Here is a 57671-nt window from a genome sequence, read left to right as displayed (position 1 = left end):
GGGTCGTTCGGGCTGGTGGGTATCGCGCCGCCGCCGTTCAGGCCGAGCGCCGCGGTCGGCAATTCGTCGACGGCGCCGGGGAACGCCCTTTCGACACGCGAGGGCCAGACCTGTCCCAGGGCGTCGGCCAGCCTGAGCGATGTGCCGCGCAGCCGCTTGTGCACCAGGTCGATGTCGTCCTGGTCCACGATGGCCCGCACCAGCAGTTCGTCGTTGCGCAGCACGTAGCCGACCAGTTCGCCTTTCTTGTAGTAGCGGCCCGGCATGTCCTGCGGCATGGCCGCCATCAGCCGGCCGCCGGCCTGCGCGAAGCCGGTCAGCCGCGCGGCGCGCGCCTCGGCCTGGCGCAGGACGTCGCGGGCTTCGTCGAGCTGGCGGGCCGAGATCGCCGCCTTGGCCGGGTCGGTGAACCGGTCGGCGTCGTAACGCGCCTGCGCCTGCGCCAGCTTTGCCTGGTCCACCTCGACCTCGGCGTGGAGCTGCGGGTCGTCCAGCACGTAGAGCGGCTGTCCCGCCTCGACCTGCGTCCCCGGCTGCACCAGCCAGCGCGCGAAAAAGCCGTTCTCGCCGGCATGCAGCATGGCGTGGTCGGGCAGCCAGACCACGCCTTCCGCGCGGGTCCGCAGCGGCAGCGGCAGCCAGGCCGCGAGCAGGGCCGCGCAGGCCAGCGCGGCGAGGGTGCGGCGCATGGCCGGCGCGCGGCGGCGATGCAGCGCCGGCGCCGAGCGCAGATGCTTCCAGCCGCGGTAGAGCGGCACGCCGAGCAGGCTGACCGCGCTCCATGCGGCCATCGCTACGCCGACGATGAAGTACTTGCCGGCCACCAGGAAGATCACCGAGAGGGTGACGAAGGTGCGGTAGCACCACGCCAGCGGGGTGTAGAAGAACAGCCAGCGGCGTTCGCCGGCCGTCTCGTCGGGCTTCGTCGCCTCGGTGGCGCCGAAAACGTAGCGGTCCAGCAGCCAGGCCCACCAGGCCTGGCCGCGCTGGGCCAGGTTCGGCATCTCGATGAGGTCGGCCAGGATGTAGTAGCCGTCGTAGCGCAGCAGCGGATTGCCGTTGACCAGCAGCGTGGACACGCCGCCGATCACCATCACGTTGAAGGCGACCGCGCGCACGACGCCGGGCTCGGCCAGCAGCCAGACGTACAGGGCCAGCGCCGCCAGCAGCAGTTCCACCATCATCCCGGCGGCGGCGACCAGGGCGCGCCGGTACTTGGAAGGGAAGGCGGCCGACGAGGAAGCCTCCACGTAGGGAACCGGCGCGAAGATCAGGAACATCAGGCCGAGCTCGCGCACGGCGCCGCCCCAGCGCTTGGCGGCGAAGCCGTGGCCGAGCTCGTGCAGCAGCTTGACCACCGGGTACACCGCCAGCATGACCAGGAGGTTGCTCGAGGAAAGCACCCGGTCGGACAGGTTGCGGGTCAGTTCCTGCCAGTGCTGCGCGGCGAGCACGACGGCAGGCAGCATCGCGGCCAGCCAGAGCGCGGCGCCGAGCGGCCCGAAACACCAGCGCACGTACGGCAGCAGCCGCCCTAGCAGACGGTCGGGATTGAACAGCGGCAGGCGCAGGCTCATCGGGTTGAGCAGCCATTGGCGCAGCAGTTCCGAGCGCTTCTTCCGGTGGCGGTCCAGCGCGGTGGCCGAATCGGGCAGCGCATCGGTCTGCAGCAGGTCGGCGGCGTGCAGTTGCACCAGCAGGTCGACCACTTCCGGCTGGGTGCAGGCGTCGCGCACTTCCGAGGCGTTGGCGCGCTCCCACAGCGCCTGCACGGTGTGGCGGCCGTCCATGCCGGCGATCAGCGCATAGGCCGCGGCCGAGAACCGGTAGACGCGGCCGCCGGTCTGGTCCTGCACCACGTACCAGGGCCGGCCGCGGAACACCACCCGCTGCACCACCGCGTACGGCATCAGCCGCGGCCGCAGGTTCGCGACGCTGTGCCAGGAAGGGCTGAACGGGTTGCGCGCCATCGGCGGGTATTCCTACGGGCTCCAGCGCCACAGGCTGATGCGCAGCCAGTCGAGCAGGCCGTGCAGCAGCACCCAGCCGAGCCTGCGCCGCCCGACCTCGACCTTGCCGACGCCTTCCATGCCCGGCAGCAGCAGCGGCGAATCGTGCTCGAGCCGCGCCTCGACGCGGTAGAAGTTCTTGCCGTCCTGCACGGTCGCCACCGGCATGATCCGGGCCACCGCGAACGGCATCGGCCGGCCGGCCAGCCCGCTCATCACCAGGTCGCCCGGCTGGCCGACCTGGATCTGCCCGATGTCGCGCTCGTCCACCTCCAGGACGATGCGGTAGCTGCGCAACGGGGCGATCTCGAACAGTTTCTTGCCCGCTTCCACCGGCGTGCCGATCTGCTGGCTGAGGTCGCCGCTGACGACCACGCCGTCGTACGGCGCCAGCACGCTGGCATGGGCCAGCTTGTCCTCGGCCAGGTCGAGCTGCGCCTGCGCCTCGTCCAGCTGGGCGGTGACCACGCGGACCGCGGTGAGGTCGTGCTCGGCCATCGCCTCGCGCAGCTTGTTGCGGTACTGGTCGCGCTCGCTGGACCACTTGGCGCGCTCTACCAGCAGGTCGTGGTCGTCGAGCCGGGCCAGCGGCTGGCCCTTGCGCACCACGTCGCCGGCGCGCACCAGGCTGGCCGCCAGGTAGCCCTCGAACGGGGCGGCCGCCACGCGCTGGATTTCACCCTCGGTCACCGTCTTCGCCGCGACGCGATAGGGCACCGGCAGCCAGACCAGCAGGGCCAGCACGATCGCCGCCAATGCGGCGCCGGCCTTCCACAGCAGGTGGCGTGGCCCGACGAGGCCCGCCCAGAAGCCGCGCGCCTCGTCGCCCAGCCGCCGCAGCGAGCTGCGCTCGGCGTCGGTCCGCTGCACGACGACGGGAGAGAACAGGCTGGCGAACGTCTCCAGCCAGCGCCGTTCGTCGGCGTCGAACGGCGCGGCGTTCTCGCGTTCGAGCACCACCACCGCGACGGTCCGCGCCCGGTGGGTGACCGGCACGCTGATCAGCGCACCGGCGCCGACGCGCTGCATGAGCGCGCGATGCGCGCGGTAGTCGTCCGCATCCGGCGCCGACGAAGCGTGCACGACCTGGCCCAGGTCGCAGGCCTCGTCCATGGCGTCCACGTAGGCATGCACCATCGGCGAGGACTTCTCGAACGTGGCGGCCTCCGACAAGGCGGCCAGGCGGGCATGCGCTTCGCGGACGAGGCCGATCGCGACCCGGGAGCAGGCAAAGCGCTGGCGCAGCGCGTTGCTCAATTCGAACAGCGCCTGCTGGAAGTGCGCATGGCGCAACGCGACGGCAATGGTTTCCAGCACGCCGAGGGAGCGCTCGCTGGCCTTGCGCGCCTCGGCAAGCTCGCGCCGGCCGAACATGTTGACCAGCCAGGCGCTGCCCCAGTGCAGCTCCCGCAGCAGGTCCTGGATCGCCGACTCCTCCAGCGCGGCCTCCACCACCACCGCTCCGGCGACGCGCTCGCCTTCGCCCAGCGGCACGGCGACGTGCAGCAGGCCGGGCAGGTCCGGCACCCGCTGCACGGCGATGCGCCGCCCGCCGAGCGCCTGTTGCGCGGCCTCGCCCATCCGCCCCATGTCGGTGCTCGCCGCCGGCCAGACCGCCAGGGGAACGTAGTTCTGGCCGTCGGCGGATTCGGCCAGCACGGCGGCCTGGCGCACCGCCGGATGCCTTTCGCAGACCAGCGCCAGCCACGCCGCGCCGAAGGCGTCCGACGTGCGGGCGGACACGAAGCGTTCCCACGCCGTGGCCGGTCCGCCTTCCTGCGCCGGAAGCGTGGGAGCCGCACGGTTCATGGCGTCCCTCCGCGCGCATCGGCGAGGGGCGGGGCGTCCTGGTCGGTGGCGCTGAACAGGCGGTCGAGCTCGTCGACGTCTTCGGCGCCCAACTGGCCGAGGGTGGCGCGCAGTTTCACGTAGGCGGTGATCTGCTGGTAGCGCCCCTTGTGCAGGTCGCGGCGCAATCCCTCCCATTGCTGGATGGCCGACAGCACGTCGGCATGGGTCTTCAGGCCCTTGGCCTCGCCCCGGACGGCGGCTTGCCACGACGTGCGGGCCGAGGCGATGCCGACGCGCGATGCCTTCGCCTTGGCCAGGCCGGAGCGCCATTGCAGGAAGGCCGTCCTGATGTCGAGGATGGCCTGGCGCCGCGCCGCGTCGCGGTCCGCCAGCGCCTTTTCCCGCGCGGCGAGCGCTTCGGCCACCTTGGCCGACTGGGTGCCGCCGGTATACAGCGGCACGTTGAGCTGCAACCCCACGGTCAGCGTGCGGATGCCGTAGCCGTTCTGCCCGGGAAAGTTGCCCACCGCCTGGTCGTTGTTGCCGTAGTTGGCCACCAGGTCGAGGGTCGGCCGGCCGCCGGCGCGCTGCTTGCGCACCTCGTCGTCGGCGGCCGCGACGGCCCGGGCCGCGGCGTGCAGGCTGGGGCACTCGCTGTCGACCAGGTCGAGCCAGGCGTCCGGATCGCCGCCGACCAGGTCGGGAAGGTCGGCGTCATCGCGCAGGTACGGTTGCAGCAGGCCGTCGGCGGGCCCGGCCAGTTGTTCGAGGGCGGCGAGCTTGGCCTCGCGGTCGAGCGCGGCGGATGCCGCGTCCGCATCGGCTTCGCGGTACTTGGCCTCCGCCTCGTCCGCCTCCGGAACGCCGCGCGCGCCCAGCTCGGCGCCGCGCCGGGCGATGGCCCATTGCGCCTGCAGGGCATCGCGCTGCGCGGCGGTGAATTCGATCTCGTCGCGCGCCTCCATCAGGTCGAACCAGGCATCGGCCAGCTTCGCGTAGAGCTTCTGCTCGGCATCGGCCAGCTGGTAGTGGGCCTGGGCCTCGCTGTCCTTCGCCTCGTCCCACGTGGCGACGTTGGCCGGGCGCCAGATCGGCTGGGTGAGGCTCAACTGGTCGCTGTGGCTGTGGTAGCGGTCGTACATGGTGACCGTCGTGGCGTCGTGGGTGTTGTAGCTGCGGCGGTTGCCGTTCGCGCTCGCCGTCAGGGAGAGCTGGGGGAGCATCGCGCCAAGGGCCTGCCGCGTGCGCGCCTGCGATACGGCGACGTTGGCCTTGGCCGCGTGGTAGCCGGGCTCGCTTTCCACGGATGCGTCGAACAGTTCGCCGAGCGTGGTGGTCCTGGCGGCCGCGGGTAGCGCGTGCGTGCACGATGGCGCCAGCAGGAGGCAAAGCGCGACGACCAGCGCCGGCGAAGCATTCACGGGCTGGGGCCGAGGGCGGCTGGACGGCTTGCAGGGCACGCGGACGTTCCCGTCGTCGGGCGCTGCATGGAAAGACATGGCATGTTGCGGCAAACCTCGATTCCCTTGTCGGCGGCCAGGGGAACCGCAGGCTTCCGGATCGGCACGGCATCGCCGGCCGCCACCTGCGTGGCGCCAGGACGCTAGGACTCCGGCCAGTTCCCCCTCGGGCGGATTTTCGCACCCGGCGGTTCGCCGTGCCAAGTGCGCGCGCCGGCCCTGTCCACGGACGGAACAGGCTATATGATGCGCGTCCAGGGAATCCGGTCTATGGACAGGGGAGGGGGAATGAAACCTATCGTGATGGCTGCCCTTGCGGCGGTCGCGCTTGCCGCGTGCAGCACCACCGGCGAAAAGATCACCCGGTTGCAGCCGGGCAGCGGCAGCGCCGACGTGTTCGCCCAACTGGGGCGCCCGGACGCCATGCGGATCGTCGACGACTACCAGGTCTACACCTACCTGGGCCGGCACTGGCGGCGGCGTTCGCTGTCCCGCACCGACTACACGGTGGTCCTCAAGGACGGCAAGGTGGTGGAATTCGGCCCCGGGCATGCGCAACGCGAAGGGCTGCACGGCATGACGATCGTTCCGCCGGCTTCCTGAGGCCGGCCGGATGCGCCGCCGGCGCACGCCGCCGCTCCAGTCCCGTCGCCTGCCGGTGCGCCGACCGGTGCCGCCGCCGCGCCCGGGGACACTGCACGTCACGCGCCGCCTGGGCGACAGCATCCACGCCTATGCGGTCACGGTCGCCCTGGCGGCGGAAGGCAAGGCAGACGGCTTCGTCGCCTATCGCCCCTACGCGACGCTGTTCGCCGGCGGCCCGCTGCCCGTTTCGGCCAGCGACCGCGGCACGCAATGGCAGTCGCTGCCTTTCGCGTTCCACGGCCCCCGGCACGGGGAGCACGTGCGCGACACCATGGCCAGGGCAGCAGGCGTGGCCGAAGGACGCGATCTGGTACTGCGACTCGATGCCTCGCCGCCGGAAGGGCAGCGTCCCTACGTCGTCCTCTGCCCGCATGCCGGGGCCGGCTACAAGGAGTGGCCGGCAGTACGGTGGGGCGCCGTCGCGGAATATCTCCTCGGATGCCGGCAGGGCGTCTTCATCTGCGGCATGCCGGGCAGGCCGCGCGTTCCGGCACCCGCCGGCGTCATCCACCGGGATATCGATGCGGCAGCCCTTGGCGACCTGATCGCCGGCGCCCGGGCGCTGGTCGGCCCGGACAGCGGCCATGTCCATCTGGCCGACGCCTTGGGCATACCCGTCGTTGGCCTGTACGGCGCCACCAGCGCCCTGACTTACGGCCCGTATCGCGACGGCTCGCTGTGCATCGACGTCCATGGCGAAATCCCGTGGCCCCCCGGCAAATACGACAGCGCGCGGCATGCGCCGGGCGACGCCATGAAGGGGATTTCGGTCGAGCGCGTTATCGAAGGACTGTCGCGGTGCATTGCGCAGCCGGAACCATGACGGCTGTCCCGTAGCCTGGATGATTGCCGTTGCAGTCCCATTTGGGATCCGTGCGCTGGAGGAAGAAACATGACGATGACCGTTCGCTGGCTGGCATCCATGGGGCTCGCGGCCGCGTTCGCCCTTGCTTGGATGACACCGTCCTGGGCCGGCGTTCCCATGGGCGAGTCCTCGATGGAGGCCGTACCACTGCTGCGGAAGGCCCTCGATCGCGCGCCGCCGAAAGACGCCCTCGAATACATCGTGCTGCAAACCCAGTTCGATCTATTGGGCTTCAAGGCCGCGGCGGGCAAGCTCGATACGTATGAGCAGTGGCGCCTGCTGTCGACGGCCATGCCGCCGCCGGCCAGGGAGGCAGCCACGCTGCGCGAGGTGATCGCCGGGCCGGATGCTGCGGGAGCGCTGCGCGCCACGGCCGCGCGCATCGCAAAGGACGGTGTCGCGGTGGCGTTCCCTTCCGGCGTCGAAGCGGAGAACGCCCCTGCGCCCGAACTGCAGATGAGTGCGCAGGGGCTTGCGCACTTCGAACGCCTGGCGCCGGGGCTGTGGGGCCTGTTCAAGGGCACGGATGCGAACCAGGCATCGACCTTGGAGCAAGCGGAAGCACTCTACATTGCCGTGGATATCCGCAACCGCATGGCTACAAAGGCCGACATCCGGCTGCAGTACGACTTGGCGCCGGGGATGGTCCTGACCTGCGAAGCCAACGATGTCGTCGCTGCGGACCATCGCTATGGCGTATGCAAAGTCCCGCTCCGCGGCAGGACGGCCCGCAAGGACGGCAGTGGCTGGGTGCTGTTGACGCCCGAGGAAAAGGCGTCTGCACGCGAGAACCTGCTCGCGCTGCGGCCGATCGGTCCGCCCGCGCCGAAAGCGCTGCAAATCCGGTTCGACGCGCTGCATCTCGCGGTCGATACCGAGGCTGGCACCAGCAACGTGACGCTGGACAACGCTTGGCGCGCCGCGGCCGAGACGGAAGCCCGCATGAAGCTGCAGTCGGCTTCATGCGCAGCGCTGGGGACATGCGCGAGCGGCCTGGCGCAGAAAACGACGAGCCCGATGGGTATCCTTGCGGGGCTGACGCTGCTGGGCATGATTTGCCTGGTAGCCTACCGGGTCCGCCGCGGTGGCGGTGCAGGGATCTGGCCCACCCTCGCCAAGCTGTATGCAATGCTGCTCGTGCTGGCGGTTGCCATCAACGTCGTGGATCGCCCTGCCGGCGCCACTCGTGGAGCACCGCTCAGCGGCACGTTCGGCTTCATGGCCAAAGTGGCAGTGTCGATGCCGTGGAGCTACTACTTCGTCGCCGGCGTACCCGACACCGGTCCGCGCCAGGGCTTGGCCGCCAAACCCATGGCCGACGACTCGCCGTGGTTCTGGGGTTTTGCTGGCATCAATCTGGCATTCCTCGTGCTGATGGCTGCCAGTAGCGATGGCCGTACACGAAATACCGGTTCCATCCTTTGACTGGTGTGTGGCTCCGCCTGGCCGGCGGTCTCCACGCAATCCATGCCGATCGGGCGGCACTGCTGCGCCAAGGAACTGGGCGTGCCGCCCCTCATCGGCGGACATCCGACCCTGACGCGCAGCCAGATCAGGTGCAACGAGTCAGTCCACGCATCGTCCTGAAGATCGATAGCGGCCTTCGGAACATTTTTGCGGAGGGAGCGCCAACCCCGCACCAGTGGCGCAAAGCAAACGGCACGAGGCCATGAGGACCGAACCTGCGTCTGGCTCCGCACAGACATTTGCCGCTTTCGTAGGGCCCAGACCTGGCCGTCGCCGTCGAGCGCGAGCGAGTGGCGCTTGCCGGAGGCGATGGCGCGGATCAGCAGCAGGCTTTCGAATCGCAGCGGTTGCTCCAGGTAGTATTCGATCCGCTCCGGTCCATGGCCGGGATCCACGCCGAGTTGGCCGCAGCTATTGAAGTCCCAGCCCCAGCCATGGTCTGTCGTGTCCAGCGCCAGATCGCCAGCATAGTAGCTGGCGATCCGCTCGATACGGATTGCCGGCTACGGGTAGGCTGGTGGGGAAACCAAACAAGGGATTGGACAGATTGCCCCAGGTAAGCACCGTGCCTTTGCGCATGCCTGCGGCCACGACGACGATGTTGCTCATGCCCGGCACTCGCCGGAAGTCGACGAGTGAGCCAGATGTGCCGGCACGCATAGGGTCAGGTGCTGTTTCGCCACCATGGCGGCGTCGAGCGCCTTGATCGGCGCGGGGGCGTCGCAATCGGATTCGCCGCGGTAGTACGACCACACCTGGTCCTGGCGGTCGACCGCCACCAGGCGGCTGTCTTCGAAGCTGATCGACACTGCATTGCGCAGGATCGGCAGCCGCTGCGGCGGATTGAGCCCGAAGCGCGGACGGAAAGCCGTGGAGGTCAGGCGGGTGCCCAGCATCGCGGCCGGTCCGCGCCCGACACCTGTTGCAGGCCCCAGGCGCCCAGCAGGACCAGAAGGATCAGCACGACAAGGGATCGGCGGCCCATGAGCATCCCGCGTAATGGGACCGAAGCGTGCGCGTACGCTAGACCATCCGACGTCGCAACGGATGGTCACGATGATTCCCGCCGCCACCGCGTAACGGCGTGCACGGCCGTCACGCGGTGGAGTTCACTCGCCTCAGTTCAGCAGCCGCACCGTCAGGCCGGTACGCGCCGCCAGGTCGTCGTCGCTGCCGATCGGCGGTGCCACCAGCGTGTTCCACCAAACGCCTCCGGTGTCCTCCGCCGAGCCGATGGCGGTGGCACCGCCGCCCTGCCAGTCGATGGACTGCGTGCTGTCATCCGATGTGCCGGCGCGACGAACGATGATGTAGCTACCGCTGCCTGTCGACCAGCCGTACACCGCCGCATCGGCCGCCACCATCACGCTCTGACCGTTCCAGCAGCCGCCGTTGGCGACCACGTTGAGGCTGATCGTCGCGGTGGTGCTCAGCCTGCCGTCGCTGACCATGTAGGCGAACCCATCGGTGCCGGTGTAGCCACGGGCCGGGCGATAGGTGTAGCTGCCATCCCAGTTGCGCGTCAGGCTGCCGTGTGCGGCCTTGCCCAGGGTGAGCGTGAGGCAGTCGCCGTCGGCGTCGTCGACCAGGCAGTCGAAGTCGATCCGCACGCTGCCGTCCTTCTGCACCTGGAAGCTGGCATTGCGTGCGGTCGGCGCGTGGTTCACCGGCACGACCGTGATGCAGACCATCGCCGTGTTCGAGTCGGCCGTGCCGTCGCTGTCGCGGTAGCTGAAGCTGTCGGTGCCGTACCAGCCCTGGTTCGGCGTGTAGGTATAGCTGCCGTCCGCATTCAGGCCGAGCTTGCCGTGGCAGGGGCCGCAGACGATCCGCGCAGCAAGCTCGTCGCCATCCGCATCGGTGTCGTTGGCCAGCAGGTCGATCCGCACCGGCGTACCGGCGTGGGTCGCGGCCTGGTCGTCCCTGGCGACGGGCGCGCGGTTCGGCGCCAGCACCGTGATGGTCACGATGGCCGGAGCGGAATTTTTCCTGCCGTCGTCGGCGACGTACGCGAAGCTGTCCGTGCCCACGAAGCCCGCCTGCGCGGTGTAGCTGAAGCTGCCGTCCCAGTTGCGCGTCAGCGTGCCGTGCTTCGGCGAGCTGGCGACCGTGGCGCGCAGGCCGTCGCCGTCGGCGTCGGTGTCGTTGGCCAGCACGTCGATGCGCGTGGCCCGGCCGGCGCGGGCGGTGACCGCGTCGTCGTTGGCCACGGGCGCCTGGTTCACGTGGGCCACGCGGATCCACACCATTGCCGGATTGGAATCGAACTGGCCGTCGTTGGCGACGTAGACGAAGCCGTCCAGGCCATACCAGTCCGCGTCCGGCGTATAGGTGTAGGTGCCGTCGGCGTTGAGCGCGAGGCTGCCGTGGCACGGGCCGCACAGGATGCGCGCGGTGAGCGGATCGCCGTTGATGTCCCAGTCGTTGGCGACCGGGTCGATCCTCACCGGGGCGTTCTCGTCGACGCAGGCCGCATCGTCGAAGGCGAGCGGCGGCAGGTTCGGGCCGAGCACGGTGACGGTCACGGTGGCGAGGTTCGAATCCGCCTTGCCGTCGTTGGCGACGTAGGTGAACGTGTCGGTGCCCGTATAGCCGCAGTCGGCGGTGTAGCTGAAGCTGCCGTCGGCGTTGTGCACCACCGTGCCGTGCCTCGGCCCGTTCACCATGCGCGAGGTCAGCGCGTCGCCGTCGGCGTCCGTGTCGTTGGCCAGCACGCGGATCGTCGCGGACTGGTTGTTGTGGATCCGGGCACTGTCGTTCGCCGCCACCGGCGCCTGGTTGGCCGAGGCGACCACCAGCCGCACCGTCGCCACGTTGGACAGCGACTTGCCGTCGCTGGCCTGGTAGGTCAGCGCGTCGGTGCCGTACCAGTCGCCGTTCGACACGTAGCTCAGGCTGCCGTCGGCATTGCGGGTGAGGGTGCCGTGCGCCGGGCCGGATACGATCACCAGCGACAGCGGATCGCCGTCGGCGTCGGTGTCGTTGGCCAGCGGATTGAACGCCAGCGGCTGGCCCTGCCTGCCGTCGAACGCGTCGTCGTTGGCGACCGGCGCATGGTTGGTGGCACGCACGGTGATGGTCACCGAGGCCACCGCCGAATCCACCATCCCGTCGTTGGCGACGTAGCTGAAGCCGTCGATGCCGCTGAAGGCCGCATCCGGCACGTAGGTGAGGGTGCCGTCCGCGTTCACCGTGAGCGTGCCGTTGGCCGGCTGGCTGACGATGCGTGCCGTGAGGCCGGCATTGCCGGCCCGGCCGGAGCCCGCGTTGGCGCCCGTGCTGTTGTCGATGTCGCTGTCGTTGGCCAGCACATCGATGGTCACCGGCACGCCCTGGTCGGTGGCGGCGGTATCGTTCAACGCCACCGGCGCGTGGTTCACCGGGGTCACCGTCAGCACGATGGTGGCGACGTTCGAGTCCGCCGCTCCGTCGTTCACCTTGTAGGTGAAGCTGTCGCCACCGGCGTAGTACGTGGTCGGCGTGTAGGTGAAGCTGCCGTCGGCATTGCGCACCAGCGAGCCGTGCGCGGGGCCGCTGACGATCACCGCCGACAGCGGGTCGCCGTCCACGTCGTTCGCGTTGCGGAGCGGATCGACGACGACGGAACCGTCCTCGGCCACCGTGGCGCTGCCGTCGCCGGCCGTCGGCGCATGGTTCACCGGCGTGACGGTCAGGGTGATAGTGGCGACGTTGGAGTCGACCGTGCCGTCGTTGACCTTGTAGCTGAAGCTGTCGCTGCCGCGGTAGAGCGCATCCGGCACGTAGGTGAAGCTGCCGTCGGCGTTCCGGGTGAGGCTGCCGTGGCTCGGCCCGTCGACGATCACCACCGACAAGGGATCGCCGTCCACGTCGACCGCGTTGCGGAGCGGATCGACGACGACGGAACCGTCCTCGGCCACCGTGGCGTCGGTATCGGCGACAGTGGGCGCATGGTTGACGGGTGTCACGGTGATCCTCACCGTGGCGACGTTCGAATCCGCCGTGCCGTCATTCACCTTGTAGGTGAAGCTGTCGTCGCCGCGATACAGCGCATCCGGCACGTACTGGTAGCTGCCGTCGGCCAGGCGGGTGAGCACGCCGTGCTGCGGGCCGCTCACGATCACCACGGCGAGCGCATCGCCATCGACGTCGGTGGCGCCGCTGCGCGGATCGATCGCCAGCACGCCATCCTCGGCCACGGTGGCATCCAGGTCGGCGGCAGTCGGCACGTGGTTCACCGGGTCCATGGTGATGGTGACCGTCGCCACGCCCGAGGCGAGCTGGCCGTCGCTCAACCGGTAGCTGAAGCTGTCGGTGCCGCGGTAGAGCGCGTCCGGCACGTAGGTGAAGCTGCCGTCGGCGTTGAAGGTGAGCGAACCGTGCTGCGGGCCGTCGACCAGCATGGCGGTCAGCGGATCGCCGTCCACGTCGGTGCCGTAGCTCGTCACCTGGCCGCTCAACGGCTGCTCCTCCAGCGTATGCACCTGGGCGTCGACCACGACCGGCGCGTGGTTGACGTGGGTCACCGCAAGGCTGACGGTAGCCGGCGCCGAATCGGCGGCGCCGTCGTTTGCCACGTAGGTGAAGCTGTCGTCGCCGTAGAACAGCGCATCCGGCACGTAGGTGTAGGTGCCGTCCGCGTTCTGCGTCAGCGAGCCGTGCTGCGGCTGGCCGACGATGCGGCAGGTGAGGGCGTCGCCATCCACGTCGGAGGCGAGCTGGCCCAGGTCGACGATCGCGCTGCCGTCCTCCTGCAGCGTCACCGCCAGGCCGCTCGCGCCCGGTGCATGGTTCACGTGCGCGATGGCGAGGCTGACCTTGGCGACGTTGGACTGCGCCTTGCCGTTGTCGAGCAGGTAGCTGAAGCTGTCGCTGCCGTAGAACAGCGCATCCGGCACGTAGGTGAAGCTGCCGTCGGCGTTGAGCGTAAGCGTGCCATGCGCGGGGCCGGCGACGATGGTCGGCGTGGCGCCGATGGCGTTGACGTCGTTGCCCAGCACGTCGACATCGACCGCGCCGTCCTCCAGGCCCTGCGCCTGGTCGTCGTTGGCCTGCGGCAGGCCCATCAGGGCCACGTCGCTGACGGTGACGTGGCTGCCGGCAGGGCCGAAGCCGATCAGGTCGAACGACAGGTTCACCGCCGTGCCGGCGGCGATGCCGCGCAGGTCGACCAGGTAGGTGCGGCTGCCGTCGGCATTCGTGACGCAACTGATGCCTTGCGCGAGGAAGGCCGTGCCGTCGCCCTGCAGATTGAGCAAGTCTTGCGTACCGCCCAGGGCGATGGTGTTGCCCATGGCCTTGCCGGTGGAGGCGTCGACCAGCGCCACCTCGAAGGCATCCTCCGGCATGTCGCCGGGGTTCTGCAGGTAGATGTTGGAGACGGTGAAGCTGAGGAAGCTGTCGTTCGCACCGACCACGAAAGACTGGCCGACACGGCTTTGCGCGAACGCCGTCTCACCCAGCGTGGCCGAGCCGTTGCCCAGAGTCGCCTGGCCAGTGGTCGTCCAGCCGGATCCGTCGATGAAGCCGCCGTTGGACAACGTCGGGTTGACCGCGGCCTGCGGCAAGGACTCGCCGGCCTGGGGCAGGACCATGGTGTAGTGGCCGCTCGTATCCGAGCCGGTCGCCGTTGCCTCCGCGGTGGTGCCCGCCGGCACGGCGCTGGCCAGCGATATGGCGTGTGCCACCGGTGCCTGCGCCTTGAGGAAACGCAGGTTGTCCAGACGCACCAGGTCGCCGGCAATGCCTGCCGGCTCGCCGGCGTTGACTACCACGAAGCGCAGCCGTCCCTGCATCTGGTCGATGCCCAGCTTGCCCTGCAGGCCGCTGATCACCTGGGTGCGGAAGCCCCCGTCGGCATAGCTCGGATCGTTCAGCGCGATGGTGCCGAGCGTGATCGCAGAGGTGCCGTCCTTGCCATCGACCTGCGGAATCCATTGCACCTGCAACGTGGTGCCCGGCTGCGTGGCGGTGGTCGAAATCTGCAGCGACAGGCTGTCGGCCGTCGGCGGGATCGCCATGCGGTCGTGGGTGAGCGTGTAGTTGTCGTTGGCGCCCAGCACATAGCTGAGGTCGTAGTCGCCGTCTGAGTTGGCCTCGAAGATCGAGTAGATGAAGTTGTAACTGCGGCTCTGATCGAGGGCGTTCGGATTGTCAGCATCCTTGGCGGCCAGGCCGTTGCCCGAGCTGAGGTCGATGCCCAACAGCGACTTGAGCGTCCCCGCCATGAGATCGCCGCCGAGTTGGGAGGCGATACCACCGAGGGTCTGCTCCAGGCCCGAGCTGTAAAGTTGCCTGGCCACGCTGTCGATCACGCCGAGGATGGTGTTGTAGATCGGCGTGCCCTTGACCACGAAGCCCAGCGTCGCCCCCAGCGAACGGTCCATCGCCGAGCTCTTGATCTCCTGAGCGATCGCCGAGTAGTTGGCACTGATCGCCTGGTCCAGCAGCGGTTGTACCTGGGTCACGATCACGTCGTAGAGCTGCTGGATTGCCGCCTTCGAGGTCGGGTTGTCGAAGCTCGGGAAGGCGTGCACGAACTTGTATTCGAAATCCGAGTAGTTCCAGTTGTTGCGCAGATCGAGGAATTGGGCACGGCTGTCGCGCGTGTCGTGGCTGTTCGGATAGTTGCCGCTCAGCGCTTCGCCGTTGTCGATGCTCCAGCCGGGCACGTCGTACGAGGTCATGTAGCGGCCTTCGAAGCCGTTGCGGCTCTGCTCGAAGGTGCCGTTGAAGACCTGCAAGCCGTCGTCGTAAACCTGGTCGCCGTTCTCGAACGCCTGCAGGTTGGTCTCACCCGGCGCTCCATGGTCGACGGTGACGATCGGGCGCTCGGAGTTGTTGTAGCCGTTGCTCGGCTGGTTGCTGGCCGGGGCGAGCAGGGGCGGCCGGCGGCTCGAGCCGCCGCCGAGGATGGAATAGAACCAGCCTTCGCCTACGCCCTCGAACGAACTGTCGGCGAAATCCGCCCGCCAGTTGGTGAGCAGGCCGTCCGCCGCCGAATAGATCGTGCTGCCATCCGACTTGCGCAGGTTCTGCCGTTCATTGATGTACCAAGGCGTGTAGTTTGGATAGTTGTTGATCAGCGGAACGGAATACGCCGACGAATCAGAGAAATGCCGCCAGATAGGCTTGCCGTCTTCGATCCCGGTGGGCGAGCCCTTCGGCGGCGCGACCAGGTTCAGCGCCGCCGTGCCCAGGTACCAGTTCTGGGTCATGGAGTGTGGCCCTGCCTGCAGGGCGGAGCCGAACGCGCCGATACCGTCCGACAGACCGGTGAAGCCCGGCAACTGGCTCAGGTCGAAGTCGATATTGGCATCGCTCAGCAAGCGCTTGTAGCCGCCGGCAAGCATCAGCCAGTAAGCCGAGGAGACCTGGTCGTTGCGGTAGAACGGCTCCTTGTTGGTATCCACCAGCGAGCGGCCGTTCGGGTTGAAGGTCAGCGCGATGCGCAGCTCCAGCGCTTCCTGTTCGTAGTAGTTGTCCTCGAAGTTGACGTTGCGCCAGTCGATGACGTTGGCGTCGTTGAAGTCGTCGTTGATCAGGTTGCCGAGGTCGAGCGACGGCTGGTCGTAGTCATGCACGTCGAAATCGGTCATCTGCAGGTCCTTGGGATGGACACCCCACTGACCCAGGCGCTGCGCGATCTCTGAATTGACCACCGTGCCGCGGCTATGCGCAATCAGCTGCAACGGCGCATTGTTGAGCGCGTCGGTTCCCAACTGCATCAGGCTGGCGAAGATCGCGTCGGCGGCTGCCTCGGTGAAGCCGGTGGTGCTCATGCCCGACTGCGAGTACCAGTCCGAGATCAGGAAGATCGGCTTGCCGGCCGCGCGGTAGGCCGCCAGTGCCGCCTGCGAGTCGGTGCCCTTTGGGCGCGCGAAGTACGGATTCTCCTGCGAGGCGTCGTACTCCACCCACTCGCCGGTGACGGGCGAATAGACGAACAAGCCGCCGCCGGTGCGCAGGGCCAGTTCGCGGCCCAACTCATAGGCCGAGGTGGTCTCCACGAAACCCTGTTCGAGCGAAGGCTGGTAGCCGTGCGTGATCAGCGTGATGCCCGCGTACTGCCCGCCCGGCGCGCGGTAGGACGGCGTAGTAAAGGCGTAGGACTCTCGGATCACCGTGCTGCCGTCGCTGAGCGAATCGTAGGTGACGCCCCAGTAGTACTGCTGCGAGGCGGTCAGCGCAAAGTTCGGCGCGTCCTTGGTGGCGTACTCGAACACCAGCTTGCCATTCTCGTAGTGGCCATGCACTTTGACCGTCAGGATGCGGCCCGCATGCGAATCCACCGTGGTCGAGCCGTCGATCGACGGCAGCCGCTCGCGGATGCTGTCCGGCAGCAGCGGCAGGTAGTTATTGATCGAGCCGTACTTGTCGTTCGGGTCTGGAAACAGGCCGTGGTTGGCGTCGAACACGCTGAGGTACAGCGTGGCTTCGATCGGGTCACCGTCGACGTAGTCCGGATCGTCGATGCTCCAGTGGAACACGGGTTGGATCAGCTTGGTCGCATCGGTATACGAGTCGATACCATCGACGCTGTGGTCCACCAGCGTGGCGTCCTGTGCCTGGCTGCCGATGCCGTGCGCGAAGCCGATCGGATACAGCGTGGGCAGGCTACCTGCGGGCGGCTGCGTGCCGGGTGGCGGCTGGTCGATCGGACGCGTATCCGACGTGTAGCCGTAGGCCGCGTGCGCGTCGGCGATCAGCGTGTCGACCGTGTACTGCATCAGCCCGGCAGGACCGTCCGCATTGAACACCTGAGCGTAGATGTACTTGCCGTCCGGTGTCAGGCTGAGGCCGCTGAGCGCGCCGCCGTCGATCGGAGTGGTCGCGCCCATGTACACCGGTGAGCCGTTGAGGCCGAACGGATCCTGGATCACGCCGATCTTGCCGCCGATGAAGTCCAGTGAGATCTGGTTGTAGATGTCGAGGTCGCCGGTCAACTCCAGCTTGGCACGGGTGAGGTTGTAGTCGGCGATGAAGGCGTACTTCAGGTCCGGCGTGATCACGATGCCCGCGGCCTGGTTGATGTTCTGCCAGTAGCGGTTCTGCGTGTATCCCGGAGGCGCCATGTTGATCAGCGGCGACACGTTCACGCGCTGCAGGTCGCCGGTGGAGGGGTCGGTGACCAGTTGCAGGGTGGCGATGCCGTCGTTGAAGCTTTGCGCGTTGGAGACGATGAAGTGCGTGCTATCCGAGGCCGCCTCGATGAACAGCGGGGTGACGCCATTGAAGCCCTGCGCCGAGCCCACGTTCCAGGTCTTGCACTTGCCGGTAAGCGGATCGACCGAGTCCAGGTCGATCACGATCAGGTTGCCGGGCACCCTTGGCCCGCTCGGGAACAACGTGTATTCCTGGCTCGGCGCGGTCGCCAGCAGGTAGCGACCGTGGCCGCCGACGGCCAGCCCGTAGATGCCGTACGGCATTACCGAGGCATCGCCCAGCTTCAACTGCAGTACCGCCTGCTGGGTGTCGTAGGTGGACGAATACGGATCGATGTCGAAGCGGTACAGCCCTTCGGAACCGACTCCATAGCGGTCGCCCAGCGCTACGTACAGCGAGTCATTGGCGATCGCCAGCGAAGTGATCGTGGTGCCGCTGTTGGCGCCGGGGATGGTAAAGGTGTCGAAGATCGACAGCGTCGCAGTGTCGATCGCGTAGATCCGGCCGTTCTGGCCGCCGACGTAGGCGCGTGCATTGTCGGCCGAGAACACCACGTCCTGCACGTGCCAGCCGACCACGCTGATGACGCCGCCGTCCTGATCCTGGGTGATGGTCTTGATCAGGTTTCCGCCCTGCATGACCAGGATGTGGTCCCCCTGGGCCACGATGGTCAGGTTATGGCGACCTTCCACCTTCGCGTTTCCGCTGGTGACTTCCGTGTCCGACACCGAGCTGTCGCCGCTGGCGGTCATGGTCTGCTGGTGGATCACTCGCACCACGCTCAGCGTCATCCCGGCCAGCGGCATGCCGCCGGGTACGGCGACCTGAAGCTGGCTGGCACCGATGCCGCTGGCCGGAATCACCTTGTCGTAATGGTCGCCGGTGGGCGCGGTCATGCGCAGGATCAGGTCGCCATAGAGCGCGTTTGGCTGCGACGGGCTGAAGTTGGAGCCGGTGATGGTCAGGGTGGTGCCGCTGTCGTCCAGCGATATGTCGTCGATCTTCGGCTGCGCGAACGCCAAGTCCGGTGGCGGCAGCGGCAACACGCTGTCGAGCGAGACCGGCGGCTGGCCGGGAGCAAGCGGCGGAATGGTCGCCTGGCTGACGTAGGTGATGCCCGAACGGAACGCATAGGCGCTTATCACCGAACTGGCGCTGATCGCGATCGCGTCCAGCGAGATCGCCGCGCCGAGCAGGCCGCCGGCTATCATGGCGATATTGGTCGCCGGGTTGAACAGCAGCGCCGGTTGCATGCCCAGCACCACTTGGCGGCTGCCGTCGTCCGGGTTTCGCTTGACCGCGGCGACGTAGAAGCCGGAGTTGGCCAGGCCCGCATACGGCGGCGAAGAGGTATGGATGAAGCCGTCGTTGCCGACCTTTCCGGATTCGACCGCCAGCCACACGCCCTGCGTCGCACCGGTTTCGTTGAGGAAGGTGGTGTACTTGTAGAAATAAACCGTTTGTCCCGCCACGGCACCGGCCGGGGCCTGCATCGACAGCTGCACCGGTACTGACAACTGGGTCGACCCCATCTGCAGGTCGAAGGCGCCGGCCATGCTGAAGTCCGCCGGGAACGCCGGCGGCGCGATCGGAAGGCTGGCCGGATCGGTGGCGGTGATCGACACCTGGGTGGCGGCCGGCAGCGCGTCCGGCGCCACCTGCACCACCAGTCCGTTGCCGCCGTTGACGATGCCGCCCACCGCAGGGTCGAGCTGCTGCGCGCCGGATGCCGGCAGCGCTGTCACCTGCACTTCGATGTCGCGCTGCAGGCCGTTGGTGATCACGCTGACGATGGTGAAGCCCGGATTCTTGGCTACGATCAGGCCATCTGCAGTGACCATGGCGACGTCCGGGTTCTGCACCCGGTAGATCACGCCGCTGCCGGCACCGGACTGGTCGGGACCGATCGAGGCATTGATGCGGATCTGCCGCGTGCCCTGATTCTCGATCAGGCTCACGCTGCCCGGGTACACGTCGTAGGCGTATTGGTTATTGGCGTTGTAGACGTTCCTGTCGACCGTGCTGCCGGAGGCCTGCAAGGCCATCGCGGCGGTCAAACCGCCGGCCTGCGCGTAGATCACCGCGCTGCCCGCGCCGACGACATGAATCACGCCGGATGCATCCACCGTGGCCACCGACGGATCGCTGGAACTGAACTGCACATAGCCCTGCGTCAGCCGCACGTGCGCCTGGTCGGCGAACTCGCCGTACAGATGCAACGGCACCGAGCTGCCCGGCGTGAGGAAGCCGAGTGTGCCGGAGTCGATACGGGTCAGCGGCGCCGCGCTGACATTGACGGTGACCGTCATCGGCAGCGAGGCGTTGTAGCCGTCGTCGGCGAGCAGCACGAAGCTGGCCGCACCGCTGAAGCCCGGGTCCGGCGTGAAGATCACGGTCTGACCGTCTTCGCTCAACCGTGCCTGGCCGTGGGTGGCGCCGACCGCACGCCAGAACACCGGGTCGCCGTCCTGGTCGGTAGCCAGGTTGTCCAACGCGATCTGCGCCGGCAGCCCCACATGGGTGGTCGCCGCGCCGTAGTCCGCCGCCTGCGGCGGTAGATTGGCGCGCCAGCCGTAGTTGGCGTACAGGAGCTGCCGGTCGGACTGGCCTGTCATGCCGTCGCCGTCGATATCACCGGCAAGACTGCCTGCGGCTGCATCCTGGGCCCAAAGCGCGCTGTCCGCGCCATCGATGCGGCCATCGCGATTGAGATCCCCTGCCACCGCAAGGCTGACTTGTGCGCTGCCGATGCCGGTGAGGCGCAACAGCTTGAGACCGGCTTCGGTCATGCGCACCAGCACGGTACGCACGCCATCGTGCAACGTGCTGCCGAGCACGTCGCCGCCGATCACCTGAAGGTCCGACGAAGCATCGCCGAAGCGCAGGCTGATGGCCACGATGAGCGCGCCATGGCTGCCCGGCACGCTGATCGTGGAAGCCAACTCGCTGTCGCGCACCTGGAAAGCCAGCGTGGTGGTCTGGCCGGCTGCCAGGCTGCCGCTCCATTGATTGGCCGCGTTGTTGCCCAGCCAGTTGGCGGCAGTGCCCAGGTTGGCGGCAATGTCGTCGGGATAAGGCTGGCCGGACGCATCGTAGCCGTACGGGATGCCCATCGCGCTGTCGTCCAGCGCGCGCACCAACACCAGGCGATTCTGCGTGTCGTAGCGGTACACAATGCTGCGGCTGCTGCCGGCGGCGTCGAGCGGCCCGCTGATGCGCGTGATGCGCCCTTGCGCGTCGCGCACGATGTCCACGCGATCGGAGTTGCGGCCGCCGACCAGGGCGATGCCCGCATCGGAGACCAGCCACTGCACACCGTCTGCGAAGCTGACGCCAGTAAGCCGGCCTTGCGCGTCGAGACTGTAGTACGTGCCGTCGGGTGCGGTCAGCACATAGCCGTTCGGTACCCATGGCAGGCCGGTGAGCTGGTCGTACAGGTGGCCGCCCTGGCGCTGCAGGTTGTTGCCGTTGGTCGCCTGCAGTTGCCAGCCCTGGTCGCTGCCGAAGCTGGCCTGGTATACCGTCAGCGCGCCGGCACCGCCTGGCATGATGGTGGCGTTGGTGTTGAGGGTGAAACCCAGATTGCGGACGCTGGCATCGGCACCGCCGAGGTTGTCGGGCATGCGCAGCCAGACTCGCGAACCGACCGTCCATGCAGCGGTGGCACCGGTGGCGGTGGTGACGAGCTGATCGGTGCTAAGGCCGGTGTCGAAACCGGGCAAGCCCCAATTGCCGAAGGCAGCGCCGGTTCCGTCGTCGAGTTCGCGATCGACGGTGAAAGCATGACCGCCGAGCTGGAAGCTTGCATCAGCCACGTTCAACTGGCCGAAATCCTTATGCTCGGTGTCCACGATCACGCGCGCATCGATCTCGCTGGTGCGGCCGCTGAGATCCCACGCGGTGAGGCGTAGCTGGTAAACGCCGTTGCGCAGCAATGACGGATCGAGTGTGGCCAGCGAGAGCTGCTGGTCGACGCTGGCGGCACCCCCATCCTGCTGGGCAAGTGTCTGCCACCGGTCGCTGCCGGCTGCGGCGAGTTCGAGGCGATAACCCATCAGTTGCAGTTCCTGCAGCGAAGCCTGCAGTGCGGTCGGCGTATCCATTTCCACCGGCCTGCCGGTGGCGGTGGCACCGACGAGCGCGCCCAGCCAGCCGAGCGCGGGAGCCTGAGTGTCGGCTGGATCGCGCACGCGCAGCTGGCCGTCCTGCATGCCACTGAAGCCGTCTGCGTCGGTGGCTGTCACGCGGATGTCGACCAGGCCAGGCTGCACGGCCTGCAGGTGGAAGCGGCCGCTGGCATCTAGCGCCACGGTCTGCCACTGGTCGCTGCCGAGCCCGGCGCCGCGCACCTGCACCACCATACTGGCGATCGGGCTGAAGCTGCTGGCGCGCACCGTGACCAGCACGGTCTGGCCGGGCAGGGCCGGTGTGCTTGGCACGCTGTCGATCAGGATCGCCGGCGCATTGGCGGCGGCATTGGCCACCACGCGCACTGTGAAGGTCTTGCGCACGCTGGCCTGGCCGTCGCTCACCTGGGCGGTGATAACGAAGTCGCCGACCTGGCCTGGGCCAGGCGTCCAATCCAGCTTGCCGGCCTGAGCATCGTAGCTGGCGCCCTCGGGAAGGCCACTGAAACTCACCGTGAGCGCGGCGGTCTGCAGCTCACCGTCCGGATCGCCGGCGAGGATACTGCCGGCGGTGCCGCTACTGCCGAGCTGCACCGGCAGGCTCAACGTCTGCCCCACCGCCACGGCATGGCTGCTGACCGCGAGCGTGGGCGCGAGGTTCACGTCGAGCACACGCACCGTGACCGTGCGTGTAGTGCTCAGGTCGCCATCGGTGGCCTTGAAGGTGAAGGTGAAGTCGCGGCTACTGGCGCTGGCATTGTCGACCACGCCGTAGCCAGGCGTCCATTCGAAATAGCCGGTGGCGCTGTTGAACGACACGCCAGCAGGTGTGTTGTCGTCGTACACCATGCTCATGTGCACCGGATCGCCATTCGGGTCCGCGCTGTGCAGGCTGAAGGACAGCGTGCCGCCTTCGTTCACCAACTGCATCGGCATCGGCAGGATGGTCGGTGCCAGGTTCACGTGAGCCACGTGTATCTCGAACGTACGCACGAAACTGGCCGAGCCGTCGCTGCCGGTCACGCTGAAGCGGTACACGCCGGGGCTGGCAGTGCCTGCATTGCCGCCGCTGGCGGCGTAGATGCCCGGCGTCCAGCGCAAGGTGGCCTGCTTGCCGGCGCCCGCCGCGGGCACGTCAAGCGTCATGCCCGGCGGCAGACCGGTCACGCTCCAGTTGACCAGATCGGCGTCGGCATCGGTGGCGAACAGGTCCAGCGTGAGCGGGTTGCCCTCGCTGCCGGCCAGCACCACCGGCACGGCGACATCGCCGCTGTCGGCCACGGCGTTGCCGTTGAGCTGCACGCCCAGCAGTTGCGGCGCGGTGTCCGCGGCGCGCACTACCACGCGGATGGTATGGCTGACTACGTTCGGCACCGGGTCGGCGGGATTGGTATAGCCCTGATCCTGCGGCGGCAGACCGCTGTCGGCGACGGTGAACACGATGTCGTGCGGACCGACGTCGTCGGCGGTCGGCGTCCAGGTCAACAGGGCCTGACCGTACTGCGTCTGCAGGGTGAACTGCGCTCCCAGCGGCAGGCCGCTCGCGCTCAAGTGCAGCGCGTCCTGATCGGCGTCGCTGATCGCGATCGGCAGGCTGAGCTGCTGACCGGCCACCGCCACGATCTGCTGCGGCAGACTGAACACCGGTGGCTCGGTCACGCTGCGCGCGGTGACCACGAAGCTCACCGAAGTGGCTTGCGCCTGGCCCGGCGTGTCGCCGCCGGTGTCCTGCGCGACCAGGGTGATGGCGTAGTCGCCCCGATCGCCATCGCCCGGCGCGAAATGGATGGTGCCGGTGATATGGCCGTTCGCACTGGGCGGATTCTGGGTGTAGCTGGCGAAACGCGGCAGGCCGCTGAAGCTGACCACGATCGGGTTGCCGTCCACGTTGGTTATGTCGAACGGCACGTCCAGTGTGGCGCCCTTGTCTACGAAGGCATTGCCAATCGCGGCGATCACCGGCGCACGCGTGGTGTTACCCACCACGATCGGGATGATCACCTGCGAGGAGGCCGGTGTGCCGGTGCCGTCGCCATCGTTGGTGGCGATCACCGTCACATGGTAGGTGCCGGCCTGGTCATAGCCCGGCGTCCAGCTGATGGTCATGGTATCCGGGTCGAAGCTGGCGCCGACCGGCAGGCCGAGCACTTGATAGCTCACCGTGGCCGGCACGGTACCGCCACCGTCCTGGTCCAGCAGCGGGCCGCCGGGCTGCAGGCGGATCTTGGGTACGAAGCCTGGGTTGTTGGGATCGAATGCGAACACGCTGATCTGCAGCGGCTGGCCTTCCAGGGTGTTCCAGGTCTGGCTCACCAGCGGATCGAACTGCGGCGCGCCGTTGGCGTTGAGTACGTTGAACTGGACGACCTGCTGGGTGCTCAGGCGGCGAATGTCGCCGCCGGGCAGAGTGTAGGTCGCGGTCAGCGTCACTACCACGCTGTAGTCGCCGTGCTGCGCATAGCCCGGCGTCCAGCTCAGCCAGCCGGTATCGCTGTTGAGTTGCATGCCGCCGGGCAGGGTGGGTGCGGAGTAGCTCAACGTGATACTGGTGCCGTCGGCGCGGCTCAGGCCACCCGGCAGGCTGCCGGCCAACTGCAACGCGAAAGCGTCGCCTTCGCGCAGGGTCTGCGCCGGCACTGCGCCCAGCACGGGCTGCGCGAAGCCCTGCTGAACCACGATGTCGAACTGCTCGTGGACTGTGGTCTTGCCGTCGCTGACGCGTACGGTGACGTTGTGGTAGGTGCCGGCCTGGTCGTAGGTCGGCGTCCAGGTCAGCACGCCGGTGCCGGCATCGAACACTGCGCCTGGCGGCAGGTTGCTTACGCTGAAGGCAAGCGTGTCGCCGTCGGCATCGACAGCGGACAGCGGCAGACTGAGCGTCTGGCCTTCGAGCAGGGTCACGTTGCCCTGCGCGGCAAGCGTCGGCGCGTGGTCGCCATTGCCCACAGTCAGGTGCAGCGTGCGCAGCGCGACGCCGCCGCGGCTGTCCTGCACGCGCAGCACCACCACGGTATCGGCCATGGCGCTGACACCCGGTGTCCAGCTAAGCGTGGCGGTGGAGTGGTAGTTGCCATCGGCACCGACGGTATAGCTGGCCGGCGGTGTCAGCACCAGGCCGGGCGGCGCCTGCACCACCTGCCAGTAGAACGTCGTGCCGTCGCTGTCGATCGCGTCCACCGTGGCGCTCCACGGCTGGCCGATGGTGGCCGGCTGCGTGAAGGTGTCCGGCGTATCGGCGCTCGCACCCACCGGCGCGATGGTCGGCGGCAGATTGGCCTGCGGCACCGCATAGATGCCGTGGCCGAGGTTGAACTTCGCCAGGTCGACCAGGCCGCCGGTGAAGTGGCTGGCCGGCACCACGCTGATGGTCTGGTCGGCGAGCGTGGCGCCCACCGCCAGCTTGCCGCCCAGGGCCTGCAGGGCGCCGGTGAGGTCCAGTACCCACAGGTCGGACTGATCGCCGGTGCCCTGCGTGGCGCCGTCGATGTCCATGCCGAAGTATGCGCCCGGATCGAGCAGCAGCATCAGCGGGCCATGCAGGTCGTCGGTGCCGATGTTCTTCAGGCTGACGTCGTAGCTGACCGCGCCGGTGCTCTGGTCGGAACGGGTGTTGCTGAAAGTCAGCTGCACCTGCGTGCTCATGTCCAGCAGCGCGGTGAAGCCGCTGATGGTGTCCTGGCCGATGCGCAACTGCGCGGCGCTGCGCAGGTTGCCGCTGACGGTGAGTTGGTAGTGGCCGGCGGGCAGGCCGGTGACGTCCAGGTAGGCGGTATGCGTGGCGGCATCCCAGCGCACGCTGTTGGGGATGATGGTGGTGGCACCGATCAACTGAAAGTTGTCGGCGTCCAGCACGCTGGACGCATCCGTCAGCGCGGATTGCGGATCCGTGCCCAGCCACATGTCCTGATCGAACTGCACGGCAATCTGGCCGACCGGCAGCGGCACCAGTGCACCGTCCGGCACGCTCGTGGCGATCACCTTCGGGGCATGGGCCGGGGCGATCTCGTCGATGTGGTGGGTCTCGGCGACCAGGATGCGGCCGTCGGCCGTGGTGAGGATGGCCTCGCCCTGGGTGCCGCCGCCCGCCACCTGCAGCACGCGGCGCGATTGCAGCTCGATCATCCACACGGACGATCCGGTGGTGGTATCGGCCACGCCCGCGACCTGCACGTGCTGGGGCAGGGCGCCGGAGGCGACCAGCAGGCCGGCCAGCGGCGTGCCTGCCGCACCGAAGGCGATGCTGTCGACCACGCCGCGGATGCGGTACTCCAGTTCCGCACGGCCGAGCGTGATGCCGCCCATCGGGAAGCTGACGATGTCGGTGCTGCCGTTGGGGTCGGCGGCGGCGATGTCGCTGCCGGTCCAGCGGATGCCCCACAGGCGCCCGTCGGGGCCGAAGGCGAGGTCGCCGACGCGGGTATTGCTGAAGTGCTGCCAGGCCTTGTTCGGATCGGTCTCGTTCGGGTGGAACACCTCGATGCCGTCGCCGTCGGAGACGTAGATGTCGCCGGTGCCGGGCTGGATCGCCAGGGCGTGCGTCAGCGGCTGCTGGCTCGGACCCTGCATGCGGCGCACGATGGCGCCGCTGCCGGCGTCGACCTGCAACAGCTCGTTGCCGGTCATCACCCATAGCTGGCCGAGCGCGTCCACGGCCATGTCGAGCACCGGCTGGTCGAGCACGAACAGCGGCGTGGTGCCGTGCCCGCCGTCCTTGCCGTAGCGGTACACCTCGTTGCGCTGCTGGCCGGCGCTGACCAGGATCGACTGGTCGGGCAGCTGCACCATGGCCATCGCGCCGATGTCGGCCGCGCCGGTGGCGAAGCCGTCGGCGAAACCGCGCGCGGCGAACGGCGCGAGCACGTTCTTGAGGTCGCCCGCATTCACGCTCGCCACCGCGCCCGGCAGCATCTGCGTGGCCTGCTGGAACAGCGGGTTGTCGTCGTAGTCGCGGTCTTGCGGCGCCTGCGGCACTTCGGCGCTCTGGTCGACGCCCGGCGTGACGCCGAGGCCGTCCAGCACCTGCTGGCGCGCGCCGTCGTCCGGCAGCACGGCGTTGCTGACCGTGGCGGCCTCGCGGTTGCCCGCCAGGTCCGTGGCCACGGCGAGGAACTCGTAGTGGTTGCCGGCCTCGCCGGTGAACACCGCCCCGGTAATGCCCGGTCCGACCTGGCGCTGCCAGATCCTGAAGTCGCCGCCGTTGGTGGCGACGTAGACCGTCACGAAGCGGATGCCGCTGGCGTCGTCCTGCGCATCCCACTTCACGTCGTAGGTCGGCGCGCCCTGGGCGTTGTCGCCCAGCGAGGTGACGGTGACGGTGGTGGAAGGCGCCTTGGCGTCCAGCGTGACGTTGAGCGTGGCGCTGTCGATCGGCGGCGTGTCGTCGAAGAACACGCGCGCCTGCATCGCGATCTGCGTGCCGGAGGCGGCACCCGGCGCGGCGGCCACGGTGAAGCTGACGAAGCCGCCCAGGCTGGTGCCGGAGAGCAGGCCGCGCGTGGTGTCCTGCATCACCTCGCCGGTGATCGGGTCGATCGCCTGCAGCAGCCAGGTGGCGATGCCGGTTTCCGCGTCGACGCCCGCGCTCACGCGCAGGATGAAGCCCTTGCTTCCGGTGAAGTCGAAGTCGCCCTGGAAATTGGCGCGATCGGCCGGGATGTGGATGTTGATGTCGCCGATCTTGAGATCGCCCAGGCGTACCGAGCGCGGATCGAGGTCGGCATCGAGCGGCGACACGATACGGATCTGGCCGACGCCCTGGCCGGTCGGGTTGCTGAAGGCGAAGGTGTACGGCAGCGGCGTCGCGGCCGGCACGTACACGCTGCCGTCGGCCGCCGCGGCCTGGCCCTGCGGGCCCTGCACGCTGATCGCCGCGTCGCTGGCGCCGGCCTGCTGCGCGACGAGCTGCAGGTACTGGGTGAGGTTGAGGCTCTTGCCCGGCAACGGGTTGAACTTGTCGTCGAGCAGGCCCTGCGCGCGCAGGTATTCCAGTTCGGCCTGGCTGCCGACGAAGATCTGGAAGTTCTCGAACTGCAGCGTGCGTCCGGCATGCCGGTCGTAGTCGGCCGGGTCGGCCAGCGCGGGCACCGGCACCTCGATCTCGTCGCCCTCGTCGTCCTGGCGGGTCTCGTAGTGGTCGATCGGGCCCTTGGCCGCGTTGGGATCGCCGGCGTAGCTGGCGGTGTCGCCGTACCACTGCTGCACCTTGGCGAAGAAGCTGAGGATGTCGGCCTGGGTGCGGTAGCTGTCGCCGCCCTTGGACATCAGGATGCCGGCGGCGAGCGTGGCGTTGAGGCTCACCACCTGCGGGTTGGTGGTGATCGGCGGCGCCTGGTCGGCCGGCAGCAGCATGCCGGAGGCTTCCAGCGCGGCCAGCCAGCCGTTGACCCACTGCGAGGCGTCCGCGGCGAGCGCGGCGAGGCTGCTCGGCGCGCTTGCGTCGGCCAGCACGGCGCCGCGCAGGCGCAGCGCGTAGGCGGTCTGCTCGGCGATGAATTCGCCGCGGGTGAGCGCGGTGGCGGCGGCCACCACGTTCATCTGGAACGACTCGGACAGCGCCTCGAGCTTGGTGATGATGTCCTCCGGCTCGGTGGAGCGGAAGCGCGCGGCCAGGCCCTGCTGGATGTTGTCCAGGCCGCTGACGCCGCCGTCGAGGATGCCCTGCGCCTTCCAGTCCGGATGCACGGCGTACAGCGCGTCGCGCAGGCCGTCGAAGTCGCGGTTGATCCAGGCGGTGAGGCCCGGATAGGTCTGCAGGCGGAAGCTCATGCCCACGAAGCCGTGCGCGGCCACGTCGAAGGCGTAGCCCGGCGCCAGGTTGAAGCCGCCGGTGTTGAGCGTGCCGTCCAGCGAGGCCCACGGGATGTCGCTGCGCGGCAGCGTGGAGCCGGTCTGGCCGTAGGCCTGGTCGTTGGCCGGCGAGCCGCCGATGCTGCCGAACGGCGAGCCGCCCACGTTGGAGCCGAAGATCGCGTAGGGCAGGTTGAGGCCGTCGATCAGGTAATGGTTGTAGCCCATCTCGACCGCGCCGATGTCGAAGCGCACGTACGGCGTGTCGACGTTGGTCAGGCTCTGCAGCGACACGGTGTAGGTCGCCGCGTCGCCCGGCTCGAGGTTGCGCGGGCCGCCGATGCCGATGGTGACGTCGTCCTCGATGCCGCGCTGGACCAGGTAGCGGTTCGCTTCGGTGACGCTCTGGCCGTTGGGGTTGATGACGGTGACGTCGTACAGGCCCAGCGGGAAGCTGCGCGTGTCGAAGATGGCGCGGATGTGCGTGGCGTCCAGCACCTGCCAGCGGTCCGGCTCGGCCTCGTACACGCCGGGGCGGGTGAGCTTGACCAGGGCGCCGGCCTGGAAGGCCGAGCCGTAGATGTCCAGCGTGACCCAGCGGTGGTCGTCGTCGCTGACGCCGCCGTTGTCCGGGGTGACCTTGGTGATCGACAACGGCAGCAGGTCGGCGCGCAGGGTGGCCGGCACGGCGTTGCCGCTGCGCGCGCGCACCAGGATGTAGTAGTCGCCGGCCAGGCTGCTGGGGATCAGCGCCTGCTGGTCGGCGGACGAGGCATTGGTGTACGCCGCGTCGTAGGCGAAGGTGGTGGGGATGTCGCCGTAGCGGATGTACAGCTCGTTGTCGCCGCTGGCGGCGGTGGAATCGAGCAGCACGCGCAGGGTCTGGCCCGCCGCGACGCTCACCTTGTAAAGCTGCACGTCGCCGCCGGAGAGCGTGGTCTGCAGCGGGCTGGCGATCGCCAGCGGCGGCACCCGGGTCTGGATGGTGGCGGCCGAGGCGGTGAGGTTGTTGGCTTCGCCCGGCGCCATCACCAGGCCGTCCGGGCCGTAGCTGATGCCGCCTTCGTAGACCTCGTTGTACAGGTCGGGGCGCACCACGATGCGCCAGTTGCCGTCCTTCAGCGGCGGCAACTGCGCGGTGAGCTTGCCGCTGTAGCTGGCGCCGCCGGCAAGATCGCCGTTGTGCACGACCTTGCCCAGCAGGATGTCGTCCAGGCCCCAGACGTTGTCCATCGACAGGTAGATCGCGTCCGTCCACTGCCCGTAGGCCGGGTTGGTGGAGTCGTTGACGATGGTGTAGTCCACCGTCACCTGGTCGCCCACCTGGGCCTGCGGCGGCACGGTGACGCCGGTGACCTTCAGGTCGGCCGGCGGCGGCGTCTTGACCAGCATCGGCTGCGGCGCGGCGGTGGCGTTGTTCTGGTCGTTGCCGAACTCCATCACCTTGCCGTACGGGCCGGCGCCGAAGGCGCGCGCCGGATCGGTGACGACGAACACGTAGTACGGGCCGTCCAGGTCGCGCGGCGCGGTGACGGTGAAGCGGCCGTCGTAGCCGCCGCCGGCGGCCAGGCCGCCGGTATGGGCGAGGTAGCCCAGGTAGCGGTCCTGGTTGACGTCCAGGAAGCGGTCGCGCGAGAGGTAGATCAGGTCGTTCCACTGGCCCTGGTCGCTGGGCGTGTCGCCGCCCGCGTTGGCCACGTGGTAGTCGACGGTGAAGCCCTGGCCCGCCACCACCGTGGCCGGCGCGTCGACCAGGCTGACCTGCAGGTCGGGCGGCGTGGCCAGGGTGATCGGCAGCGCGATCGACGAGACGTTGTTGCCTTCGTCCTGGAACTCCAGCACCGCGCCGGGGCCGTCGCCGATGACCACGTCCAGGCCGTCGCGGATCGAGCTGGGTTCGCTGTAGTACCAGTCCTTCACCGTGGAGGTGTCGGCCTTGACGATGATGTTGTAGTTGCCGCTGATCGATTGCGGCAGGTGGAACGTGGCCGACATCGTGTACGACTCGCCCGGCTGCAGGAAGCGCGGCTTGCCCTGGTCGTCGAGCAGGGACACGGCCTTGACGCGGCCGGGGTTGTCGTAGAGCGAGCCTTCCACCAGCGGGTAGTCGGTGACGTCCAGCGAGCTGTCGTTGGACAGGTACACGCCGTCGTTCCACTGGCTGACGCGGGTGGCGCGGTTGCCGCGGTTGGTCACGACCCAGGTGACGGTGATCTGGTCGCCGGACTTGGGCGCGGGGTTGGAGACCTGGATGCTGTCGATCTGCAGGTCGGCCTCGCGGTAGGTGATGTCCAGCGGGCTGCCGCCCACGTTGTTCGTATTCTGCGTGCCTTCGTAGACCGATGTCCGGTAGAAGCCGAGCGGCCAGGCGTTGTCGCCGCCGCTGTTGATTTCATCGGCGGCCCGCGCGGGATTCTGGTTGTCGCGCGTGGCGTCGGTGATCACGTAGATGTAGTAGCGGCCGTTCGTGCCTGCCGGCAATTGCACATTGGCCGTGGTCGAATAGCTGCCGCCGGCGGGCAGGCCGTTGACGTTCTGGTGCTCGAAGCGGCCCAGCAACTTGGCGCGGCTGGGGATGAAGGTGGGGTCGGTGCTGATGAACACCGAGTCCAGCCAGCTGGCCGTCCCCGGCCATACCGCGCCGCCCTGGTTGGTGACGGTCCAGGTGATCGGGGTCGGTTCGCCGGAATAGTTCTGCGGCTGCACCTGCACCGAAGTGACCTGCAGGTCGGCCGGATGCGGAACGACGGCGGCCGCGAGCGGCGTGGCATTGTTGCCATCGTTGAGCTCGCGCACCTGGCCGAGCGCGTCGGTCTTGACGATGATGTAGCTGCCGGTGATGTCCGGCGCCAGTTGCACGCTCTGGCTGACGGTGTACTTCTCGCCGTTGTTGAGCGTGCGGTTCTGCGTGTAGCTGCCGATGGTCCAGATGTGCGTGGCCTTGCTCAGGTCCGCGTTGTCGGCCACGTAGACGGTGTCGGTCCAGCCGCCGGTGTACAGGTCGCCCTGGTTCTGCACGATGTAGCTGAAGTCGACGACGGTGCCGGCGTCGATGCTCGGCGGCGCGACCACCTGGGTCACCACCAGGTCGGGCGGGGTGATGCCCAGCACGCTGATGGCCCGGCCCTTGTAGTCGTTGTTGTTGACCTGGTTGGGGTCGTCCGGGTTGATGTTGGACGCCAGCGTGTCTTCCAGGATGGTGCCGTAGGTGTTGCTCCAGACGGTGACGTAGTACTGGCCGCTGAGCGTGCCGTCCGGAATGGTGACCTGCATGTCGCCCAGGTAGTCCTCGCCCACGGCGAGGTTGCCGGTATGCACCACCGAGCCCAGCAGCACGTCGCCCTTGTTGGCGCCCGGGCGGCGCGGATCCTTGGCCAGCCATACCGTGTCGGTCCAGCTGTCGACGTCCGCGGTGAGGCCGCGGGTGGTGGCGCTGCCGAGGTTGCTGACCTTGTAGCGCACGTCGATGGTGCCGCCGTGCACGGCCTGGTCGGGTGCGGTGACGTTGCTGGTGACCAGGTCGGCGAACGGCACCGGATCGACGTAGAAATGCACCGCCTTGGCGTTGTTGCCGTCGTTCGGATACTCGTCGACCGCGTTGCCGGCGTCGGCCACCACGATCAGGTAGGCATCGCCGCGGAACTGGATCGGGATGTCGATCGTGCCGGTGGTATTGGAGTAGCTCTCGGTCGGCGCGAGCGCGCTGCCGTTGTCGAACGTGCCCACGAGCTGGTCGTCGCCGCTGAGCGTGCCGTCGAGCGAGAGATAGACCTTGTCGCGCCAGTGGCCGCTGGCGGGTACCGTGCCCATGTTGGTGACGGTGTACTGGATGCCGACGCTGGTGCCGGCCGCGACGTGGGCCGGAAGGGTGACCGCGCCCACCTGCAGGTCGGGACGCGGCTGCAGGCTGACCGGCGTGGGGTTGCTGGCGATAAGGACGTTGTTGCTGCCGGCGGCGCCGTATTCGTACACCTGGGCGCCGCTGCCGCCGAAGTTGGCGTTGGTGATCACCTCCAGGCGGTACAGCCCTTCGATCTTCGCGGGCAGGCGCAACTGTTCCGTTCGCGTATAGCTGATGCCGGCGCCGAGCGGCCGGTCGTAGGTGAAGGTGCCTAGCACGATGGGCGAGCCGGTTCCGCTCGTGGGTACCAGCTTGACGGTATCGACCCATGGGCCCACCGCGTCGGCCTGGCCCTGGTTGCTCACCGTCCAGGCGACGTCGACCAGGGCGCCTTCGAGCAGGCCGCCGTCCGCCGCGGCGCTGTCCGGCGACGCCGGCGAGATGCTGGCCGACTGCACGACCAGGTCGGGCGAGGGCGCCAGCACGACCGGGATCGACACGCTGTGGCCGGTGTCGTTGTTGCCGTAGACGAACTCGAACGGCCCGCCCGTGCGCACGTTGAGGTAGTAGTTGCCCTGGATGCCGTTGGGCAGGGTGACGTTGATGCTGCGCGTATAGCTGTCGCCCACCGCCAACTGGCCGATGTGGTTGGCGCTGCCGAACTGCGCCACCACGCCGGTGCCGTCGGGGTTGCTGCTCAGCCACACCTGGTCGGACCACTCGGCGCTGTCGGTGATGCCGATGCCCTGGTTGGTCACCGTCCAGCTCACCTGCAGCGGCCGGCCGCTGACGGCGTCGCCCTGCGCGGAGACGGACTGCACCTGAAGATCCGCGTAGGGCTTGGGCATCACGTCGACCGTGTGGTCGACCTCGGCCGTATTGTTGGCGCGGGCGCCGTTCTCGAACACCGCGGCCGCCGCATCGGTCACCACGAACAGCTTGTAGCGCCCGGTCGTGCCCGGAGGCAGCATGATGCTCAGCCGCCCGGTGTAGGACGCGCCGACGGCAAGCGAGCCGTCGTGCAGCACGGTGCCGATCACGCGATCGTCGCCGTCGCCGAGCACGTCGTTGCCGGACAGGATGACCTTGTCGGTCCACTGGCTCGTGGCGCCGGCGCCGGTACCCTGGTTGGTCACCGTCCAGCTCACGTCCAGCGTGGCGGGGTCGGCGATCAGCGTGGCCGGCGCCTGCACGGCGCTCACGGCCAGGTCGGCGTAGGGCGCCATCTCCACCGCCAGCGCCTGCCTGGCGGTGTTGTCGGTGCGCGAATGGTCATCGAGCACCTGGGTGGCATCGGTGACCACGACGATCTCGTATTCGCCGTTGTACGCCAGCGGCAAGGCGAGATCCGCGCCGGCGGTGTAGCTGGCGCCGCCGGCCAGCGGGTCCGCATGGGCGACTTCGGCGAGCTTGGTCAGCACGCCGTCGCGCGAGATGAACACCTGGTCGACCCAGCCGCCCGAGGCCAGGCCGCCATGGTTGGTCACCGTCCAGTCGACATGGATGGTCGTGCCGGACTGTGCCAGCCCCGGGCCGCTGACCGCACCGACGGCCAGATCCGGGCGCGCCACGGCCACGGCCCCGCCGCGGGCCAGGTTGTCGGCTTCGCCGTCGCGCTCGTACACCGTATCGTCGACGTCGGTGCGCACCACCCAGGTGTAGCTTCCCTCGGCGAGTCCGGCGGGCAGGGTGAAGCTCATCGTGCGCGCCGCGCTGGCGCCGGCAGCCAGGCCATCGGTGTAGAAGCGGCTCGCGACCTCCACCAGCGTGCCGTTGCCGGCCTCCAGGTAGATGCGGTCGCGCCAGGCCCCCACGGCATCGGCATTGCCGGTGTTGTGCGCCGTGTAGGCGAGCGTCACCGTATCGCCCGGGCGCACGGCGGCCGGGCCGTCGACGGCATCGACCGTGAGGTTCGCCACGGGCGCCAGCGCGACCGTCAGCGGCGCGGAGGCGAGGTTGTTCGCGGTGAGCCCCTTCTCGTAGACGCCGTCGTTGAGGTTCGTGTAGACCAGCACGAAATAGTCGCCGGTCAGGTCGCGCGGCAGGGTCAGGGTGGCGGTGGCGGTATAGCTGTCGCCTACGGCCAGCACGCCGGCATGGACGACCGAGCCGGCCAGCACGATGTCGTCGGCCGACAGCTTGCCGTCGCGCGAGAGCACCACGCGGTCGTTCCAGAGCGACAGGTCCGTCGGCGCGTTGCCTGTGTTGCGGACCTGCCAGGTGACGAGGATGTTCTCGCCGCTCTGCGCGGCGGCCGGCGCACTGACGGAAACGACGCCGAGGTCCGCATACGCGGCGGCGACGTCGACGGGCACGGCGGCACTGACGGTGTCGGACCGGGTATCGGGCTGCAGGACTTCGCCGTCGGCATCGCTGCGCACGGCGATGTAGTAGCGCCCGTCGGCCAGCCGCGGCAGGTTCACCGTCGCGGTCTGCGCGTAGCTTTCGCCGACGGCGAGCGCCCCCTGGTGGCGGACGTGGCCGATCACCACGTCGTCGCCGTTGCCGATGACGCTGTCGGTGCTGAGGATGATCTCGTCGGTCCAGGCGTCCGCCGACGTCGCCGCCTGTCCGCGGTTGCTCACGTTCCATCCCACGGTGATCGCGCTTGCCCCGATCGCCGCGGCCGGCGCGCTGACCTGGCTGGCCGTGAGGTCGGCATAGGGCACGGCCGCCGACACCGTGAGGGTATCGGCGGCATTGTTCGTTTCGGCGTCGTGGGTGAGATTGGTCTCGTAGATCACGCCCAGGCCGGCGGTGTTCTGGTCGGCGGTGACCGTGATGACGAGGTTGCCCGTGCCCTTGAGCCCGTCGGGCAGGCGGAAGGTGAAGCTGCGCTGGCGCAGGGTGCCGGGTTCGATCGACCCGTTGAGCTGGCCGCCGCTGCTGGCCATGGGGTCGTACAGCAGGCTGGTGTCGAGCAGGACCAGTCCCGAGTCAGCGCGCGTCACCCGGATGCGGTCGCTGAACGCCGCGGCGGCGGCGCTGCTGCCGTCGTTGCAGTCGTTCCAGGTGATGGTGACCAGTCCGCCGGCCTTGACGTCGGTGCTGGAAACCTGCAGGTTCCTCACCAGCAGGTCCGGACCGACCGGCTGGCGGATTTCGGCCACGTTGTTCGTCTCGGCCGTGCCATCGGCATTGCCCTCGGGAATCTCGCCCAGGCTGTCGGCGACGACGCGGATCGAGAAATTGCCGGCGGCATCCACTCCCGCCGGCCATACGAAGCTGCCGCTGCGCTGGCGGCTGGCGCCGGGATCGAGCGGACCGGCATCCAGCGTATCGCGCAGCGTGAAGCTGGCGACCAGCTTGCCGGTCGACAGGTTGCGCACCTCCAGCGTCTCGCTCCAGGGGGCCGATACCGGCAATGTCCCCAGATTCGCCGTCGTCCAGCCGACCTGGACGGTCTGGCCGGGCTCGAATGCGCCGGAAGGCTGCAGCGTCAGGTCCTGAACGGCCAGGTCGGGGTAGGGCGCGAGCGCGACGTCGACCTCGGTCGTAAGTGCGTTGTTGCCCTCGGCGGTGCCGCTGGCATTGCTTTCCTTCAGCACGTTGTCGGCATCGGCGAGCACCGTGATGCTGAGATGGCCGGCGCCGACGGTGCCGTCGGGCAGGTGCAGGGTGACGTGGCGCGTGATCGACTGGCCGGCATCCAGCGTCCCGTACGCCGCAGCGTCGTAGGGCACGCTCAGGTCGGCGATGATCGCCCCGGTCTCGGTGTTGCGCACGACGATGCGGTCGGTCCAGTTGCCGCCGGTGGACAGCATGCCGCGGTTCTCCAGCACCCACTGCACGTCTACGTCCTGGCCGGTGTGCAGGTCGGTGGCGGGATTCAGCACGATGCTGTTGACGGCGAGGTCGGGACCCGGGTTGGCCACCAGCGTGTCCAGGATCACCGTGGGGTACTCGGGGACCCTGACCAGGCGGAATTTGACGTCGGGTGCCGTACCGGTGGTATTCGCTCCTTCCACGATCAGGGTATAGGTGCCGCCTTGCGCCAGCGTCCCGAGATCGACGTCGTAGCCGCTGGAGTAGTAGGCCATGCTGGTCGGACCGAAGACCGCATGGCCCTGCGGATCCAGCAGGGTCCAGCGCGGGGAGTTGCCGTAGCCGACGCCGCTGTTGGAAAGGACGTCGAGGAAGTACTTCGCTCCCGCCGTCGCGTCGAAGCGGTAGATCTTCACGCCGGTCTGCAGTGCGGGGCTGGTGTCGACCGCCACGTTTTCGGGCAGTGGCTCGGCGCTGGCGGAGGCGCCGACGTCGAGGATGCGGAAGCTGTAGGACGCGTTGCTGTAGTAGCTGTTCCTGACGGTGAGAATGTAGTCGCCGGCGGCGATCTTGCCGAAATAGGCGCCCGTGCCCTGGGAGAAGACCGTTCCGGTAGCACCGGTCAGCTGCCAGGTGAGCGACGTGCCGGAGCTCTCGAAGGCCAGCACCGCGTCCGCGTCGAAATGCACCTTGTATTGCGTGGTCACGTACTGCGGCAGCGTTCCGGTGATGAGGCTGCCGAGCGGGATGGCGGGCATGGCTCCGCCGGCGGTGAACTGGTAGTCCGCCGGGGCGCTTACATAGCCTTCGCCGTCGATGACCAGCAGGTAGCTGCCTGCCGCCAGGGCATAGGGCGGGCTGTTCGCGTTGGCGTATCCGGACGCCAGTTCGACGCCATAGGGCGACAGGAGCTTCCAGCGCAGGTTTCCGTTGTTGCCCGCGACTCCCACGAAGCTGAAGTCGCCCGCCTGCGGCATGTCCAGGCGATAGGCGACGACGCCCGCGGCCGGATCGTAGCTGCCGGTGACCGCGTCGCCTGTCGCAATCGTTGCCGCGGCGCTTATGTCGCCGAGCAGGATGTGGATGTCCCTGCCGGCATCGTCTTGCCCGGAATCGCCGCGCAAGAGCAGGGTATAGCTGCCGCCGGCAGGCAGCAGGATCGGACGGTCGAAGCCCCGGCTGGATTGGCCGTCATAGACGAGCACGCCGTGGCTGTCGTAAATCTGCGCGGAGACCGACGGCCAACTGTCCATCGACGAGAGCCAGAGCGTCGAAGCCGCGGATGAAACGAACCGGTAGGCGAGTTCGCCGTTGCTGTCGAGGATGCCGTCGGCCTGCTGCCCGATCGTCAATACCGGGACGGACCGGTTCAGGCTTATCGAGAAGCTGAAGTCGACGGCACTGCCCGTATCGGCCACGGCCTCTCCGCCGCCGGAGGAGTCGGTATCGCGCACGAGGTAGTACTTGCCGGTGCGCGGCAGGTGGCTTACCTGGCTGCCGCTGGCCGCCTGCCCGACGAGATGGCCGAATTCGTCGTAGACCGTCCAGACGATGTCGCTCTCGTCGGACTGTACGACGAGGTTGTCTCCGGCTGCCGCCTGGAAGCTGTAGGCGCTCGCAACCCCGATGAAAGCGCTTCCGGTCACTGCCGTCCCGGCGGCGATGGTGGGTGCCAGGCCCAGATCGAGCAGTCGCACGTAACCGTTGCTGCTGTTCGAGTTGCCCGTGAAGGCGAGCTGGTAGTCGCCTTCCGTCAATTCGACGACATAGCCGGATTCGGAATCGCTCTCCTCCCTGGCAAGCGACGGGGTGTAGGTCTGGCTGCTCCAGACGACCTGGCCATCCCTCAGGATGGCCCAGTACTGCCCGTAGCCGGGGGACGACGGAAAATCCACCAGCACGTGGGTTGCAGTGGCGACCGTGAAGGAGGCCGTCTCGCCAGAAGCCAGTTCGACCGGCTCACCAAGCTGGATCGACTGCTGCGGCGTGCCGGTTCCCGGCGTGATCCCCCCCGTGAGCGAGAACTGCAGCCGCCCGTCGGCCGCGCTTCCCGCATCCGCCTGGCACAGCAGCAGGTAATGCCCCGTGTCCCTGATCTGCAATGCCGTCGCCGCCGAAAGGTCGGCCGCCTGAACGACATTGCCGTCGGGATCGAGCAGCACCCAATGCCCTTGCAGTGCGCCCAGGTCGCCCGGGGTGTACTGCAGGGCGGTACCGGCGAGCGCATTGAATCCGAAGACCTGGGTCGTGCCGGGGGGAAGCGACAGGGCTTCCGGCTGGTTCGGCACCACTTCCGGCACCTGCAGCCCGTCGATGAGCCTGAGGGTCAGCGCGCCGGCGCCATACTGCCCGACGTTGAAGATGTAGGTGCCGGCTGCCAGGGCCAGCATCTGCGAGCCCGGGTTGGCCAGCGTGGTATCGCTTCCCCAGCTGGAGCCGTCGAGCGTGTCCAGCTCCCAGTAGAAATCCGTATCGCTGTCGGCCCCGGTCAGTTGCGGAGCGAGGATCAACTGCGTGGGCGCATCCAGGGTGATGCGATAGACGGACGTGCGCCCGGACCCTGGCGCGATCTGCAGGACGTCGCCAAGTGATGCGGGATCCAGCGCCGCCAGGCTGCTGGAGAGCTTGAAGCCGCAGGTAACGCTCCCCGTGGCATCCTTGTTCCAGACGTCCCAGCGCATGTAGTAGACGCCGTCGGCAGGCAGCGCCGGCAGCACGGAAGCGAAATCCCCTTCACCGTTCGCAAGGTGGTTTCCGTGTGCGTCCAGCAGGGTCCATTCCGCATCGTACGGAGTGCCCGCATCCGGCACGTAGTAGAGCCGCTGCCCTTGCTGGCCCTCGAAGCTGGTCAGCACGACCTGGTCCGGGTCGGCCAGCGTCACGCTGGCCGCCGTATCGGCGGTGAGCGTGGGGATGTCCTTTGCGCTCAGCGCGTACAGGACATAGGGGGTCGAACCCGAGCTGTACCCGCTCGAATTCGAGTTGCCGTTCAACTCGATCCGGTAGTCGCCCTTGGCCAGGTTGAGGAAGGTGCCCTCCTGGCCGTACCCGAAGGTGATATCCCTGTCGATGCCTGCGCCCGAGATGTGCAGGGACGAGATGCCGTCCGTGGAATAGAAGTAGACGGGCTGGTCGCTATCCAGCGACAGCGTGCGTACGTCGAGGAAGCCGCCCGCCAGTTCGCCGTCCTGCGGCTGGTTCAACGCCATCGCCGAGGGCTGGTCGACAAAGACGGCCGTATCGCCGTACGAGCGCTGGACCACCACGTACCACACGGCGTCGGCATCGGGGCTCACCTGCAGCCGCGCGCCGCTTCCAAAGCCGCCTTCGCTGCTGCCTCCGTCGGAGCGGGAGCCGTAGAAGCCCAGGTCCGGACGATAGAGCGCATAGGAAACGCCGTTGCCGCTGACCAGTTCATAGTCCTTGCCTGCGGAAAGCGGCAACGCGTAGATGCCGACCGTGCCCGGCACATTGCTGCCCGCGGCGAGCACGGTGGCCTTGGCCTGCGTCGTCACGTCGAAATCGGCGGAAACGGCTCCGGTTCCCTCGTTCACGACGATCAGTTGGTAATCTCCGGCGCCAAGCGAAACGCTCGCCGGAGAATTGCCGAACCGCCCGCCGGCGAGTTGGCCGTCGGCCCCGACCAGCTTCCAGGCCGCGGTGCCGCTGCTGGTGCCGTCGATGAACAGCAGCGACGTGGCGTCGAGATGGAAGGTATGGACGTAGCTTCCGTTCGCGTCGATGCTGTCGTGCGTGGCCGAATCCAGCGCGAGAGCGGAGACGACCGGCGCGGGCAGGTCCGCATGCGATTGCAGCGTCGAGACGAAGCGGATGGACTGTCCTTCGCCGCTTCCCCTGGCGATCAGCAGGTAGTTGCCCGTCTGCGTGAGCTGACAGGTGAAGCTGCCGCCGTCGGCATAGGCGCTGCCGATCTGCTGCCCGTCCGGGGCCATGACGGTCCAGTAGACGCTGTTGCCGCCGAGCAGGACGCTGTTGATGGCGATCGTGTCGCCGGCGGTGCCGCCGATCTTCAGGATCTGCAGGTCGCTCCCGGATGCCAGGGCGATCGTCTGGTTCGCATTGGCCGGCAGCGTGCCGCTTGCATCGGCGTCCAGCAATTGGAACGCCGTCTGCGTCGCCGACGATCCCGTGAAGCGGATCGTATAGGTACCCGCCAGCAGCCATGAGGGACTGCCGCCGGGGTTGGAAAGCGAGCCGCTGACCAGGCTCTGGCCGTTGGCGTCGACGATTTCGTAGTCGACGTTGGCGTTGGTCGCGGCGGGCGCAACGAGCAGCAGGCGGCGGGCGGCATCCAGGCTGAAGGTGAAATCCTGCCTGTAGGCCTGTTCCGCAGCGAGCGAGAGCGTCTGGCTGGTACCTACCGCGAGAGGCGTTGCCTCGATCGCCAGCTCGGTCGCCGACACCTGATAGTCCAGTGCCAGGTCGCCCGGCGCCTTGCGATAGACCAGCAGCGTGTAGTCGCCCTTGGCGGGCAGGGTGGCGGAGGCGCCCGTGGCGTCAGTGCCGGCATCGCCGTATTCGCTGAAGACCGACCAGCCGATCGTCGCGGGATCGGCGGCGAGGACGCCGAGATCCAGCGGCGTCAGGCCGTCGGCATGGAAGCGGTAGAGCGCCACGTCCTGGCCCGCGGCCAGGGTTGCGGCCAGCGCGGTCGCCGGCAGCGGGCTCGCCGTGGCGTAGTCGATCAGGTCGTAGCGGTAATCGGCCGGCGTCGATCCCTGGGCGATGAACCGGATGTCGTAGGTACCCGCAGGCAGGTCGATCCAGCGGGGCGTCGATGCGTAGCCGCTCGAATCCGTGCCGCCGACGTGCGTGAACACGTTGCCGTTCTGCATGATGTCGACGCTGACGCCAGTGGCGCTTCCCGCATCGTGGAGCAGGAAGCGCCCCCCTTCGGGAACGACCAGGCGGTAGCTCGCCTTCGAGGCGGCCTCGGACAAGGTGCCGCTCAGCAACTGGCCCGGCTGGCAGGATGGCGGCGTAAACGGCGTTGCGCTCACGCTATAGGCGAAGTCCGCCTGGGCATCGCCGTTGATCCAGAGCGTATAGGTGCCGCCCGGCAATATATCGGTGTCGTAGGTGCCGGCGGAAAGCGAGCTTGCATAAACGCCGCCCCACTGGTTGAGTAGGCTCCAACCGAAGTCGTCTGCATTGCCGCTGCCAAGGATCAGATGCAGGCCGGTACCCGGCTGGACGTTCACGCTGTAGGCGGTCGCCGCGTAGTGGCCTCCGGGCAGCGTGCCGCTGGCGCCGGAGTCCGGCAGCGCCTGGGCGTGGCTAAGGTCGAACAACTGGAATGCGTAGTCTGCCGAGCCGTAGTTGTCGTCGTTCTCCAGGTAGAGTTCGTACCGGCCGGCGGCAAACGAATCATCGGAATCGCCGGACAGGTAATCCCAGGCCAACGTATTGCTGCCGGATTCGCCCGAGCCCAGGGAAGGCACTTCCACGCCGACGCCAGCCGGAACCAGGACCCAGCGTACGTTCCCATTGGTGCCGGCATCGTGCAGGCGGATGCGGCCGCCGATGGGAAGGTCCACGAGGTAGACCGCGCGCTTTCCGGATTCGAGGTGCCCGGTGGTGATGTTGCCCAGCGTCAGTTCGGGTTCCCGCTCGGTCAGCGACGCCGTGAACGGAACGGCATCGGCGCTGGCGGACGCGTCCCTGCCGATCAGCAGGGTATAGACGCCGTTGTCGAGCAGGTCGGTATCCACGGGGGCGGTGGTATCGCCGTTGGCGACCTGGTTGCCATCCGCGTCGATCAAGCTCCAGGCGAGGCCGGCCCCGCCGTCGAGGGCGATATGCAGCAAGCGGGGCTGGACGAGGTCGTAGCGATAGGCCGCATAGCACTGGCCGGCCGCCAGGGTCGCCTGGACGCTCCCGCTGTCGGCCAGCGGCGCACGTGCCGCATCGATCGTCTGCAGCGCGTAGGCCGCGTCGTCGGCCGTGGCCTCGATGGTGAGGAGGTAGTCCCCGGCCGGCAGGTTGTGGTCGTAGAACTGCGCGGTGTCCTGGTCCTGCCAAGGGGCATCGCCCTCCGGCCCGGCCAGTTTCCAGTGGATGCCGTGGGAACCGATGTCGCGCAGCAGCGTCTCCACTGCCGGCCCCTGGTTGAAATCCACCTTCATCCGGTAGCTGATGCTGTCGCCGGCATGGGCCAGCGTGCCGCGCAGGATCGCGCCCCAGTCGGCGTGCGGCAGCGTTTCCTCGCTGACCGCGTCCTGGCTCACGGTGACCGTGTAGCTGGAAGAGTCGCCGCCGTCGATGACGATGATGCGCTCGGTACCGGCGCCGACCGCCTCGGCGATGGATTGCCCGTCGAACGGTCCTTGCCGGTCGACCAGCAGGTTGCCGTTGGCGTCATAGACGCTGACGGCGGCGTCGCCGCCGGCGACCGAGAGCTGCAGCGCCGCCAGGTCCAGCGTGCTGGACACGCGGTAGGCGAGGGCGTGGCCCGCAGTCATGGCGGCATCGAGCGGCTGCCCGGGTGTCAGCTCGGGCAGTTGGGCCACGTCGAGCAGGCGGAAGGCGTAGGAACCGACAGCCGCGTCTTCGCCTGCCTCGATGTCCAGCGAATAGACGCCGGGCCCCAGCACCAGCGGCGTGGCGTCATCCAGGGAGCCGTAGCTGGAGCCGTCGCTGCCTTGCAGGGTCCACTGCTGGCCCAGGCCCGCCAGGCCGTCGATCAATACGCGGGTAGGCACCGCCAGCGCGAACGTCCAATGGTCGGGCACGCCCGCGGCGGCCGTCGAGCCTTGCATGTCGCTGCCCAGCACCAGTGCGGCGCTTGCGGGCGTGACGAGGGAAGCGGTGAACCCGAGCGAGGCGCCTGCATCGTTTCCGATGTCTCCCGCGATCACCAGTACGTAGCGCCCGTCGCCGGGGAGCTCGATGTTGAACCGGCCGCCCTGCGCAACCGCATCCGGGCCGAATACGCGATTGCCGTCCGCATCCAGTATCCAGGCCCGCACCGAGCCCGTGCCGACGCTGGCGATGGGCCAGTGCAGGTAGTCGCCCGCATGGGCGTCGAACGCATAGGCAACCGTGGAGTTGCCGATGGCGAGTGTCTGCGCGGTGCCCTGGGGCAGCGCCGGCACGGCCGAGAGGTCGATCAGGTTGAAACCGAATGTCCCCGTGGCATGGCCTCGCGGCGTCACCAGCAAGCGGTAATGGCCGATAGCCTGCAGCGGGATCGCTGCATTGGATTCGGACGCATTCATCGCCGTGCCGGCCACCAGCGTGCCGGTGGGGCCGATGAGCTGCCACTCGATGCCGTCGTCCGCGCCCAGGCTGTCGAACAAGGCCATGGTCGGCGCGGCGAGGCTGAAGTCGTATTCGTAGCATTGGCCCGGCTGGGCGACCGTTCCCGCGACCTGCGTTCCCAGCGCCAGCGTCTGGTACGTGGTGACGATCGGCAGCAGGGCGAAAGTGAGCGGAAGATCCTCCGACACACCCGAATAGGTGTTCCACTGCAACGTATACCGCCCGCTGCCCAGGTGGAACGTCGGCTGGTCGGCATAGCCGCCGTAGCCGTTCTGCAGCGTACGCCCCTGGGCGTCGACCACGCTCCACCAGGTATTGTTGACCGGCGCAGGCATATCGATCCGATAGTCGCCGCCGTCGCTTCCGACATCGATGGCATACGCGGCCACGCGGCCACCGGCGGGCAGGGTGGTCGCCACATCCTGGCCCAGCGGCAACGCCGGCAGGGAGCCGATGTCCGAAAGGCTGAAGGCGAAGGCCCCGGTCGAAAGGTCGGTCCGCCCGATGGTGAGCACGTACGTGCCCGGGGGCAGGGCGAGGATGGTGCCCGTACTGCTGTCGTCGAAGCTGCGCTGCGATACTTCGCTCCCGCGCGGTCCGACCAGGCTCCAGCTCGCCTGGACGCCGTGCTGCGGGTTCATCAGGAGCGAGGCGGCCGCATCCAGGGTGAAGGCGTACTGGATGCTCTGGCCCGCTTGCGTGATCTGGCCGTTGACCAGTTGGCCCATGGTCAGCGCGGCATCGCTGACGATGCGGCGGCCCAGCGCGAAGTCGAGAGTGATCGGCGAAGCCGACGATGCGTTGCTTGCGCCGGGGCAGACCGACAGCACGTACTCGCCCGACAGCGACAGCGCGATGTCGGTGACGTCGTACAGGGAACCGCTGCTGGCGACGATGCTCCCATCGGGGGCGGCCAGAATCCACGATCCGTCGTAGCGATGCTGCGCATCGCCCCTGAAATAGACGTGCTCGCCGGCCTGCGCGGTGAACCGGTACAACTGGGTCTGATCCGCCGGCTGGGCCGTCCCGGCGGGCACGCCCAGGGGAAGCTCGACCGCCGCATCGCGGTCGAGCAGGCGGAGCCGGAAATCGGCGGGCGTGTCCTGCGTGTTGCGCAGGACCAGGGTGTAATGGCCGGCGGCCAGGCGGTTGGCGTTCTGGTCGTTCGACAGGCTCTTCCAGTTGGTGGCGTTGCCGTGGGTGTCGCGCAGCAGCCACTGCACGTTGCCCGGCAAGCCGGCCCCGGCTGCGGCGCTCAACGCATCGAGGAAAACCGTCGTCGGACCGGCCAGGTCGAAACTGTACTGGGCAAGGCTCTGGCGGCCGGCCAAGGTGCCGCCGACGGCGTCGTTCAAGGCTATCGGGGCCTGCTGCACGTCCTGCACGGACAGCGTGAACGTATCGGTGGAATTGTAGTTGGCGCTGTAGCTGCCGATGTCCAGGAACGTGTAGGTGCCCGTGGCGGACAGGGTGAATACCGAGCCCGGCGTGTCTTCGGCATGCGAGCCGACGACGTGGCCGTACGGGTCGAGCAGTTGCAGCGTGTTGTAGTAGTTGTAGCTGGTGTTGAACACCAGCTTGGTGCCCGCCGTACCTTCGAAACGGTAGCCGACGGTGGCGCTGAAGGGCGACCTCGTGGCCGTGGTGGACTGCCCCAGCTGAAGCTCCGTCAGGGCGGAGCGCTCCAGCAACTGGAAGGTGTAGGCGCCCGCGCCGGAATAGCTGCCGCTGCTCGCGGCGCCCTGGATGGTCAGCGCATAGTCGCCGGCGGGAAGGGCGAGCGTCCTGTCGCCGCTGGAGAGCGTGGACTGGCTGAATTCCACGCCGCGCGGCCCGACCAGGCTCCATATCGCATTGCTGTTGCTGTGCTGCGGGTCGAACACGACCAGCGTATCGGCGCCGAGCGTGAAGCGGTACGTCTTCGTCGCGTCCCACGTGGGCAGCGTCCCCGCGGCCGGATTGCCGAAGGTAAGCGTATCGCCGGCGGGCAGCGGCGACGGCGCGACGTTGCCGAGCTTGTCGAGTTCGATCTGGTAGGCGACCGGTGCGGTGTTCTCCTCGGCGCCCTCCAGCAGCAAGGTGTAGCTGCCGGTGGCCGCCAGGGTCACCTGTCCCGCGTCGCCGGAAAGGTTGGCCGGGCTCGTGACATCGCGGCCATAGGCGTCGACCAGGCGCCACCGGATGCTGCCGCCGGTGACGCTGGGCGCATGCAGTTGCACCTGGTCGCCCGCGCTTGCCGAGAAGCGGTAGGCGCGGCTGCCGTTGCCTGGCGCGAGCGAGTCCGCGACCGGCGCGCCCAGCGCCAGCGCAGGCGCCGATGCGAGGTCGAGCAGGGCGAAAGCGAACGAACCGCTGGCCGTGTTGCTGCCGCTGACCGTCAACGTATAGTCGCCGGAGGGCAGGGCATTGACGCCCAGCCCGGTGCTCTGGTCGAAGCGCCGGCTGTCGACCTCGGTGCCGCGCGGCCCGCTCAGCGTCCAGAACAGGTCGGAACGGCGGGTCAGCGCATCGAAGACCAGTTGGGTGGCGGCGGACAGGTGGAAGCTGTAGACCGCGCGCTGGCCCGCCTGCAACTGGCCATCGACCTGCGTGCCCGGCACCACCGGCGCAACGAGGTCCGGCACCAGGTTGAGCGAGAAGCTGCAGCCGACTTCGGCGCCGGCGGCATTGCCGTTGTAGCCATCCAGCACCAGCCAGTAGTCGCCGCTCACCGCCGCGACCTGGGTTGCCGTGGCATTGCCAAGTTGCCCGCTGGCGACGCTGATGCCATAGGGGTCGAGCAGGCGCCAGCCCACGGTTCCATGGGTCGGAGCCAGGGCATCCAGATGCACCCGGTCGCCCTGCTGCAGGGCGACCTTGTAGATCGCCGAGCCGCTGCTGCGATCGAGCGTGGCATCGATCGTGGCGCCTTTTTCCAGCAGGTTCGCCGATGCCTCGCTCAGCAGGCGGAACGCGTAGCTTCCGCTGGCGCCCGACACGGCGGCTACGGTCAGCGTGTAGTCGCCGGCGGCCAGTTGCAGGCAGTTGCCGCTCTCGCTGCTGCCTGGCCGGCTGTTGGTGACCAACTTGCCGAGCGGCCCGGACAGCGACCACTGGTAGTTGCCCCCGGCCAGGCTGTCGAACAGCACGGCCCGGTCGCTGTCCAGCGTGAAGTGGTAGTTCATCAGTTGGCCGGGCAGGGTGCCGCCCGATTCGACCGTCTGGTCGAGCGCCATCGGCGCATCGACGTCGTCGACCCGGTTGAGCGTGAAGGCGTAGTCGACCTGGGCGGTATTGCCCTGGGCGCCCTCCACCACGAGAAGGTACTGGCCGCTGGTCTTGGCCGTGAAGGAATCCAGGTTGCTGCCCAGGTTGTTGAGGTTGCCCTCCTGGCGCCCGTACGGGTCGATCAGCCGCCAATCAACCGACGCCCCGGCACTGGAGGTGATGCCTCCGGCCTGGAAAGAGAATTTCTCGCCGGCCGTAGCGTTGAAACGATAGACGCCCGTTTCGTTGCCTTGCAGCAGGCTTCCATGGGTGGAGCTGCCCAGGCCCAGGTCGGCGGCGACATCGGCATCGATGAGGCGCAGCGCATAGGCGCCGACCGCATCGCCGCTGCCGTCGACCGTCAGCGTGTAGGTGCCCGGCCCCAGGTCGTATACCGGCGACTGGCTGGAATTGTCCGTTGCGTAGAAGCTGCGGCTGTCGATCTGCCCCTCGGGGCCGCTCAGCGTCCAGCCGAGGTCGGTGCGATTGGTCAGGCTGTCGAACACCACGCGCTTGGTGTCCTGGACGGTGAACTGGTAATGGTTCTGCTGCCCGGGCAGGTCCAGCGTGCCGTTGATGGCGACGGCGGCGGGGTTGACGTCCCCCGACAACAGGACGCGCGGTTCCAGCGCCTCGAACCGGATGGCCGGCGTATCCGCCTGGGGAAATTCCCCCGGCGCCGCGGCGACCTGTTCAGAAGCATCCGTGGCGGAAGCGGCACCGTTCGACTGTTCCATGTTGTTCCCCTGAGTGGACTTGTGCTTCCGGGCGCAGCGGTCGCGCGGCCCGGAACTTCATTTATTGGATGGGAGGAGCTGGGGAGCAGGGCGATGCTCCCGGGATTCGGCATGCATGGCGCATGCGTGGCACGGCTCAAGGGCCGGCGCGTTGTCCCGAATGAGCCGAGCCGAAGGTCGCGCGGCATTTCACGCCGGACGGCGTATCGAACTTGGGATTGGGCAGGTCCAGGAAGACCACGAAGGTGCCGCTCGCGGCGTCGATCGTCGGATCGACGCTGGAGACCCGGGCAGCGTACGGCTTGTCGGGCTGGATCTCCGACACGATGGTCGCGGCCATGCCTTTCTCGAACTGGCCGAACGCCTGCATCGGCATGACGACGCGCACCCGCAAGGGGTCCAGGCGCGCCAGCTTCAGGATCGCGTGCTTGGTCGCACCGGGCTCGACCGTCTCGCCCGGCCAGATCATCTGGTCCACCACGATGCCGTCGAAGGGGCTGCGGACGGTGCGCAATGCGAGCTGGGCCTGCGCCTGCTGGTATTCCAGCCGCGCCACTTCGCGGTTTTCCTTCGCCACCTTCAGGTCGGCCTGTGCCTGCCGCAACTCGGCTTCCGCGTCGTCGCTGTCCTGCTGCGACATGAGCTTCTCGGCGGCCATGTCCTTCCGGCGCGCGAACTTGCGCTTGGAGAACTCGATCTTGGCTTGCGCCTGCTCCGTCGGACCGGCCAGTTCAGACCTGTAGTGGGCAAGCGCGGCGGCGGCCAGTTCGGCGCGGGTATCGAGCGTCGCCAGCGGCTGGCCCTGCTTGACCCGGTCGCCCCGTCGCACAAACACGCGATCGAGCACGCCGCCCGCAGCCGTGCCGAGCTCGACCGTCTCCGCCGGCTCGATCAGGCAATCATGGGAAGTGGCCGCGCAAAGCGGCTGCACGCATGCGAGCAAAACGATCCCGAGCAGGGCAGCGACAAGGCCCCGCCTGATCCTCGCAACACGCTCAAGCACCGCTCCCCCTGCGGACAAGCGCACCATTCCTTCGGTCCCTGTAAGCAGCTTGAATTGCGCACGCAGCCGTTCCGATCGCCGCGCGCCCCCTGATGCAGAAGCGCATGCTAGAAGTATCCGGAATCTGCGACAAGAGGTGTTCTCGGCACTGAAACCTCGAATAGCTAACCATTTGATTTGATTGAGTCGAGCGGGGACCTTTCGAGCCCGTTGTGCAGTGGCAACTGCAGAGAAACCTCGGTAGTGGAGAACTCACGGCAGAGGAACCTCTACGGTGGGGAAAGCACCTCAGAGAAACCTCTGCAGTGGGGAATCCACTGCAGAGGAGGTTACGCATGCGGGAATGCGGCGCACACAAACATCGGCATAGAGGAAAGTGCGTGAAGCACGACCCGCACCCGATACCTGAGTCAGGGAAGCCACTTTCGCTTTGCCCAAACTATGGTGACAGCCGCTAGTTGCTGTCCATCTTTCCAAGCGAGGATCCACGGCTCGGTCAGCCGGGGACGGTCCCGCTTCGAGTCGAACAGGGATGGGATATAGCGGGACAGCACGACGCGGGTACCTTCGGCATAAGCCCGTTTGAGGATGCTGGCCAAAACAGACAGGAGAAGGTGCTGGCTTGATTCCTCAGGAGGATCATCCATCGCAGCCTCGCCCATGACCAACGCTAACAGCCTCGCGGCCGCCTGCGCGGCGGACTTGCTGAGCGTGCTCCGGTGAATGAAGCGCCTCTCGCCGATAAAAAACGGTGGAAGGAAGCTGATCTCCGTATGCGACGCACGTTTCGCGGGTTTGAAAGACTTATCCGGTTGGCGTTCGAGTCGGTCAAAAAAGAGCGACATTTCTGCATCCGACAGGCTTTCCGGGGGCAGGCGATTTGCGATCCGGCAAGCAATGTCGACGAATCCTGGCGCAACATGAACAGGGAGATCCAGCGTGGCAACCTCCTGGCGCAGCGAAGACCATTTGGCGAGGGCCGATGGGAGATCGTGAACTCCGGTCGCCAAGGCAGATTTGCGCTTCAACGTCAGCGATTGGTTCGTGGAGGACGTCAACCCGGTCTCCTGACAACAGTCGCGAAGCGTCCGCGGCAACACTATGGCGCTCCGCATGACCTCGAACGATGTTGTGGCGCCCTCCGGTGGGATGAGGACGCATTGCGCCCGCTGCTCCGCGGCCCAACTCAGGTAGCGCTCGATGAATGCAGCTGCAGCGTCCACCTGATCAAACTTGTCGGCGCAACAGACCATCTCATTGACCATGTCATGGCCTTTGGAGCAGATGAGCAGTTGGCAACCCTGTTCCCCTCGTAGCGTAAGCAGTCCGCCGCAGACCGCGCACTTCGTCTTCAGTCGCGTTCGGTGCCACGGACACTGGGTCACCCAGGAAAGCTGGTGCAACAGGGTGTGGAAGCCCTGGCGAAGGCAGGCAGGACAGTATCGAAATGACCAACTGGCCTCGAGACAGCCCGAGCCACCCTGGAAGGGCAGCCAGTTCGCCGCATCGAGCGTCGTCGATGAGGCAAGCGATAGTGCTTCGGCAACCTTGTCGCGGCTTGCTTCACTGAACGTCAAACGTCGCGAGAGATCATCGTCACGACGATTGCTCAGTCCGAACGCAGAAAAAAAGCCCTTGGGGTTGATGTGATTGAGCCTCACTACACGAGCGAATGCCCCGAATGCGGAGATCCCAGGAAGGCTTGAGAAGTCCGCGCCTACGAAGACTGGTCCTTTCATGTCAGCGGTGCGGAACATCAGACATCGCCGGCTTTTTGGAAAGTTCGAGCTCGATGTAGCCAGACCAGAGAAGCGCCTGATCCACTTGGGCCTTACTGAACTCGCGAAAGTTGGGATCATCCCACGCGATTCGGACGAGGAGGAAGTACACGAACCGCTCGAACGATTGCATGGGGAAAGGCGCATTCGCATCGAGATGATTCTTGATACGCAGCTCCTTCACGGACTCGCGGAAGAGGGGAACTTGTGAAGTCATGCGATAGCCGCTCGCGTAGGCATGACGCGCGAAGTAGGCGGTGGGAGGAACGCCCGTTGCTTCATCCGGAAACTTCGGGCCGTCGTCGTACTCGTTGAGTGCCATTGCCACATCGCAGTCTTCGAAGTCAATGGAATCCTCTTTGCCCCACAGAAGCCCGGTGAATTTGTGTGCCATGGAGTAGAAGCGTCCAGTCACATGCGAAGGCGGGCGACGATCAATGGATTGCTTACCGCCGGTGTCGGCGTCGTTTTGATGGATCAGGATAAAGAACACGCGCTTATTCCGGCGTTCCAACATATTGTCCATAGTGACGAGATGTTCGTATTCGGCTTCCGAAAAGCGCTGTGCCTCATTGACCACGATCGCTATGACTTCCTGACGAGAGTCTCGAGTCTTCTCGATCAACATGTTGCATGCACGCGTCATGCTTTCGGCACCCGTTGCATGCCGTACGGCCTTCATGTCGGCGGCTTGGAGGAACGTCGCTGAGAAGTAGTTCTCCGACGCCTTGTCAGGTTTGCCGTAATCAAGGAAGAAGAATGCGACGGGGAAGGGTTGCCACTCGGAATGCATGGCGAGGCACTCCACGCCCCAGGTCTTGCCGTCACGGCCATTGCCGCTGATATGGATGCCTTTGTCGCCACGTTCCAGGGCGGCGGCGAGCGCATCACCCAAACGATTAATTGGTCCAGTCACGATGATTGGCCTCTTTGCTTGAAGCATGGGATGAACGGGTTTGTTTGAAGGGAGCACGATCGCCATCAAGACTTCCTCCGTTGACGAAGGTCGACGCGGCCCGCGCGCGGTGCGAGTCCGGACAGCGAGTCGAGGTGGTCAAGCAAGGATGGCTTGGCTTGAGCAGGTGCCTGCTGGGTTTCCTTGAGGCCTTCTTTCACATAAGCATCCGCCGCCCAGCGGATTTCAGAAGCCTTGGTGCGCACGAAGGCGTGATAGGCGGCCAAAGCGTCGTCGGTACCCTCGATCGAGAGGAGACCGCGTTTGGTGCACTTGAGGATTGCGCTGCGCTGCTGGAGGCTGTGAGGAATCCCCCAAGGGCGCAGTGCGCGCAGGACGACGAAGAGGTTCCCGTCGGTGTCCCAGAGTGACATCTCATGAGCGGAGTCACTGGCTACGCTGGCCTGAAACGTCTTTCCCACCAGGTCCCAGCGGTGGGTCAACTTCGACGACCGATACCGCGCGTGCTGAAATTTCACGTACGGGAGCACACCTTTGCGCTTGTCACCGCGGATGGTCACGGTCTGGTGAAGCACGAGGAGTTCGGCGGCGTCCTCAGCGGTGAGGAAGGACTGGGTCGTCCACATGCCGTCGTCGATATGGGCCTCGAAGACTTCCCGCGGCGTGCGGTCTTGCAGCGCCGGGTGGGGCGTCACGTTGTACGACGAAATTTCGACATCCATCAGATCCCGGAGCGCCTCAATATTGACCGGATGGTGCTTGGCGGATTTGGTGGATACCTTCCTCTTTTTGCTGCCGCGCTCCTTCGCTGGTCGAAAACCCCCAGCCAAAAGCCTCAGTACTGCTTCTTCCAGGCGCTTGAAAAACGCTTCAATGTTGGGACGTCCTTCGGGTACGTGTGGAAATCCAAGGTTGATGACGCCCAACTGATGGTCACCAAAGTTTTCGGTGGACATCTTGGCCTTGTGGGCGAGGGCATTGTCGACCGCAACCGACGCAGGGCGATACACGCCGGCCGCGTCGCGGGCCACGGTGGGCATCCATGCTCCAAATGTGTATTGGAGTGTGGGGACAATTAGCTCTCGCGGCTTCCATGGTCGCAGCGTGTTCGCGAACGCATCGAGGAGGTCATAGCGGTCATAGGCGGGCCCGATGACCAACGTGCATGGGAATGCGGCCAGCGACACGACGTCGATCGCTACCAAGATCCATATGCCGCTTATCTGTTCGGCGGTCCACTTGCCATCTTTTGTCGGGACTTGAGCATGCCACTCGACGTCAATGATGTGCCCGTCTACCTCGACGCGATCAAGCGGCTGCAGTTTGAAGAGTTGATCGACGCGGGCCAGCATAAAATCAACGTCTTCGTTTTCTGCGACTTGAGCGTCGAGTAGCGCCTTACGCTCTCGCTTGATCCAGTTTTGGAGTGCCCGACGGCCGCTGTCCCAACAGTTCAGCGGGTAGAGACATTCGAGCCCTTTGCCCTTCAGATACGCAACGAATTTCTTGAAGAAGACATCAAACTTCGGGCTGGGATCGTTATGCGACGGGAGCTTGCCCTTATAGCTGTTTACGATCGCCTTGAGCTCCGGTAGGGCGACGAGTAACTGAGTGAATGCCCCTGCGCCCGGTGCCAGAGGAACCTCGGCTTCGAGCACTTCGGAATCCGTCACCCGGTACCACGGGATGCACACCCGGTAGCCGAATGGTTTGCCGTCCGGGGCGATCTTCGCGACGGCTTCGATCATGCCCGACAACGTCGTGCGGTCGACGCCGTGTGCTTTGGCTGCCTGTTGAACGGACGCTCCGTCGAGGACTGCGCTTAAGGCGAGCACACGTTTGTCAAAATCGGCCAAGTACTTTTTCTTGACGTATTCACGGCTTGGCTTCGGGTAGTCCATCTCAACGCAGAAGGGTGGGGCAGCGATCTCCTTCTTCTTCACGCGCGCCTCACTTGGACAATCGAGTGTCCTGTCAACTGCGACTTCGGGTCGATCGACAGCTGGCCGGCATGAATCAAGTCGGCAATCACGCAGCGGACGTCACCGGGAGGGAACCCATCGAGCGCACCGATGATTTGCGAGATCCGCACGCGATCAAAGCGTTTGGCGACGTCGAGGATGCGCGCGCGAAGATCGGACCGGTGCTTGAACCGTGAAGCGAGCTGCACCCCGGGCAGCAACCGGAGCCATGAAGCGAATGTGGCGCCGAGTTGAAGAAGATCCGTCTCGAATTCGAATTTCAGCGGCAACTGGGCGCGTTCTGCGGCTTCAAGGAGCTGACGCTCCTTGCGGTGACGCCGGCTGGCCGAAACCCCAGGCTCGGAGGAGCCGGTCGAGACCAGGAGAGGGAGAAATTCGCGTCCCGACCTAAGGCGATACCAGAACGAGAACTCGTATGTCTCGCTGTCGCAGGCGAGCTTCCTTGGGCGTTCGATGTAGCTTTCTACCTCCGGGTCAAATTCCAGCCGGAGTGCAAGAATCAAATTCGCAAGCTTCGCGACACGCGTGCGCCTGCCTTCCATTTTGGGCGAGTTGAACGTGTAAACGTCCTCATCGCGCACCTCCTTAGGACTCAGTTCCCGTCCGTCGTAAGGGGGCTTGTTGCTTGTGGAATTCGGGTTGTGGGAAGTCATGCAGCGTTCTCCCATCCGTTGGGAGAGTAGGGCATGGATACCGAGGCACTGAGCGCCGCGCTAACGAGGGACGTGCGCGCCCACCCGATCAAACGCTGCTCGCGCCTGTCAGGCGTCAGGCAGAAAATTGACGTCACCGCCCCCGATTCGGGGGTGGCGTTGGCAGTAGATCGCATCATTGGGGTACCTCTTGGGCGTAGCCGCCCCTCATCCCGGTTGAGATGCTTGCGTTGCGACGACAACGTGAGGTACTGTCCTGACAGGCCAGCCAAGACATTGGCACCTCAAAAGCCTTTTCGGATATCAGCCGGGAGGCTTTTTTTATTGCCGCGAGGGACGACGTTCGATTAAGAGCCTCTTCGGTGTTGAACCTCCTTTGCTTCGAATTTCAAGTTGGACAGGACTAGCGCACGGCTGGTCGACGGGCGCGTTTAGCCCGCGTGGCTGACTCGTCGGTTCGCACTGCCGGCGAGAACACTGCAACGTCGGCTGCATGAGAGCCGAGCCAAGCGGCCACATCGTGGGTCCTGGCGAACGGACCCTTGCGGCCCTTCAGAGTGAAGACGGGGAACGGCACGTGGCCAGCTTGGATGGCGTGCCGCAGGGCCTGTTGAGTAGCGAATCCCAAAGCCATTCGCAGCCCAGCGCTTCCCATCACATAACCCCACTGGTCGAGTAAGCCAGCAAGCAGCTCTGTCTCCAAAGAAGCGGACGGATGCGACATGTGCCTAACCTGGTTGAATGACGCGGTTTTATCCAATAAGACGCGATCTTTTGGAAGAACAGTCTTAGTCCTTCCCATCGGGACTGCTATTGAATGAGAATCGCTACACTCCCGAATCCAGGGCCGCGAATAGGTCTCGCCCCGCTGCCAAAGGTTACCGATCCGGGTCAACGCGCGAGGCGAATCCACTTCACATGCATACGGACGCTGCGATGCCAAAGTCCAAACGAGACCTAGCCGACCTTCTTCAATCGGTGATGATCATTGAGGCGGTAAGCGATCGCCGGCCAAGCGCTTCGTCTGACAACATCGAAGTGGCCCTTGGGCTCGTCAAGCAAGTCAGAGACACCAATAAGCGCCGTTTCAGTTCTGGGCGCGTAACACAGAGCCGGCGTGGTGACCACGCATTGCGCCCGGAGACGCTCAAAGAGGTCCTAAGCCTCGAGCCAGAGGCGTGGCCAGTGTGCAGCGACATCATCTGGCCGCTTCTGCGATCTGGTCGCTTCGAATTGCTGCATCCGGACCTTTACTACAAAGGGCTGTCGAAACCGGTTCACACCGTGCTTCACTTTAAGACGTCAACTTTTAGCTTTGGGCCATTGGGAGCGGTCTTTAACCCTGTCACCCTCGGACATGTAAGTTGCCTGGCCGTTCTGGGTACGCTTGATGCCGTAACAGCCCTGTGGAAACTGCTCATCGAGGCGATCGAGAACGGAGACCACACAGTCTTGATGATCGCGCGCCACATCCCCCCAGCATTGGCGATGTTCTATCGACGGCCGGAAGGGAGGCGGACCGCCATCGTGCTGTTTGCGAGGATGCGGCAATTGATCCTCGATCGGGTCCAGGTCGATGGGATAGAACTGTCGCTCTCTAACTATGATCTTGCAGCTGTTGCCGATGGGACCAGCTCTTGGGGGCTTCCTAGTTTAGGGGCGCCTCACCACCCCGCATTTCCTAAGGAGGCAGAAACGCGATCGCTCGTGTCTCCTGTAGAAGGTAAAGAGGCAGCCAAGCCCGTACGCCACGGCCTTCCGTCACACCGCGGGCCTCCCGAACTGCCCAAAGAAGCGCTGAAATGGCTTGAGCGCGCGTGTGCACCGATTCGCAAAGTGAGACGACGCCGGATCACGGGGGCGAAGTGGACTGGTCGGGCGCCATGGCCAATCGACGTGATCAACCAGCCTCATCCCAGTCATGCCGCCTGGGGTGACTATGCAATCGCTCAATTCAAGAAGGAGTTGGGCGACTACTTCTTCGCGGGCGCGCCGTGAGGTCAGGGCTCATCGGCGCTCGCTAGTGCAAAGCGCCGGTGTGGCTACGAACGTTCGATGGTTTTTAGAAGCCGATCTTGCTCCGCAGGATCCATCGCGCTGAAGGCGCGGATCATGCGTGCAAGGCGATCGGAATCGGCATAGAGATAGGCGAGTGGAACCCCAAGCGCTTTGGCGAGGCGCTGTGCGGTGGCCTTGTCCGGTGCGTGGACGTCGAGCTCATAACGATTGACGCGAGTGCTGGCCACAAACGGATCCAAACCGGCGAGGAGGCCCAGTTCCCGCTGGGAAAGGCCGGCATCCAGGCGCGCCTCCTTCAAGCGTTTGCTGAAGACGGATGTCGGTTCACCTGCGCGAAGCATCGAAATCTCGTGGAAGAGGACTCCTACGAGATTCGTTGCTTTGCCGTGTCATCGATACTACGATATTCGTAGTTTTTCCGATAGCCTCGCACTTGGTCACCGTACCGACCGATGGGAAGCCGGACCCATGCCCCTGCAACTGGTGTTCGAAGATCAGTGGTCCATCCCCGTGCCGATGGACGATCGGCTCGAGGAAGCACTTGGGGTGCAGCGTGAGCGGGCCTGTCGCGACGAGTTCGACCTCGCATTCGTCGAGCGCCTATCAGAATGTTTTGCGAACTCGCTCGCGGCGTGCCTTGATACCGACCTGCAGCTACCGACCGACAGCCAGGTGAAGTACGCCATGGACATCGCTCGCGAACTGGGTGTGTCGTTACCTGCCGATGCGCTACGTTTCCGCGGTGCGGCGCACGAGTTCATCGACCGCTTCGAGGATGCATTCCGCACCAGCCGCGAACGACGCCGACGCGTGACGAGCCCCGCCGGTGGGTAACTTCGCCCGGATGATCCGCCAAAACGGCGTCAAACAAATCGTAGGGTGCCGACCACACGCATCACCACGGATCAGTTGAGCATGACCCTACCTTACGAACGCACTTGGGCTGTCGTCGAAACGCGGCGTTTTCTGACAGAAGTGCTGGCCAGTCGACGCGTTCCTGTCGCCGTTCGCGAGCAGGCGCGCACGCTGCTGCGCCACTATCCAAGCCCGAGCGATGTATTCCATGCGGGGTGGCAAGCGCTTGCCGATCCCCACCTAATCCTGGAGCCAGTCTTTGACATGAGCATAGACGGATCGCCTTCGCCCAACTGGCCAACGCCACGAGTGCCTCGCACCGTGAAATGACCGCATGAACAAATGTGTGACAGCCCGCGTGTAGCGGCACGTTTTTTCAGCCGTATTCCCCGCTGCCCATGGAATCGATCTAGCAAATGACCAAGATGACGACCGCCCATGCCCAAGGTAGCCGGATCACCACTGGACGCGTTGTTTGAAGCCGCGAGGGCTGCTTCGAACCCCGCAGATATCATGGATGCCGAGCAGGCCTTCTATAAGGCACTGATGGAGGCCACGGTGTATGCGCACGTGCCTACCGAACCCGCGCCACCCGATCGCATCCGGTTCGTTCAGTTCATCAGGCCCGACAACGGACAGACGGTATTGCCGTTTTTCAGTGATCGGGAACAGGCGGAGGTGGTGGCTGCCGCGGGCAAGGTGATGATCGTGGCCATGGCGGGGCGGCGACTCTTTGAGCTGACTCGCGGCGCAACCCTGATACTCAACCCTAACCGGGATCAGCTGACGTTCTATCCGCCCGAGATCGGCGCTCTCCTGGAAGGCCGCCCGCTTGGCGCCTTTTCTAAAGAAACGCTGGGGGCGAATGAGCAGGTCGGAGTGTGTCTACCATCCGTGCCGACGGATGCCTTGGTGCTGGCGCTCCGCGCTCTCTACGAGCGTGAGCCCTCCGTGCGAGCCGGCTATCTGGTGGAGGCCCACCGTGGGCCGGACGATTCGGACGTTTTCTTGCTGCTGACCTTGGTGGTGACGAAAGGGAACACCGAGCGGATAGTGCAGCTCACCACGCTGGAGCTGAGCTCCGTGTCACCACCGTTGGCGCTTCCCATCACGATGATGTGCGTTCTTCCCGATGAGCCGTTGCCCGAGCTATGCCGTCACGGCATCCAGTTCTACGGAACCTGAGGCGCCAGGGCCGTCGCTCACCGCCGACATCCTGAGACGTCGGCAGCGTCTCGAAGCTGGTGTTCAGTCACGATCCCATGGTCATCGGTGATTAGGGGCCGCTATCGGAGGTAGAG

General features: G+C 66.8%; 18 protein-coding genes (1 of these 18 only partly in view). 7 read left to right on the top strand and 11 right to left on the bottom strand.

Going from position 1 to position 57671, the window contains the following annotated elements:
- The 3 genes in view from ASG87_RS15040 to ASG87_RS19610 are tightly spaced (at most 12 nt apart) and all read right to left on the bottom strand, a layout consistent with a single transcriptional unit that may run on beyond the window.
- Positions 1-1970, bottom strand: the 5' portion of a protein-coding gene (locus ASG87_RS15040) for a site-2 protease family protein (RefSeq protein WP_056006908.1). 175 nt of this gene lie to the left of the window's left edge; 1970 of the gene's 2145 nt are visible here — the first part of the coding sequence; it begins with the start codon at positions 1968-1970; its stop codon lies beyond the left edge, outside the window.
- Positions 1971-1982: 12 nt separating this feature from the next.
- On the bottom strand, positions 1983-3818 hold the full coding sequence (locus ASG87_RS15035; RefSeq protein WP_056006904.1) for an HlyD family efflux transporter periplasmic adaptor subunit: 1836 nt from the start codon (positions 3816-3818) through the stop codon (positions 1983-1985).
- Positions 3815-5221 carry a TolC family protein gene (locus ASG87_RS19610; protein WP_056006901.1) on the bottom strand — a complete coding sequence of 469 codons (1407 nt, stop codon included), beginning with the start codon at positions 5219-5221 and terminating at the stop codon, positions 3815-3817. Before ASG87_RS19610 ends, ASG87_RS15035 begins: the two co-directional genes overlap by 4 nt.
- Before the next feature lie 327 nt (positions 5222-5548).
- On the opposite strand from ASG87_RS19610, the gene ASG87_RS20530 reads away from it, so the two are divergent.
- From ASG87_RS20530 to ASG87_RS15015, 3 genes are all read left to right on the top strand, one after another.
- Entirely contained in the window at positions 5549-5863 is a 315-nt protein-coding gene (locus ASG87_RS20530) for a hypothetical protein (protein ID WP_056006898.1), read from the top strand.
- A gap of 10 nt (positions 5864-5873) precedes the next feature.
- Complete coding sequence (locus ASG87_RS15020; RefSeq protein ID WP_056006895.1) at positions 5874-6728, top strand: glycosyltransferase family 9 protein; 855 nt, start codon at positions 5874-5876, stop codon at positions 6726-6728.
- 69 nt (positions 6729-6797) lie between these two features.
- Positions 6798-8195: a hypothetical protein gene (locus ASG87_RS15015; RefSeq protein ID WP_056006892.1), complete on the top strand. Its 1398-nt coding sequence runs from the start codon at positions 6798-6800 to the stop codon at positions 8193-8195.
- A gap of 647 nt (positions 8196-8842) precedes the next feature.
- Here ASG87_RS15015 and ASG87_RS15010 read toward each other — a convergent pair.
- The 7 genes from ASG87_RS15010 to ASG87_RS14980 all read right to left on the bottom strand — a co-directional run bounded on the left by ASG87_RS15010 (position 8843) and on the right by ASG87_RS14980 (position 53496).
- The gene (locus ASG87_RS15010) at positions 8843-9133 is read right to left on the bottom strand and encodes a hypothetical protein (RefSeq protein ID WP_056006888.1); all 291 of its coding nucleotides are present in this window, start codon (positions 9131-9133) and stop codon (positions 8843-8845) included.
- Between the two features lie 222 nt (positions 9134-9355).
- A complete protein-coding gene (locus tag ASG87_RS15005) occupies positions 9356-47164 on the bottom strand; it encodes an Ig-like domain-containing protein (RefSeq protein ID WP_056006885.1) in 37809 nt (12602 codons plus the stop codon).
- Positions 47165-47300: 136 nt separating this feature from the next.
- Positions 47301-48194: an efflux RND transporter periplasmic adaptor subunit gene (locus tag ASG87_RS15000; RefSeq protein WP_082583016.1), complete on the bottom strand. Its 894-nt coding sequence runs from the start codon at positions 48192-48194 to the stop codon at positions 47301-47303.
- A gap of 383 nt (positions 48195-48577) precedes the next feature.
- Positions 48578-49924: a hypothetical protein gene (locus tag ASG87_RS20265; RefSeq protein ID WP_157511117.1), complete on the bottom strand. Its 1347-nt coding sequence runs from the start codon at positions 49922-49924 to the stop codon at positions 48578-48580.
- Positions 49908-50927, bottom strand: a complete 1020-nt coding sequence (locus ASG87_RS14990) for a hypothetical protein (protein ID WP_157511116.1) — start codon at positions 50925-50927, stop codon at positions 49908-49910. The genes ASG87_RS20265 and ASG87_RS14990 overlap by 17 nt, the downstream gene beginning before the upstream one ends.
- Positions 50927-52804: a hypothetical protein gene (locus tag ASG87_RS14985; RefSeq protein ID WP_056006874.1), complete on the bottom strand. Its 1878-nt coding sequence runs from the start codon at positions 52802-52804 to the stop codon at positions 50927-50929. Before ASG87_RS14985 ends, ASG87_RS14990 begins: the two co-directional genes overlap by 1 nt.
- Complete coding sequence (locus ASG87_RS14980) at positions 52801-53496, bottom strand: hypothetical protein (protein WP_056006870.1); 696 nt, start codon at positions 53494-53496, stop codon at positions 52801-52803. Before ASG87_RS14980 ends, ASG87_RS14985 begins: the two co-directional genes overlap by 4 nt.
- A 936-nt stretch (positions 53497-54432) precedes the next feature.
- On the opposite strand from ASG87_RS14980, the gene ASG87_RS20260 reads away from it, so the two are divergent.
- Complete coding sequence (locus ASG87_RS20260; protein WP_157511115.1) at positions 54433-55494, top strand: hypothetical protein; 1062 nt, start codon at positions 54433-54435, stop codon at positions 55492-55494.
- 44 nt (positions 55495-55538) lie between these two features.
- Here the strand turns inward: ASG87_RS20260 and ASG87_RS14975 are convergent, their stop codons facing one another.
- Entirely contained in the window at positions 55539-55856 is a 318-nt protein-coding gene (locus tag ASG87_RS14975) for a helix-turn-helix transcriptional regulator (protein ID WP_056006868.1), read from the bottom strand.
- Between the two features lie 127 nt (positions 55857-55983).
- Here ASG87_RS14975 and ASG87_RS14970 point away from each other — a divergent pair, with 127 nt between their 5' ends.
- From ASG87_RS14970 to ASG87_RS14965, 3 genes are all read left to right on the top strand, one after another.
- Positions 55984-56349, top strand: a complete 366-nt coding sequence (locus ASG87_RS14970) for a hypothetical protein (RefSeq protein WP_056006865.1) — start codon at positions 55984-55986, stop codon at positions 56347-56349.
- Between the two features lie 81 nt (positions 56350-56430).
- A complete protein-coding gene (locus ASG87_RS21255) occupies positions 56431-56700 on the top strand; it encodes a BPSL0761 family protein (RefSeq protein WP_082583033.1) in 270 nt (89 codons plus the stop codon).
- Between the two features lie 108 nt (positions 56701-56808).
- Positions 56809-57555, top strand: coding sequence for an SseB family protein (locus ASG87_RS14965; RefSeq protein WP_082583015.1), 747 nt, complete (start codon positions 56809-56811; stop codon positions 57553-57555).
- Positions 57556-57671 lie beyond the last annotated feature (116 nt).

It is taken from the genome of Frateuria sp. Soil773 (assembly GCF_001428405.1).
In the GTDB taxonomy this organism is placed as follows: domain Bacteria; phylum Pseudomonadota; class Gammaproteobacteria; order Xanthomonadales; family Rhodanobacteraceae; genus LMSL01.
This window is presented reverse-complemented; position numbering and strand designations above follow the sequence as displayed.

Bases quoted from the DNA above. Each gene is read 5' to 3' on its own strand.
- ASG87_RS15035 (WP_056006904.1), bottom strand. From the start codon at position 3,818: ATGAACCGTGCGGCTCCCACGCTTCCGGCGCAGGAAGGCGGACCGGCC.
- ASG87_RS20530 (WP_056006898.1), top strand. From the start codon at position 5,549: ATGAAACCTATCGTGATGGCTGCCCTTGCGGCGGTCGCGCTTGCCGCG.
- ASG87_RS15020 (WP_056006895.1), top strand. From the start codon at position 5,874: ATGCGCCGCCGGCGCACGCCGCCGCTCCAGTCCCGTCGCCTGCCGGTG.
- ASG87_RS15015 (WP_056006892.1), top strand. From the start codon at position 6,798: ATGACGATGACCGTTCGCTGGCTGGCATCCATGGGGCTCGCGGCCGCG.
- ASG87_RS15010 (WP_056006888.1), bottom strand. From the start codon at position 9,133: ATGCTGGGCACCCGCCTGACCTCCACGGCTTTCCGTCCGCGCTTCGGG.
- ASG87_RS15005 (WP_056006885.1), bottom strand. From the start codon at position 47,164: ATGGAACAGTCGAACGGTGCCGCTTCCGCCACGGATGCTTCTGAACAG.
- ASG87_RS15000 (WP_082583016.1), bottom strand. From the start codon at position 48,194: ATGGTGCGCTTGTCCGCAGGGGGAGCGGTGCTTGAGCGTGTTGCGAGG.
- ASG87_RS20265 (WP_157511117.1), bottom strand. From the start codon at position 49,924: ATGTTCCGCACCGCTGACATGAAAGGACCAGTCTTCGTAGGCGCGGAC.
- ASG87_RS14990 (WP_157511116.1), bottom strand. From the start codon at position 50,927: ATGGCGATCGTGCTCCCTTCAAACAAACCCGTTCATCCCATGCTTCAA.
- ASG87_RS14980 (WP_056006870.1), bottom strand. From the start codon at position 53,496: ATGACTTCCCACAACCCGAATTCCACAAGCAACAAGCCCCCTTACGAC.
- ASG87_RS20260 (WP_157511115.1), top strand. From the start codon at position 54,433: ATGCCAAAGTCCAAACGAGACCTAGCCGACCTTCTTCAATCGGTGATG.
- ASG87_RS14975 (WP_056006868.1), bottom strand. From the start codon at position 55,856: ATGCTTCGCGCAGGTGAACCGACATCCGTCTTCAGCAAACGCTTGAAG.
- ASG87_RS14970 (WP_056006865.1), top strand. From the start codon at position 55,984: ATGCCCCTGCAACTGGTGTTCGAAGATCAGTGGTCCATCCCCGTGCCG.
- ASG87_RS21255 (WP_082583033.1), top strand. From the start codon at position 56,431: ATGACCCTACCTTACGAACGCACTTGGGCTGTCGTCGAAACGCGGCGT.
- ASG87_RS14965 (WP_082583015.1), top strand. From the start codon at position 56,809: ATGCCCAAGGTAGCCGGATCACCACTGGACGCGTTGTTTGAAGCCGCG.